The following is a 57,671-nucleotide window of genomic DNA, read 5'->3' on the forward strand; positions in this document are numbered from 1 at the left end:
GGATCGCCAAGCCTGGTCATTCATCCGCGACAGCCGATCAATGCTTTCCACCAGTAGTCGGATTAATTCCGGGCGGTCGGCATGGCTGCCACTGGCAGTTTCATACGACGTTCCTTGTGTCTTTTCGATGCAAAAGTGGTGTTTTTCTACTGACCCAGCCCCGCACGAAGCGAGGCCTGGGGTTACACGGTCGATTTCCTATTTACTCCGACGGTCAAGGCGTTGGCTTCGAATAGCGCGCTGTGCGGTTTTTTCAAGTGGGTGGGGGGCTTTATCGAATCGGTCCACCACCTCATTAATTTGGCCCGCGAACTGCTCCAGCTTGAGTAACTCTGCAATCCCAACTGCAACAGGAATGGCTCCATAAAGACAGTAATAGAGTGACGCTGCGATCTCGTCAGGCCCACCTGCACCGACTTTGTAGTTCCAATACTTTCGGCCCTCGTGAGGCTCAATGAAATGATCGAGGGATGTGGCTGATACATGTCCAGCGTCATCAGAGAGCACCTGGTAGGTAAAGTACGCGGGCTCCAAAGCCCTCAGCGCGGCTACCGCTTTGGGACTCATGATGCTAAGTGATTTCTCAAGTTGATCTATCGCTGTCTGCAGGGTTTTCCGCGTACCAGGGTCAGTGCTGTGGGTATGCAGGGTTAGGTAACGGTTACGACGGCTCTTCAAGTGATCATCCCGAAGCATCTGCATAAACGTGGCTTTGTCTCCGCCCATCGCAGCCACCGCGAGACTTACTTCAATGACAGATCGTGCCATAGCGCGGCATTCGACATACATGTCTCGTTCAGCCATCAGGAGTGCCCCTTGCTAGAAACATGCCGCTCGCATTAGCAAACGCACTAGCACCGCATCATCCGCCATCGAACTCGTGTGTACGGTGTTTAGCGACTCTTGCGCCATCGCCATGATCAGTTGGTTCACGTCTTTCGCTAAAGCAAAGAATCTTTCGTTGGCTTGCAAGACGATAGGTACAAGCTCGTCTGCTTCAGAACTGAGAAATCCGGCTGGAGGAAGCTCCCATTGCATACGCCACGCCTCAAAAAATGCATTGATCGACGACCCCTTTGTGTTCCGAGGTGCCTTTTCCTACTTGCTGTCCAAGACAGCGGCTACCCAGCATTTCGCACCGTTACATTCATCACCACCTTCGGCAATGAAAATGTGATCTGTTTCATTCACAGCGTATACGCCTGGGCTCTCATCGCTCGGATCACGCAAGGAATCCTTCCAGCCGTACACCGCGCCTTGCCAGATCAGCACGACGCCTTCACGGTATTCCAGGTTGCCTGCTCGCCACTTCGCTGCGGTCGAGCGTAACGCCTCGATCAGTTGTGCCATGTTCACCTTTTCCTAAATCAGTCTCGCACGAGCTTCAGCATTCCTCCGTCATACCAGGAAAGAGCTAACGACCCATCCTGTGCTAAAAAAAATACCGGACTTTCTTGATCAAAAGGACCCCAGTTGCCAGATTTACACTCAACCCCATAGGGTACGGCTCTTTCGATGCCGAGCTTATGAAGTTGTGGCTCTAGTCCAACTCCGCTCATTGCCGGAAGCCTTTGAAATACAGGTGCCTTGCACACATCTTCCGTAGAGTCTGCTGACGCTTGCCATGCAAGTTGTTCGTGATTGAAACCGAGGCGTCGACCCATGAATCTCGGATCATTATCTTCTAGTGCTTGCACGCCCGAGTCTGATACTGCTACACCTGCAACACGCCAACTGCCGTAAAGCGCGCTTTCTCCAAGCTGATCGCGCTTTGGAGGATCCATACTCACTGCGCATCCTGTCAGCGACAACATAATCAGAAAGGATGAGCTGAAAGAAAATCGAGATTTCATAAATGGGGTCCGTGATTTTGGTGAATGCGAATATCGAATCCTCGTGCTGAGCAGCCCTTGGATCGACATCAGGGCGTGGGGGGCATTAGAACGACTTTTATGAGTTCGTGGAGTGGCTGTTATCCAGAATAGCGTCGCCCTGGATAACGGCAGCCAGCAAGCCCAAAGGCGCGCCAGCCACCCTCACCACTGCTCAGACCCCCATCAATGTTCTGCCCAGCTACACCATATCTGGTGATTGGGTGAACGCGCTAGCCACACCCACCAGCGACACCTGCGCGGTTAGCGCAAAGATCATATCGTTATTGCCCAGATCCTGGGTCCAGTCGTCGGTGAGGGCAATCTCAAACCGATGGCCCTGAGCGTCAGGTTCCACATCCTTGAGGTAGGTGCGGTCCAGATCCGCATTATAGGCCATCTTCAGTGTAGTGCCGGTACCGTCACCGAACCCTGTGTAACCCAGCGTCGACACATCGATCTTGTCGTTGTTGTCTGCGAACCGGACAATCAGGTCCACGAAACTCTGGCTGTCCGTGCGGTAGCTGTCAGTGGCTGCCGTGTAGCGGAATACGTCAGCGTCATTGATGCCATTACGGCCAGAGACCGAAAGGTTCGGGTCGTCGCCGCCGATCAGCAAGTCGGCGCCCGCGCCTCCGATGATCACATCCGAGCCTCTGCCGCCGTCGATACGGTCGTTGCCGGCCAGGCCATAGATGACTTCCGACATTGCGCTTCCCGTGATTACGTCCTTGCCAGCCGTTCCTTCGACGGTGGGGGCCGTGAACACCAGGTTGGTGCTGTTCAACTGCCCCGTCAGGTTGCCTTCGAACGCCAGTTCGAAGCGCTGTCCGTTGGCGTCGGCATCGAAGCTTTTCAGGTATGTGCGCGTGCCCTCGGCGTTGGCCTGGATGGCCAGCGTGCCATTATGGCCATCGCCAATGCCGGTAAAGCCCAACGAAATCAGATCGACACGGTCCTGAGAGGCGTCGAAGTCCAGAATCCGGTCGCTGCCTGTTTCGGTAGCGGTACGGTAGCTGTCGCTGATCTGGGTGAAGCGGAAAATATCTGAGCCCGTCCCGCCTGCCAGCACGTCACGGCCACCCGCGCCTTGCAGCACATCGTCTCCGCCCAGGCCACGGATAATCTCGGCTGTGTCGTTGCCAATCAGGTGGTTGGCCTGGCTGGATCCGTCCACGTGGTATTGGCCGTCCTGGCTGCCGAAGGTGGTGTCCAGGCTGCCATCGGCGTTCAGTCGGGTGATCACGTCGCCGGCGATAAGGATTTTGCCATCAGGCTGAACGATTGCCGAGTGGGCATAGTTCTTCGCGCCTTGGGGCACCTGGATCGTCAGCTTGCCATCGTCACTAAAGGAGGTGTCGAACGAGCCATCCACATTCAGCCGCAGTACGTTGAAGGCGTTATTGTCGTTACTCTCGCCAGCCACGATGATCTTGCCATCGGCTTGCACGGTTATCGCAGCGCGGTAGTCCAGCCCCAGCGCGGTATCAAAATACACCACGCCGTCCACGCCGAACGCGGTATCCAGGTTGCCGTCGGCTGCAAGTCGCTGAACGGCATAAACCGGATCGCCCGGGTCGTGGGGGCCGTCGGCGCCCACATACAGCCAACTGCCGAGCAATACGCTGCCGTCGGGCTGCACAACGGTGGCGATATTACCGGTGCCGTAATGCCCCGTCGGGTTGAGGAGAAGTGCGCCGTTGGCACCGAAATCCTCGACCGGCGCCCCGGTGCTGTCCAGCTTGAACACGATCGCTTGGGACGTGCCGCGAAGGCTGACGTACACCGAGCCATCTGCTGTGGCGTAAATAGCCATTCCATCAGCGCCGATCGGTACATCAAGGCCAGCCGCGCCGCCTTTGCCGAAAGTGGTGTCCAGAGTGCCATCTACGTTGAAGCGTTCTACCTTCAAACCGCCTAGCCCCGGCTGTGCTGATAGCACTTTACCGTCGGCCTGCACCGCCATTACGTAGTAAGCATAATCTTCCGGGTCCAGGTTGCCGGGCACGAGGGCAATTCCCTCTTGGCCGAAGCTGTTGTCCAGGCTGCCGTCAGCGTTGAGGCGCACCGCCGTGTAGCTGCCGCGCGTACCATAGCTTTCATCGCCCGGCGAGCCAGGATAGCCAATGGCAGTCTGGAAGCTTTCGCCACCGACAAGGATTTTGCCGTCAGGCTGAAGGATGATGCTCCAGTTTGAATCGCCACCCGAGGAGGGGTCGACCTGCACTGTCCCCGGGCCTGTTCGCACGGTGTAGTTGATGGTGGCCTTGCTATCGATTGACGCCATGACATTGTCCTTTAGGCATGGAACCCGAACGGATTGGGAAGGGGCTTGCACGGATCCTGTGGATCTGACCCTGGCAAGATGAATAAATGCGAACGGTTTAAGCTTTGCCGACAATCGCAGTGTGAGCACAGTAGACCTGATCGAACGCGTTACGGGGCTTGGCGCACCCCGCAGCGTGTGCCCCGAGGGGGAAAACTACAGCCATCAGGACAATTGCAATTTTCTTCATCTTCGCGCTCACTTCTCTTGGTTGGAATTCTTGGCTGAGCAGATATATTCCTGCCCGTCACGGCTGGCAAGCCATGACTCCTTGCGAAATTGCCTTTGCGATCTTCGCAATCGTTGCGGGGTCCTGCAGGCGTGGCTCCTCGTCTGGATTGGCAATAACACCCGCCTCAACGAGCACAGCCGGCATCGGAGCCGTTTTGAGCACGATCAGATCGTCGAAACGGTGAATACCCAATCTCTGATCAATAAACGGGCGGTTTTCGCCTTTGATCGGTGTCACGTGATAAAGAGACGGCGTTTCGCCAGCCGCAAGCAGCTTCTCACCAATTGCCTTTGCGCAGGCGAGGCTTTGTTGATAATGCGGGTTTAACGTGGACACGAAAATCGAGTACCCCTTGAACTCTCGACGGCGACCCGCATCGATCCACGACTGCTGCATCGAGTCATGGTGAATCGAAACGAACAGGTACGCACCCGGTTCAGCATTGGGTCTGTCAGCTAGCGCGATCTCGAGATTGTTGGCACCTGTACGCGTGACGCGATCACCGCCGGCCTGAAGGTTGCGCGCAACTGCCGAGCTCAGATCCAGGTTGTAAAGATGCTCGACCCTGCCGCTTGCTCCCGTTGCACCTGGATGAGCACGTGTGTGCCCCGCATCGACGATGACCCAATCTGCTTAGCAGGGCGAGGCGCACAGCACGAAAGCAAACGGAATAATTCGCGAAGTCAGCACTTTGAGCATTTTGTTTTTGCCGACGGTGTTGGTTGATAGAGCGCCATCCATCAGAGCGCAGATGCGTATCCAGAATGCATGACGCGTAAATGTCGCTTACATTTTGAAATACAGTGTAGCGAAATCCGGCTTTTGAGTGTTGGGGATGCGGACTGTTATCGCCAGCGTAGGACTACCCAAAGGTTCTCATAAACGGCTCAGCACATCGCCTGATTGCAGCGATGACCTCTGGCACCTGTTCGCTCAGCTCAACCGAACGCGCCAGCACTTGCTCCAGTGCCTGCAATTGCCCGGAGATCACCTCTTGCGGCCGCGCAATATCACAGGCCTGGGCGAAATCCAGCAGGCCCTGCCGCGAGGCAAACAGCGATTTGTTGCCAACCAGATCCAGTGCCAAAACGTCCTCGGGGATGTAAGCCGTGGTGTTGACGATATCGTAGGCTGGAGCGAGCCGGGCATCGCGTTGGATGGGGTCGGAATACAGCAGACCGAAGTTTTTCAAGTGGGCGTCGCCGTTACCGACAATACAGCTCAAGGTCACTATTGCGAATAGCTGGGCCAATGAATCTTGCACCTGGTCGGGGGCACAGAACAGACGGATTGCCTTGGCAATAGCAGAGTAGCTTTTGCTGTATTTCTTCTCGGCAGGTAACCCCATCAGTGCCGCCATGTCCTCGAAGCCTATTGGGTTGAGCTGGTCATCCCGGTCGAAGCGTCGCATGACGAACAGCTTGAAGTTATCGGACAGGTAGAACTCCGGCACGATAATTCCTGCTTCCTTTGCCACGGACATACAAATGAATTCGTTGATCGCCAAGCCAGGAAACTCACCCCGGCCGCTCTTGACGATCAGATCGGAGGTTTTCGACGTGAAACGCTGCGGCGCGGAATCTTGATGCTCTGGAACCAGTACTTTGGGTTGTACGCCCGAGATGCCAGCACGCAGGATGTAACGATCCACCAAGCCCGCGAAGATGTCTTCGGCACCATCCCACGCTAGAATCTCGTCCAGGCGCTCTCCTGAAAACTGCTGTCGTTGCAACAGCGCATCGACCTCCGGCGAACTGACCTTGACTCGGCCGATAGGCGAGCTGCTGCCAGAAAGCGCCAGCAGTAACATTGGATCGACGCTTGCGATCTTGGCCAAACGATTACGTAGCTGCTCCAGAACATAACCTTCCGGCAGATTCATCTGAAAAATCGGGTGCAGCTCGCGATGGCGGTATTCGTCCATGCGCAGGGGCATTAGCAAGCTGACTGCAGCTTGAGTGCTGGCGTCGTGGTGGTAGCGAAACAGGTAGTCACCTGCGCTGCTGACGATTCGCCCACTTTCGCCCTGTGGCGTTGCAACCTGCAGCGTGGTCATCATCAGTCGAACACTCCCTGAATTTCGTCCAGCGTGGGCATGGCAGCGGGTATGACCGAGAGCTCACAATCCAGAGCCCCGAGCACCCGCGCATAGGCTGTCATGCCTACTGAAAGGTCGCCCTTCTCTATAGCGATGACCTTTTGCCGGGTGACTGCAGCCAATGCGGCAAGCCTGGCTTGCGTCAGCCCTCGATTGAGGCGGCGCTGCCGGATCTGCTCGCCAAGGCGCGTTGTGATCAGTGAGTAGTCCATGTTCCGTATACATTACAAATTAGAGTTAATGTAACGTATACCTGACCTTTGAGAAAATCAAATTGATGGGTGAGCAGATTATTTGAGCCGCGACGGCGGCTAGCGGATTTGCTAAAAAGTCTACCCGGCGGCATCGAACCTGACCGCTTAGCGGTACACACAGAGGCACCAATCCACAAACCCAACGCAATCAAAAAGGGCCATACCCCCATGCCCGTAAGGCGAATCAGGCTGATCATGCCTTGCTCTGCGACTCAAGCATTTGAGACATTCCACAACCATGACATTCGCATGCGTTGGGACAGCCTGTTATCCAGCGCGGTAGTCGAAGACGGCAACAGTCATCCTTACGTGGGGGCTATTTCGTCCAATCAGGGGCGGGGCTGGAAACGACTCTTTGCCATGCGCACGCGCTTTGTGAACTACAAGCCCTCACATCACGTTGCTGCTGCCGTCCTGATAGAACCTCAAGGTTGCTTTCAGGAGTGGGCAGCGTCTATGCACCACAAAGACCTCGCCAATAACACGTCCGAACTGACGTACACGTTCAATATGCGTCTGAGACCCCGCTGGCTGGGGTGGATGTTTGATTCGCTGATCAACAGGTTGTTTGAAATTGAAACCCGGCGACGCTTCGCGGCGATGGCGAAGTACCTGGCTGGGGAGCACGGACAGATGCCCTCGAACCAAGACGGGACAATGAATCAGTAAAAGCCGTGATACCTTGCCGGCCTTATTAATGACAAGGAGGTCGCCATGCGCACCCTTTATATCTTCATCACAATGGCATCCGCAGTGTTGGCATCGGGGTGCACCATTAACCAAACGGTGACTCCGGTTCAGCTTTCTCAGGACCTGGCACCGGAAATCTGCATGATCCCTGCTGATGGTCTGCGCGAAGGGTTCAATACGACCTACGTCAGGTTGCTGACCGAGAAAGGCTTTCATACACGTCAGATTCCGCCGGGCAGCAGCCCGTCCAGTTGCCCTCTGACGACGACCTATATCGGAACCTGGAGTTGGGACATGGCCATTTATATGAGTTATGCCGACATTCGCGTTTATCAATTTGGTCAGCAAGTCGGCCAGGCTGAATATGATTCGCGCTGGGGTGGCGGGCGTGTGATCGACAAGTTTATCGATGCAGAGAAAAAGATCACCGAGATGACCAATCAGCTATTTCCAAAAGGCGCGGCTGGGTTGAAAGGCCCCAAAGGTTCGAACTCTGTTGCCGGCACATCTCCCCTGACAAAAGAAGCCTACCAGCAGCAACAGCTCGATCTGCTTAGAGAGCAGAGTCTTCCTTATGCTGAATATCAGAAGCGCTACAAGCAAATAATGGCCGAATAGCTCGACAAGCTCACCGGGATAATTGCCGACTCATGATCCTTTTGCCCATGGTTCGTGGTCAGTGTCAGGTGGCGGGCAGGCAAAATGTCTTCACCGGTTGTGACGCAGAGTGCTGCGCCACTCCCCGAGCAGCGCCACCACGCCAACCCACCTGCCCCCCAGATCCACCTCAACCCCCACGCCATCCAGATGCTGCATAGCGCCCCATTCTGCAATACCCCGAGAATGCAGCTTCAAAAGCGCTTCCCGCTCGCACCATGCTCTGGCAAATGCAGCTGGCCGCGTCGCCTCGGGCATGCTTAGCAACCCGGCAGCTACGTCAGGTCCAAAGTAATCCTGCGCAACCACCTGCCAGTCCGCAACATCCTGGACCTGCATCACATCAATCCCGACCGGCCCCTGTAAGTTCACCGCTGCCAGAGACAACCCGGCTTCGTGACTGATGGAAAACCCAGGCTCCGGCAGACCGTTGATTATCAGCCGTGGGGCATGGCCGGGAATGCTGTTAGAGGTAATCGCATAAAGCGATAACCCGAGCCACTCAACAAGGGCCTCACGCACACAGCTACGAATACGATCTCTCGCTTCGACCCTCGTGGTGCCCGGCTTGATCAGGCAACTGACCAGCAGTACACCGGCCTGAGGAGATGATTTGACTGGGGCAAGCTGGCCATTTTCATCGAATGTCCAGATTGCCCCGACGCTCATACCCTGTCAGGCGCCGCCGGGCAGCCGGCCCAGCGACTGCACGCGGGGATATGTTCGCCTTTCATCACCAGCGTCAGTGGGCCAAGGTGCGCGTCGTTGCCCACTGCGGCGCTGTAGAGCACAGAGCTGCGTGGCCCCATGTAAACGCGCTCGCCGATGGTGACGTGGTCGATTTTCATCACCCGGTCTTCAAACAGGTGCGTTTGCGGACAAGCCCCTGCATTCAGTTCGCTGTCTGCCCCCACGCTGACACAATCAAATTCAGTGATGTCGGTCGTGTCCATATACACCCCACGGCCGATCTTGCAGCCGAGCAGGTTGAAAGCCAGCGGCAACCATGGTGTGCCGCGCAGGTAGCGCATGAAATTTGGCACAGCCATGCCTTCATAGAGGCTGGTGATGCCTTCTGAAAGCCATACAAACGGCGTCCACATTGGGTCGGCACGTTTGCGGTAACGGCCGATGACCAGCCATTTCAGGGCAGCCACCAGCAGGAAATTACCCGCGCTGTAAGCCAGACCAATCACCGCCAGGTAAGCCAGAACAGCACCCCAGCGCTCGTCTTCGGCCAGCGGCATGAGGTCCAGCATGACGGTGTAACCGACAGCGATCACCACAGCGTGCGGGGTCACGATACGCACGCCTTCGACCAGCCCTCGGGCCAGACGGCGCAGCGGTGACGGCTTGAAGGTCAGTGACTCCGGAGCGCCACTCGCTTGTTCGCGAGCGGGGAGATTGATCGGGGGCGAGCCGAGCCAGGTGTCGCCATCGGCCAGTTCACTGTTGTGCGGCGCGCAGGAGTGAACACCGATCAGGACGTTCTCCGGCAGCACCGTACCGTCTGAAATGTAGCTGCCGTTACCGACAAAACTGCGATTGGAGATGACCGTTGGTTGCAGGGTCATCCAGCCACCATCGATACGCTCGTCGCCCAACATCACGGCATCAGCGATGAAAGTTTCATTACCGAGGGTCAGCATGTCGGGGATCACACCCTGTGCGCTGGAGATCTCGGCATCACGCCCGACCTTCGCGCCCAGCAGTCGGTACCAGAACGGTGAATAAACCGTAGCGTAGATGCCCGATAGCACGTTCAGACTCGCCTCCTGAATCTGGCTGATCAACCATTTGGCGCAGTAGGTGTTGCTGTGTACGGCGTAGCGGCCCGGCTTGAGGCGTGGAAACACGATCCAGCGCAATGCGGCAGATGCCAGCACCGTGGCGACGATCAACACGGCACTGGCCGGGAGCGCGAGGATGAAATAGCGGGCAAGTTGCCCAACCACCCCGCTCCCTTCAAACGCCGGCAGAACATGTTGGTTGTCGAACCAGTCGATCAGGAAAAAGGTCGGGAAAACCGGGATGAAAAACAGCAGGGCGACCAATAGAATACCCAGCGCGAAGAACAGCTTCTCCGCACGCAAGCGCGCCTTTGTGACAACGGGACGCGCCGGTTGGCCAAGCGTGTCAAAAGCGCCGACATCACGCGCAGGCGACCCCTGCCAGACACGGCCAGCCGGGACTTCGCGTCCTTGTGCCATCGCCGACTGTGCTTCCAGATGTGCCCACGGGCCGACCGCCGTGTTGCCTTCCATGATCACGTAAGACCCCACACAGGCGTTGTCTTGCAACTCGATACGCCCTAAGTGCAATTGGCCCCGTTCGACGCGTGCGTTCTCGAAGCTGACACCGTTGCCGACGCTCACCCCATCACCCATCTGCAACAGGTCAGGCGCCCTGATGACGGTGCCGCCGATAACGACCTCCTGCCCGACCTTCGCGCCGAGGGCGCGCAACCACACGGGGTAAAACGAAGACCCACTCAACAGGTAAGCCGGTGCTGACTCGACCATACGATCGGCGGCCCACCAGCGAAAGTAGGTGAGGCCCCACAGCGGGTAGACGCCGGGCTTGAGGCGTCCGGCAATCAGCCATTTGGCCGCTATCGCAATGAAGAACTGCAACACAGTGGTGATCAGAAAGACCGAGATAGAAGCCACTGTTGCCAGTGCGACCGAGTCATCGGGCGAGCCGGTGAGAAAGTGATAGGTAAAGAACGGCGCAAGCCACTGCGTCATCCGCAGGCTGACCATTACTGGCAATGCCAGCGCTTGTGCCATCCCGCAACGCCAGCGCCGCCAGGCTGAAGGAGGTGTCCAGTCGACCGGAGCGGACATTTCCTCGGGGGCCTGATCCAGCACTTCAGCAATCGAACCGACGCGCCGTTGCTGGTAAATATCGCGCACAGTGATTTGAGCGAAGCGCGGGTTGGCGCGCAGAGCCGACGCCAGACGTGCAGCAAAGAACGAGTGCCCGCCCAGATCGGTGAAAAAATCAGCATCGCGACGAATTGGCATGCCTGGAAAAAGCGTGGCCAGTGCAGAGAACAGTGCGACCTCACCTTCAGTTTCAGGGGTATCGGACTCAGCACTGCTTGCGTCGATCGTCAACGCAAGAGCCTTGAGTGCCTTGCGGTCGATTTTCCCGGAGGTCAGGCGAGGCATGCTGTCGAGTAGTTCAAAGTGCCCCGGCACCATGTACGGCGGCAGTTGAGCTTGCAGGGCTTTGCGCAACTGACTGGTAAAGCCGGAAGGCGGCTCAGCGTCGCAAACCACGTAAGCAGCCAGTTGATCAACACCGTTTTCGTTACGCAGTAAAACAGCCGTGGTACCGACGCCGGGCTGTTGCGCCAGCAAGGCTTCAATCTCGCCGAGCTCCACACGAAAACCACGAATTTTCACTTGATCGTCGGCACGCCCCAGGCACTGCACCTGCCCTTCGCCATCGATGCGCGCCAGGTCGCCAGTGCGATACAAGCGCGCATCGTGGTAGCCGGTGGACCACGGATTAGAAAGAAATTTCTCCTGCGTCAGGTCCGGTCTTCCGAGATAGCCTTCGGCAACACCGGGGCCGATGATGCACAGCTCGCCCACTTCACCGCGCGGCAACAGGCTCGGCGCAAGACCGCCCCCCACCGAAGCGTCATTGGTGATCACCAGCAAGCCGTAATTGGGCAGCGGAGTGCCGATGGTGACCGGACGTCCACGCGACAACCTCGCGAGGCTGGCCGACACTGTGGCTTCGGTAGGCCCATAGGTATTGAACATTTGCCGATTTGGAGTCGCCCAGCGCTCGACCAGAGACTCGGGGCACATTTCGCCGCCCAGATTGATCAGGCGAAGGCTCGGCACGTCCTCACTGAACAGCGCCAGCAGTGTCGGCACAGCGTGTAAAACGCTGATGCGCTGTTCGTTCAACAGACGCGGCAGCGTCTCGGGGTCACCGCTGGTTTCCTTCGGGCCGATCCAAAGCGTTGCACCCACCAGGTAGGCAATCCAGATTTCCTCGAACGACATATCGAACGCCACCGAGAACCCTTGGTAAACCCGGTCGCTGGCGCGGATGCCGAGTATCGCGTTCTCACTGCGCAGAAAATGGCAGATGCTGCGCTGGGAAATCACGATGCCCTTGGGTTTGCCGGTCGAACCCGAGGTGTAGATGACGTAGGCGGGATGGTCCGGCGAGGCCCCGCTGCGTCGCACCGCAATTCTGTCGTTGGGGGCCAGCAGCGCCTCGGCCGTCCACGTCTCCAGCCCCGTTTCAGCCAGCATAGGCCGCAGCGCTTCACTGCAAACCACACCGACGGCACTGGCATCCTCCACGCAGATTTGCAGACGCTCCATCGGTGTGTCCTGATCCACCGGCAGCCAGGCCGCGCCAGTCTTGGCGATGCCGGCCTGCATGATCAGAAGCTCGATGCCACGCGGCAGCCAGAGGCCGACGATCTGCCCAGGTCGAACACCCGCTTCAATCAGCGCCGACGCCACTTGATCGGCTTGTCGGTCCAACTCGCCATAACTGATCCGGCGTTCGCCGAAGATCAATGCCACCTGTGCAGGATCGCGGTGTGCGCTGGCTTCCAGCAGATCAGCCAGCACCTCTTCACGTAGCAGTTCGGGTTGAATAGAGCCGTAAATGACATCCGGCGATGATTCGTTCTGGCGAGATTCGGACAGGTTCAGGTTATTCATGGCAGCAGGTAATTAGCTCGTCTGAAGGGGGAAGCCTGAGAGTTTCTGGTTATGCATTCAGAGCCGGTCCTTCAGCGGGTAGCCTGTTTTATAGGCATGACGTATCTGCAATATGTCTGTTTTGATACATTTTGACTGGAGCGCTGCAGCTCTCACCGTGGCGAGAGAACAGGCTGGCAACGCGAATATGGCAAAGGCAGGCTGTACGAATGTTGAACGATGGATCGAAGGTATGTAGCGATCAGAGATCACAACAAACGCCAAAGTGTCTCCCGCGTGGCTGGACGGTGAGTCAGCGATTGACGGTCAATGACCGCCCTCAGCCCAGCGCCGACATGAGCTTGCGGCATCAGAGAGAAGCCATGCTTTCGAAACCAGGGCCCGTTCCAGAGCGGTTCGCGGAATGTCGTCAGGCTCACCGCTTTAACCTGCTGGGCATGCGCATGCGCCATGACGGACAACAACAACCCCTCCCCCACGCCATTGCCTGAAGCCTCAGGATCAACAGCGATGGTGTCCAGGTACAAAAGACCGTCAAGAGGCCGCATGGCTGCAAAGCCGATGACGCGTTGACTGTCCCTGTCGACAGCGACCATAACCCGGCAGACGTTGAACCTTTCTTCGCTCAGCGCAGGGCTGTCGGCGACGTGCGCGAGTGAAGGAATGATTTTATAGCGGACACGAGCCTGCGCTGAGAGACGTATCAAATCCGACAGATCGTTGTCTTGTGACAGGCGCAGGTCGAACTTCACGGAGTTTCCCCTTTGATCGCTGTAACGAGCCCGAAAGAGCTTGCGCCGGCACAAGACAAATCAATTGTTACCGTAACGGATCAGGAAAATAGCCGCCCGTTTCGTCACCACGGGCAATGAGCCCAACTCGATGGTTTCATTTTCACTGTGCGCACCCGTCCCCCACGCACCAAGGCCGTCCAGGCTCGCGGTTACATACTTGTTCACATAGGAAATATCTGCGCCGCCTCGTTCTGCTGAGGGCGCCGACTCCAGAGCAGGTCCGTCGAGATCCTGGCTGACCTGACTGTAGGCTGCCAGTAGTTGGCGATTGCTTTCGCGATCCGCCATGACCGGCATGATGGCTTTTATTTTCAGGTCGCTGTTGGTCTGCGGCAGCGGGTGACTGGCTATTTCCTTCATTCGGGTTTCCGCAGAGGCTCTCTGGTCTTCACTGCTGAAGCGCAAGTCACCATGCACCGATGTGATCCGGGCAACCGTTGTCTTTCTTCCAGACGCCGTGCCTTGGCCACTGGCACTGTCTTCTGCAGCCGTTGAGCCGCCCAGAATGAGTCCCGGATTGATGGTCAGGCCCTGCTCGTTTGACAGTTTCTGACGAATCTCGTCAAGCACTCGGGCCGACTCGTACATGGCACCAAAACCGGTCTCAGGCTGAAAGATCGTCGCTGAATGTTTGTCGATGCCGGTGCTGGTCAAAAACCATTCGCTCAGCCCTCTTCGCTCGGTGATCAACTGATTGGGCGACAAGGCGAATTCGAAGCCCAGCGCAATGTCGCTTCTTTTGGCTTCGGCGATCAGCCACTCTCTGGAAATCTCGGTCGGTTTGGCTGCAAGCTCTTCATCGCCTATCAAGACTACCGAGATGTTCATCTTTTCCAGCGCGCCGCTGTGCTTGAGCGCCTGCAATGCATAAAGCATCGTGACCACGCCGCCTTTGTCATCGATGACGCCGGGGCCTTTGGCTTTTTTGCCGCCGTCCAGGTAAGCGAACGTCTGAAAGCTGCTTGTTTGAGGAAAGACCGTATCCAGATGGCCTATCAGCAGAACCCGTTTTGCAGACTTGTTGCCGTCATGCACAGCGACAAGGCTGCCGGCATGGTTCATTGCCGAGGGCAGGTCGTGCCAGGTGGTCTCGAAGCCCAATGCCTCCAGCTCCGGCTTGATCAGGTTACCGACCTTGACGACACCCTCAACGTTGTCTGTCCCGCTGTTGATGTTCACCAGTTTCTCAAGCAACGCGATCTGTTCGGTGCCGTGACTGTCGATGTAAGACGTGATGCTTTGTTCATCCCGTGCCGTTCCTGCCCATGCACCTTTGCAGACGAACAGAGTAAAGATCAGAGCAATACATTTTTTCATGCGGGGTAGAGTCCACTTGGCGATCAATCAATAGCATCAGATTACCCATGACGGGCCTGACTGTGCCGACTTAAGTGGCAGGCAGGCGCTTTCGGTTCCATTGAAAGGGCGTTCGACAGATGCAAACCCGGACATTTTACCCACCCAAAGAAGCAACTCTGGAAGATGAGCCGAATAGCCTGCACAATCGGCTCATCTTATGAGCCGAATAAATCCTTTATTCGGCTCACTGCACAGGCATATCCGATGTCCGAACATCTCTGGATCTGGCAGCAACCGGACTGGCCGTTTTTCAGCTGGGACGAAGAACGCATCGCGCCGTTGCTGCGAGCATGTGCCAAGGCTCAAGGGCAGTTGCTGGGTATGAGCAGTGCTGTGGCTGGCGATACCGGAATGCAGGAGGTTCTGGATACGCTGCTACAGAACATCATCACCTCGTCTGCCATTGAAGGCGAGCAGTTGAATGTGGGCTCTGTGAGGTCTTCACTGGCCCGTCGCCTGGGGATTGCCGATAAAGGCAAGCTGAGCCCTCGCAGTGAGGGGTTGGCCGAACTGATGCTGGACGCCACCCGAGGACACGCCCAGGCGCTTGACTTGCAGCGTCTGTATGACTGGCATCGCTGGCTGTTTCCAGCGGAGGACAACTCAGTCTCCGGGCGCATTGTGGTCGGCCAACTGCGTGGCGACGATCCCATGCAGGTTGTTTCCGGAAGACTTGATCGGCCCACGGTGCATTTTGAAGCGCCACCCCGCACGGTGCTTTCCCGGCAGCTGGACGATTTTATCGACTGGTTTGCCATCAGCCAGAATGACCAGCGTCTTGACCCATTCATACGTGCCGGTATTGCACATTTCTGGTTTGTGACGCTGCATCCCTTTGATGACGGCAATGGTCGTCTGACACGAGCACTGACTGACCTGGCACTGGCTCAGGGCGATCAGCAGGCCATTCGGCTGTTCGCCATGTCGGCCAGCATCCTCGACGACCGGACCGGGTATTACCGCGTACTGGAGGCCAGCCAGAAAAGCACGACCGACATAACCCAATGGCTGGAGTGGTTTCTGCGCACATTGCTGAGCAGTATTGAGCATGCCTTGGCTCGCATTGAACGCGTGCTGGCCAAAACACGGTTTTGGCAACTGCACACCCGCGACGGCTTGTCCGCCGAGCAGGTAAAGGTGCTCAATCGTCTGCTTGACGGAGGCGAGCGCGGTTTTGAAGAGGGGCTGAGCGCTGCGCAGTATCAAGCCGTGGCGAAAGTTTCCAAAGCCACGGCTACCCGTCATTTAAGCGCCCTGCTCGCCAACAACTGCCTGGTGCGCTTGCCAGGTGGCGGTCGAAGTACACGCTATCAGATCAATTGGTCTGCGCTGTAAAGAATCCCGCAGCCGATCCGAAAACCTGTCAGACCCATCTGAATGCCATGGAAAGGACTCCCCATGAATTACAGCGCCATCTTCGCCCCAGCCATCCATATCCTGATCTGGCTGCTTCCTGCGTTACTGCTGCTGGCGCTGCTCAAATCACCTTGGGCCAAAGGTCATATAGGCGAACTGTGGGTGCGTCTTTTTGCTCACTGGAAGCTGGATAAGACAGTCTATCGCCGCCTGCACAATGTCACCCTGAACACTGCAGACGGCACCACACAGATTGACCATGTGTTCATCTCGCCCTTTGGCATTTTCGTGCTGGAAACCAAGAACATGCGCGGTTGGATTTTTGACAGCGAAAAACAGCCACAGTGGACACAAAAAATCTACCGACAGACACTCAGGTTTCAGAACCCGTTACGGCAGAACTACAAACACCTCAAGGCGCTGGAGGCAACGCTTGCGGTCGACATGAGCAACCTGCACTCCGTCATCAGCTTTGTGGGCGAAAGCACGTTCAAAACGCCTATGCCCAGTAACGTGACACAGGGCGCGGGCTTCATTCGCTACATCCGTTCATTTCAGCAGCGAGTATTTAGTGAGGCGCAGGTCGATGCCCTTGTGAGCACTCTGCAAGCAGGCCGACGTCCACCCAATCGCGCAACTCATCGTGAGCACGTGCGCAACCTCAAAAACAGAGAATGAGTGCTAACGCTTAAGGCGCGCCCCACTGGTCGCAGTGACCGCAGCATCCAGTTCCGCGCCAGCAATGAACTGGCTGTAGTAGTCGTGCAGTTCGGCCTCCCAGCTTGCGACTTCATCCAGCACGGCTTCGGCTTGCGACCTGTTCAGCGCAAAGTGACTGTGCTGGCTCAACAGATTGCCTCGATTGAGACGCGGCCCTTCGATACCCACCGACATGGCAAGCACCTGAGCAGGCCCTTCGTCCAGAATCGGCAGCACGTCGTACATGGGCGACAGCCGCCAGGTGCCGTCTTTCCAGATAACCGCGTGGTTACGAGGATGATCATCGGCATTGCCGACCAGCACGTTATAGGCCATGCGCCGATACAGCTCTCGCCTGTCCTGATCGGGAGCCCCCCGACGATAGAGCTCGTCAGCGAGTGCAGCGTATTGCCAGTCCGGATGGCTACGCGCTTTCCACTCTGCATCCAGCAATGTCAGCCCGCTGAGCATCGGCAGACGTCGAAAACGACCGGTCCGCTCTTCAAAAATCCGGTCAAAGCGCTCGACCAGAAGCGTATTGATTCTTTCACTGCGATACAGCAACGTGTTGGCCGCCTGAAGCCCTTTGAGCCCTGCGAATGTCATGCAGGCATGCTCTACAGAAGGCAGATCATAGTGATCGAATTTGTCACGGGGCTTGGCCAGGATCAACTTCTTGTCGAACAGGTAGGTTCGCTTTGGACGAGCGCCACCCGCCGAAGATCGCTGATCCCTGACCTTGAGAATCTCCAGTTGCTCAGCAGTGAGTTGGCTGTCATAGATTGCTTCGCAAGTATCGATAAAGTGATCGAGGCCTCTGGCATGCAGGACCTTGGGAGGCGTCTGGCCCAACCCGTCCTGCGGCACGCGCGCAGCACCGGCCATGATGTTGCCCGCTCTGTCGCCGTTGGGGGACTTGAGCAGAAGCTGGATCGAATCCAGCGGGCCTTTCTCAACCCGATGCAACAGCCGCTCACCCCAGCCGTCCGGCATGGCGTCGTCAATAAAACCGGGAACGCCGCCATTTTTCGTCACGGAATAAGAGCGCGCAGACAGCGGATACCTGAAAGGATCCGGCACCCAGATGTTTTCCTGCACCGCATCAGGTGAATACTGAAAAGTCCCGACACCGGACTGAATCGTCAGCTTGCCCAGCGTAAGCGTTCGCCCGCTGACAGGGCACTCCATGTAAATATAAGCCTGAGCCATCAGAAGTCCTCCGGCCTGTTTCTGGGCAAGCGGACGCGCTTGCGGTCGGCAGCTTCAAGCTGTTCGACGCTGAACGACTCGTCGTCTCGCAGCCCCTGAAACAAGCGCTCTGACACGCCCAGGCCCCAGACCACCAGCATGAAGTCGCGCAGCGATACGCCCTCTGCGCTGCCGGCTTCAATGCGGCGAAACGTGCGGAGCGTGATGCCCAGCCTCTCGGCAAGATCAATCTGGCGAACGCCCTGTTGCAGCCTGGCCTGCTTTACCAGCAGGGCGATCCGCATCAGCGTGTCGGTGCATTGAACGGGGAAAAAAGCTTTCATGAGCAATACCGGCAAGCAGGGCACGGGAAATCAAGAGATCAAGAGATCAAGAGATCAAGAGATCAAGAGATCAAGAGATCAAGAGATCACAAAGTAGCACGTATGCACACTTGTGACTGCAGATAATAGATCATGAAAACATACATTAAGCACGATAAGGACTCATATAAAGCCACCTTACAAAGGCATAAACCTTGCTCTTACTGCATTCAGGGCTCTTTTCCTACCGTCCATGTGCGCAATGCCATGCTCACCAATCGCCAACAAACCCCACCCATCGCCGGTCAAATGTGGCTTACTGAGGCCTACCATCATCCAATCAGGGATCTCTTCCCTACCCTCGCGGTCTCTTAACGCATGACGAATTCGCGCTCTGCCTTCATACCCTCCTGGCTTCGCCCTGTTCTGCGTCCTTTGCTGGATCCGTATCGCCGTTACCGGCATGCGCGGCTGATCCATGCGGCGCGGATTGCGGTGGGGTTGCTGGTGACCATCCTGTTGACCACGGGCCTGAATCTGCCGCACGGCGAATGGGCATCGGTGACCATGCTGATCGTGATCGGCGGCTTGCAGCATCACGGCAATATCGGCAAAAAGTCAGTCGAACGGGCCTATGGGACGCTGATCGGCGCCGGGCTCGGCCTGATTGTGGTGGTGCAGCAGGGTTACCTGGAAATTCCGCTGCTGACCTACGCAATGATGTCAGTGCTGTGCGGCTTTTTCGCCTATCACGCCATCGGCAAGGGCGGCTACACCGCGCTGCTTTCGGCGATTACGCTGTTTATCGTCGCCGGGCATGGCTACAACCCGATCAGCGACGGGCTATGGCGCACGGTGGATATCCTGATTGGTATCGCGCTGGCGCTGGCCTTCTCGTTCGCGCTGCCGTTGTACGCCGTGTTTTCGTGGCGCTACAACCTGGCCAGCGGCCTGCGTGACTGCGCCAAGGTGTATGGACGCGTTGTGCAAGGCCAGCCGGTCACCGCTGACGAGCACCTCAAGCTCACGGCCAGGCTCAACGCCACGATGCTGCAATTGCGCTCGCTGCTGCCGTCGGTCTCCAAGGAAGTGAAGATGTCCATGGTCGAGCTGGACGCCATTCAGGGGCATTTCCGCATGTGCCTGAGCACCCTGGAAATTCTCGCCAACATTCGTCCCGCAGACCTGGACAAAGTGGCGGGCGAATCGTTGAAAGCCTCGCTGGACGGCGATTACCGGCAGATCCGTCGGCAGTTGATCGGCATGGCCCGCGCGCTGCAAACCGGCGCGACCGAGCGTTTGATACGTACACCTGAAACGACTGAAACGCCAGCGGTGCAGCCAGTCATACCGGCCGAATTGATGGGCTATCACTTGATGACTCAGCAACTGGCGAAGAACCTCGACGGCTTGCAGGCACGTCTGGCCAAGACCGCCAAGCGCTGGAAGTTCTGAAGGAAATGCCCGTGTCCGAAACCCGCCCGCCCGTGCTCGATGAAATTGATCAGAAATTGATCGCTGCGCTGCAAATCAATGCACGCGAAAGCGTCGCCATGCTGGCCCGCCAACTGGGCATCGCCCGCACCACCGTCACCTCACGGCTGGCGAGGCTGGAAAGCAGCAAAGTGATCACCGGCTATGGCGTGCGCCTGGCGCAACGCGTGGTGAACGGCGGCTTGCAGGCCTATGTCGGCATCACCGTACAACCGCGCTCGGGCAAGGAAGTGCTGCGGCGGCTGAGTGCGATGGCGCAGGTTCAGCAATTGTGTGCGGTGAGTGGCGAGTTCGATTATGTCGCCTGGTTGCGCACGGATTCTCCGGAGCAACTGGACCAGCTTCTTGACCTGATTGGCAGCGTGGACGGCGTGGAGAAAACCACCACGTCGATCATTCTCAGCAGCAAGATCGACCGTGGGCAGCCGGTCTGACTCAGTGCTGACAACGGCGAACAGTCAAAATAACCAATAGCTTCGTCATTTAGCACAAACAAACAGCATTTCGACGACACTTTGCGTCTTATTAACGTGCTCGCGCTTATCTAGACTGTTGTTTTTCGCCGTTGCCCATCAAGGTCCGTCATGAAGAACAACCGTCACCCCGCCAACGGCAAAAAGCCGATCACGATGTTCGGCCCTGATTTCCCCTTTGCCTTCGATGACTGGATCGAGCACCCGAAAGGTCTGGGCAGTATTCCGGCTGAACATCATGGCGCAGAAGTGGCGATCATCGGCGCCGGGATTGCCGGGCTGGTAGCGGCCTACGAACTGATGAAGATGGGCCTCAAACCCGTGGTGTACGAGGCCTCCAAGATGGGCGGCCGTCTGCGCTCACAGGAGTTTGAAGGCGCCAAAGGCATTGTTGCTGAACTGGGCGGCATGCGTTTCCCGGTGTCATCGACGGCGTTCTTTCACTACGTCGACAAACTGGGCCTTGAGTCCAGGCCGTTTCCCAACCCGCTGACGGCTGCGTCCGGCAGCACCGTCATCGACCTGGAAGGCACCACCTATTACGCGCAGATGCTCTCGGACTTGCCCGCCCTGTTTCAGGAAGTCGCCGATGCCTGGGCCGACGCACTGGAAAGCGGCTCGCAGTTCGGCGACATCCAGCAAGCCATCCGCGACCGCGATGTGCCGCGCCTCAAGGAGCTGTGGAACAAGCTGGTGCCGTTGTGGGACGACCGCACCTTCTACGATTTCGTCGCGACGTCCAAGGCGTTCGCCAAACTGTCTTTCTACCATCGCGAAGTGTTTGGCCAGGTCGGTTTCGGCACCGGTGGCTGGGACTCGGACTTCCCCAATTCGATGCTGGAAATCTTCCGTGTGGTGATGACCAACTGCGATGAGCACCAGCACCTGATCGTCGGCGGCGTGCAGCAAGTGCCGGTCGGGTTGTGGAGCCACGTGCCCGAGCGTTGCGCCCATTGGCCGAAGGGCACCAGCCTGTCTTCGCTGCATCGTGGCGCGCCTCGTCCTGGCGTGAAGCGTATTGCGCGGGCCGAGGATGGAAGCTTTACCGTGACCGACAACTGGGGCGACACCCGGCAATACGCCGCCGTGCTGACCACCTGCCAAAGCTGGCTGTTGACCACCCAGATCGAGTGCGAAGAATCGCTGTTCTCGCAGAAGATGTGGATGGCCCTGGACCGCACCCGTTACATGCAGTCGTCGAAGACGTTCGTCATGGTCGACCGGCCGTTCTGGAAGGACAAAGACCCGGAAACCGGTCGCGACCTGATGAGCATGACCCTTACCGACCGATTGACCCGTGGCACTTATCTGTTCGATAACGGCGACGACAAGCCGGGGGTGATCTGCCTGTCCTACTCCTGGATGAGCGATGCACTGAAGATGCTGCCGCAACCCATCGAAAAACGCGTGAAGCTGGCGCTCGATGCGCTGAAAAAGATCTACCCGAAAGTGGACATCGCGGCGCGCATCATCGGCGATCCGATCACCGTTTCGTGGGAGGCCGATCCGCACTTCCTCGGCGCATTCAAGGGTGCGCTGCCGGGCCACTACCGCTATAACCAGCGCATGTACGCGCACTTCATGCAGCAGGACATGCCCAGCGAACAGCGCGGCATGTTCATCGCCGGTGACGATGTGTCCTGGACGCCAGCCTGGGTAGAAGGCGCGGTGCAGACCTCGCTGAATGCGGTATGGGGCATCATGAATCACTTTGGCGGCAAGACTCACGCTGAAAATCCGGGCCCCGGCGATGTATTCCACGAAATCGGCCCGATCACGCTGGCTGACTGACAACCAAGGAAAACGTCATGCGCATAGCGCTGTATCAATGCCCGCCACTGCCGATGGACATCAGCGGCAACCTGGCTCGTCTGGAGCAACAGGCCGTCAGCGCCGCCGTCCAAGGTGCACAGTTGCTGATCTGCCCGGAGATGTTCCTGACCGGCTACAACATTGGTGCCCAAGCGGTCAGTGAGCTGGCGCAGCCACACGACGGCTCGGCAGCTACGCGCATCGCCGCGATCGCGAAGGCCAATGGTATTGCGATCCTGTATGGCTACCCGGAACGCGATACCGATCAGCAGATTTACAACGCTGTGCAGCTGATCGACGAGCACGGCGTCAGTCTGTGCAACTACCGCAAGACGCATTTGTTCAGTGAACTGGACAGATCGATGTTCTCGGCGGGCGCAGACTATTTCCCGGTGGTCGAATTGAACGGCTGGCGATTGGGCATGCTGATTTGCTACGACGTGGAGTTCCCCGAAAACACTCGCCGACTGGCGCTGGCAGGGGCCGAGCTGATTCTGGTGCCAACCGCGAACATGGCGCCTTACGACTTTGTCTGTGAAGTGACCGTGCGGGCGCGGGCGTTCGAGAACCACTGTTACGTGGTGTACGCCAACTATTGCGGCAGCGAAGGCGAGATTCGTTACTGCGGGCTCAGCAGCCTTTGCGCACCGGACGGCAGCCGTCCGCTGCTGGCAGATCAGGACGAAGGCTTGCTGGTGGGTACGCTGGACAAAGCACTGCTGGCGCAGGCCAGGACGGTGAACGACTACTTTGTTGATCGAAGACCTGAGCTTTATGCGTCACTGCCCCGAGCCCTACACTGCCCCCTGTGAGCGAACTTGTTCGCGATGGGCTGCGAAGCGGTCCAAAACCGGCCACCTTGGTTGCATCTGGTGCACCGAGGCGGATGGTTTCGCTGCCGGTTCCCGGCAGTTCGCGGACAAGTCCGCTCCTACCAAAACCGAGATATCGCGGACAAGCGAAGCGTCGCCCGGTCCGTACACATATCGCGCTTCTGCCCGGAGGGCGTGGGAGCGAACTTGTTCGCGAAGACTGCGTTTCAGGCGACCCAATTCATGCGACTGTACTGGCCATCTCAACTATCATGCCAGGCTCGCGAACTCCGCCGGTTATCCGCTAGCATGACCCATCGCCTTCCCTGCTGCCGTGGACGCCCTCATGCCTGCCCCGCAATCCGCTGACCTCAGACGTATCACGCTGGCCAACGGCCTGAGTGTGGCGCTGTGTCACGACTCGCGACTCAAGCGCAGTGCGGCATCGTTACGCGTGGCCGCAGGCAGTCACGATGCGCCGTTGGCGTGGCCGGGCCTGGCGCACTTTCTGGAGCATCTGTTTTTCCTCGGCACCGAGCGCTTCCCGACCGGGGAAAACCTGATGACGTTCGTGCAGCGTCACGGCGGCCAAGTCAATGCCAGTACCCGTGAACGCACCACCGACTTCTTCTTCGAACTGCCGCAGGCGGTCTTCGCTCAAGGGCTGGAGCGACTGTGCGACATGCTCGCCCGGCCGCGCATGACCGTCGCCGATCAGCGGCGCGAACGCGAGGTGTTGCACGCCGAGTTTATCGCCTGGCGTGGCGATGCAAAAACAAGCGACGAGTTGCGTCTGCTGGCACCGATCAACCCTCAGCATCCGTTGCGCGGCTTTCATGCCGGCAATCGCTACAGCCTCTCGGTGCCCAACCCGGCCTTTCAGCAGGCCCTGCAAAACTTCTATCAGCATTTTTACCAAGCCGCACAGATGACCCTGTGCCTGAGCGGCCCACAATCATTGACGGAGCTGGAAACGCTGGCTAATACGCATGGCGCACTGTTCGCCAGCGGCACAAAAGTCAGACAGCACGCCCCTGCGCCCCTGATGAAGCACCCCGCCAGCCTTCAACACATCGACGAGCAAAAACACCTGCTGTTTGCCTGCGAGCACCTGCCCGCCAAAGCTGACGAGGCCGTGGCGTTTCTCTGTCACTGGCTGAATGCCGCGCAGCCGGGCGGGCTGATCGTCACATTGATCGAGCGGGGCCTGATCGACTCGCTTAAAGCCACGCCGCTGTATCAGTTTGATGGGCAACTGCTGCTGGATATCGAGTTCAACGCAAATCGGGCGAGCGCACCCACGATAAAATCGCTGCTTTTCAGCTGGCTAAAGTTCTTCGAGACCCAGTGGCCAGCGCTGACCGAGGAATATCAACGCCTGGAACAGCGCCGCCTGCAAATGGGCGGAGCACTGGGCCTGGCGCATCATCACTGTCGTGAAATACCTGCACAGTTGAGTGAGCAAGGCGCTGAAGCACTGCGCGAGCTGCTGAAACAACTCACAAGTAACGCTCTGATCGGCTCGGCGCCTGTAGATAACCAGGGGGGCGAGCTGGCCGAATGGCACCTGCCAGCGCCGAATCCCTTTCTGGAGAACATCGCCGACGACGGTGTTGAAGCGGCGCTTTACCTGCGTTGGGAATTACCTTCACCGCAGCCGACGCTTTGGCAGATGCTCAATACCCGGCTCACGCCACTGATCGAGGATGCCCGGCAAGCCGGTGTAAACCTGACGTTCAGTGCCTATGGCCACTACTGGCAGATACAGCTGAACGGTTTGCGGGCACCGATGGCAGCGGTCATCGAACATGCGCTGCAACGCCTGCGACACGCCGCACCTGAAACGCTGACACACGCCGGGCAGGCCAGTGAACCGCTGATTGCTATTCGCCAGTTGCTCAAGCATCTTGCTGATCACTATTTGATCAGCCAACAGGTGCAAACCACGGGCGATCTGCACGCCGTCTGGAAACATTCTCGCTGGATCAGCTTCGCCAGCGGGTTCTGCGCCGCCAGCCAGTTGCAGTTGAACACCGCACTGAACGCCACGCCGGGCACCCGACAAGCAGACGCGCCCACGCTACCCACCATTCGCCCCGGCAAACGCTGGAGCACCGAAGCATCGTCCTCGTCCGAAGACGCCGTGCTGGTATTTTGCCCTGCGCCGACGGCCTCAGTCGAAGATGAAGCCACCTGGCGACTGATCGCGCACCTGCTGCAAGCGCCGTTTTACCAGCGGCTGCGCGTCGAGTTGCAATTGGGGTACGCCGTGTTCAGCGGCATCAGGCAGATCGCCGGGAGGACCGGGCTGCTGTTCGGTGTGCAATCGCCCACCTGCAGTGCCGAGCAGCTTGTTCAGTACATCGAGGCGTTTATCGGCCGCTTGCCGGCGCTCATTGATAATGCAGATCTGCCTGAGCAAATCCGGGTGCTGTCTGCCCAGTTCGACGCCGCGAGCCTGCCTGATCAACAACAGGCAGACATGCACTGGCACGCACACCTTGCCGGGCATCAGGAAAATCACCTGCAAGCGCTGCAACGCGTCCTGTCAAATCTGGATACACACTCGCTGCTCGCCACCGTAAACCAACTGATCAACGCCACGAGCGGCTGGCTCATCGTGGCCAACCGCCCTGCCAGCGCGGCCATACCGTTATCCTTACCTGAACGGTAACGGTCTTTCCTGCAGATTCTGGCCCTGCCAAATTGTTAAATTGAGTAACATAGCTCCCTAAGCATCTGAACGTATGCCGTCAGCGGTGCACTAAGATGTAGTCACCAACCGTAGCATTCATCCGAGGAGATTTTTATGTCGTGGACTAAACCTGCTTACACTGATCTGCGTATCGGTTTTGAAGTCACCATGTACTTCGCAAGCCGTTGATTTCAGTGCGCTGTGAAGCCTCGGTTCGCCGGGGCTTTTTTTATGGTTATAGCGGTTCTTTATTTTTGTGTTCCAGATTGTGTGCCAGGGAGCTGACATGTACATCCAGATTCTAGGTTCCGCTGCTGGCGGCGGGTTCCCCCAGTGGAATTGCAACTGCGTCAATTGTGCGGGGTTTCGTGACGGCAGCCTGCGGGCGCAGGCGCGTACCCAGTCGTCCATCGCGCTGTCCGACGACGGCGTGAACTGGGTGCTGTGCAATGCCTCGCCGGATATTCGCGCGCAACTGCAGGGCTTTGCGCCCATGCAGCCGGGGCGGGCGTTACGCGATACCGGCATCAGCGCCATCGTGCTGATGGACAGCCAGATCGACCACACCACCGGTTTGCTCAGTTTGCGCGAAGGCTGCCCGCATCAGGTCTGGTGTACCGACATGGTCCATGAAGACCTGAGTACCGGTTTCCCGCTGTTCGAAATGCTCAAGCACTGGAACGGCGGCCTGAACTGGAACCGCATCGAGCTGCAAGGTAGCTTCGTGATCCCGGCCTGTCCGAACCTGCGCTTCACACCGTTCCCGCTGCGCAGCGCGGCACCGCCTTACTCGCCGCACCGTTTCGACCCGCATCCGGGCGATAACATCAGCCTGCTGGTCGAAGACACACGCACCGGCGGCAAGCTGTTCTACGCGCCGGGCCTGGGCAAGGTCGATGAAGCGCTGGCCGAGAAAATGCGCGACGCCGACTGCCTGCTGGTCGATGGCACGATGTGGGACGATGACGAAATGCAGCGCCGTGGCGTCGGCACCCGCACCGGCCGGGAAATGGGCCATCTGGCACAGAACGGGCCCGGCGGCATGCTCGACGTGCTGAAGGGCTTCCCCGAGCAGCGCAAGGTGCTTATCCACATCAACAACACCAACCCGATTCTCGACGAAGACTCGCCGGAGCGCGCCGAATTGGTCCGTCGCAACGTTGAAGTCGCCTTTGACGGCATGAGCATCGAGCTTTAGGAGCTGACATGAGTGAAGCGACTGCGCTGTCCCCGGCTGAATTCGAGCAGGCCTTGCGTGCCAAGGGTGCCTATTACCACATCTATCACCCGTTTCATGTGGCGATGTATGAAGGCCGCGCGACCCGCGAGCAGATTCAGGGCTGGGTCGCCAACCGTTTTTACTATCAGGTGAACATCCCGCTCAAGGACGCCGCGATTCTGGCCAATTGCCCGGATCGAGAGATACGTCGCGAGTGGATTCAGCGCTTGCTGGACCACGACGGCGCGCCCGGAGAAGACGGTGGCATCGAAGCCTGGCTGCGCCTCGGTGAGGCCGTAGGGCTGGACCCGGATCAGTTGCGCTCTCAGGAGCTGGTATTGCCGGGCGTGCGTTTTGCCGTTGACGCCTACGTCAACTTCGCCCGCCGCGCCAACTGGCAAGAGGCCGCCAGCAGCTCGCTGACCGAGTTGTTCGCACCGCAGATTCATCAATCGCGACTGGACAGCTGGCCACAGCATTACCCGTGGATTGACCCGACAGGCTACGAGTATTTCCGTACTCGCCTGGGTCAGGCACGTCGCGATGTAGAACACGGCCTCGCAATCACGTTACAGCACTACACTACGTATGAAGGCCAGCAGCGCATGCTGGAAATCCTGCAGTTCAAACTCGACATTCTGTGGAGCATGCTCGATGCCATGTCCATGGCGTATGAATTGAACCGCCCCCCGTACCACAGCGTCACAGACCAGAAGGTCTGGCATAAGGGGATTACGCCATGAAGCACGAGATAAAACACGATCCGGCTTTTCGAGCACTTACGCCCAAGTGGCACCACGGCTATCGCTTTCAATACGAGCCTGCGCAAAAGGCCCATGTGGTTCTTTACCCGGAAGGCATGATCAAACTCAATGACAGCGCGAGCCTGATCGGCGGGCTGATCGATGGAGAGCGCACGATCGCCGCTATCATCGCCGAACTGCAAAGGGAATTCCCCAACATCCCCGAGCTTGGAATGGACGTCGACGACTTCATGAAAGTGGCCAAAGAAAAGTACTGGATCGATCTTGTCTGATATCGCGCCTGCTACCCACAGCCCCTACATACCGCCCACCCCGGAGGTCGGCCTGCCGCTGTGGCTGCTGGCCGAGCTGACCTATCGCTGCCCGCTGCAATGCCCTTACTGCTCCAACCCGCTGGATTTCGCCAGGCAGGGCCAAGAGCTGACCACCGAGCAGTGGTTCAAGGTCATGCAGGAAGCGCGTGAAATGGGGGCCGCCCAGATCGGTTTTTCCGGCGGCGAGCCGCTGGTGCGTCAGGACCTTGCCGAACTGATCGCCGAAGCACGGCGATTGGGCTTCTACACCAACCTGATTACCTCAGGCATCGGCCTGACAGAAGAAAAGATCATCGCCTTCAAAAAGGCCGGGCTGGACCATATCCAGATCAGCTTTCAGGCCAGCGACGAGCAAGTGAACAACATGCTCGCCGGCTCGAAAAAAGCCTTCGCACAGAAGCTGGAAATGGCCAAAGCGGTGAAGAAGCACGGCTATCCGATGGTGCTGAATTTCGTGACCCACCGGCACAATATCGACCGGATCGACAAGATCATCGAGCTGTGTCTGGCGCTGGAAGCGGACTTCGTCGAGCTGGCGACCTGTCAGTTCTATGGCTGGGCGCACCTGAACCGCATAGGTCTGCTGCCCACCAAGGATCAACTGGTGCGCGCCGAAGCGGTCACCAATGAGTACCGCGACCGGCTGGCCGCGCAAGACCATCCGTGCAAACTGATCTTCGTGACCCCCGATTACTACGAAGAGCGTCCCAAGGCCTGCATGAACGGCTGGGGCAATATTTTCCTGACCGTCACCCCGGACGGCACCGCCCTGCCCTGTCACGGCGCGCGACAGATGCCGATCCAGTTTCCCAATGTGCGCGAACACAGCATGCAGCACATCTGGTATGACTCGTTCGGCTTCAACCGCTTTCGCGGTTACGACTGGATGCCCGAGCCGTGCCGTTCGTGCGACGAGAAGGAAAAGGACTTCGGCGGCTGTCGCTGCCAGGCGTTCATGCTGACCGGCGACGCTGCCAACGCCGACCCGGTGTGCAGCAAGTCTTATCACCACGGGATCATCACTCAGGCTCGCGACGAGTCCGAAACCGCTACTCAAACCATTGAAGAGCTGGCCTTTCGCAATGACCGAAACTCACGACTCATCGCAAAATCTTCCTGACACCCTGACCGCCGCACAGGCGGTCGCCGCTGGCGTTGACTTCGCCGAGCTGGACGTCAGTTCGGCGGGCCTGTTCTGGAACGAATATCGCCCCGAAGACGGCGCCTGTCGCATCTGGCACTGGTACGCCAACAGCAAGCGCTGCCTGACGCCGCAAGGCTTCAGCGTGCGCAGCCGGGTGTACGAGTACGGCGGCGGTTCGTTCTGCCTGGCTGACGATGCCGTGGTGTTCGTCAACGAGCGCGATCAGCAGCTGTACCGCCAGGCACTGGACGCCAGCGTGCCGGTTGCGCTGACTCAGGGCGATAAACGCTATGGTGGCGTGTTCTTCAGCAATGGCCAGGTACTTGCCGTCGAAGAAGACCACAACACGCATCGACTGGTCGCCATTGACGTGACTGACGGGCAGCGCCAGTTGCTGGCCGGAGGCGCTGATTTCTATGCCTCACCGATCGTCAGCGCCGATGGCCAGCGCCTGGCCTGGATCGAATGGCAACGCCCGCATCAACCGTGGACCCACAGCCGCCTGATGTGTGCGGCAAAGCAGGACGATGGCCAATGGGGCGTCGCCGTGTGCATTGCGGGTGACGGCGCTGAAGAATCCCTGCAGCAACCTCGTTTTGATGCCCAGAGTCGCTTGTATTGCCTGACCGACCGCGGCGGGTTCTGGCAACCGTGGAGCGAAACGCCGTCCGGGTTTGCTGCGCTTGCTGCTGCGCCTGCCGATCATGCGTCTGCACCCTGGCAACTGGGCAGTTGCACCTGGCTGCCGATCAATGACGGCTATCTGGCCAGTTGGTCGCAGGACGGTTCAGGGGTATTGGGGCTTTGTCAGGCTGATGGCTCAACAGAGGATTTCAGCGTTGGTTACAGCCGCTTTCGCAGCCTCGCGGTTGACGAAGAGTTTGTCTATTGCATCGCCGCTTCGGCCGTGAGCACGGCGGCAGTGCTGGCCATCTCCCGCGCTGATCACAGCGTGCACGTGCTGGCAGGCGGTGGCTCCCCGCTGCCTGCCGAACTGATCAGCCGCCCGCAGGCGCTGTGCTATCCCAGCGGCGGAGCCGAGGCCTACGGCTATTTCTATCCGGCCATGACGGGTGCGCAAAAGCCGCCGCTGGTGGTTTTCATCCACGGCGGCCCGACCTCCGCCTGCTACCCGGTGCTCGACCCGCGCATTCAATACTGGACGCATCGCGGCTTCGCCGTTGCAGACCTCAATTATCGAGGCAGCAGCGGCTATGGACGCGCCTATCGCCAAGGCCTGCATCTGACCTGGGGCGTGGCGGATGTGCAAGACGCTTGCGCCGTGGTCACGCACCTGGCCGAACGCGGCTTGATTGACCAGCAACAGGCCTTCATCCGTGGCGGCAGCGCTGGCGGTTACACGACGCTGTGCGCGCTGGCCTTCGAGGATGTGTTTCGTGCAGGGGCCAGCCTGTATGGCGTCAGCGACCCGGTCGCACTGGCCAAGGCCACGCATAAGTTCGAGGGCGATTATCTGGACTGGCTGATCGGCGACCCGGTCAAGGACATCGAACGTTACGAGGCACGCACGCCCTTGCTGCATGCAGACCGAATCAGCGTGCCGGTGATTTTCTTCCAGGGCGAGCTGGACGCCGTGGTAGTGCCGGATCAGACCCGCGCCATGCTCAAGGCTCTGCAGGACAACGGCATCAAGGCCGAAGGGCACTTTTACCCGGACGAGCATCATGGCTTCCGCAAGGCACATAACCAGGCAGATGCGTTGGAGAAGGAGTGGCGTTTTTACCGGGACGTGCTTGATCAGGCCGTGTGATCGTTCCCGATGGGGAACGATCAACGAATGCGCCGAGGCGTTACTTACGCGAAACGATGATGTAGATCGCGTGGATGATGCCCGGAATGTAGCCCAGCAGGGTCAGCAGAATATTCAGCCAGAAAGCGCCAGCGAAGCCGACTTGCATGAACACGCCCACCGGAGGCAGCAGAATGGCAAAAATGATACGAATGATGTCCATGAAAAGCTCCTGATTGATTGGCTCTGATTGGCCATACAGCTAGTCGACCCTGGCCGGCGGTGAGGGTTCAACCGGCTCTGGCACGACGCCATTATTCTTTCTCTTGGGGCTTTCTCCAGACAGGACCGCGGCACGCAGCGCGAGGGGCGTTCAAGGCTGAATTGATGAGCAGCGAAAACCTTAATCCCTAAAACGCAGACAAAGAAAACCCCGCCTAAGCGGGGCTTTCCAGACTGTTTCCCTGATTTCCCTTTCACCCCACCGTCCTGGCAGGCTTCCCTACGTGTCCCTGTTATGTCTTGTTGCGCTTCCTGCGCTACGTCCATGTACAAAGATTAACTTTGGATCCCTTTACTGGGAAGAGGTCAATTGGCACCACGGTGTGTAAGCAAATGCTTACACGACTTTTTCAAGTCAGAATTGTGACGCCTCCAACAGGAACAGCGACTCGCTGCCAGCCCGCACGCAGGCATCCAGCGAATGAATACGCGGCAGCAGGCGGGCGAAGTAGAAGCGCGCCGTGCCCAGCTTGCTCGCATAAAAGTCTTCCTGCTGCTCCTTGCCAACTGCTGCCTTGGCCATCATTGCCCACATGTAGGCGTAGGCGGTGTAACCGAACAGATGCAGATACTCAACGGATGCAGCGCCGATCTCGTTAGGGTTGCTGCGCGAGCGGTCCAGCACCCAACCGGTCAGCTCGTCCAGCATGTCCAACGCTGTCGTCAGCGGTCGGGTAAATTCGCCAAGCGAGCTGTCGGAGGCACCGATGAACTGGCGTACTTCATCCGAGAACAACTGATAGAGCGCGCCATTGGAGCCGACGATCTTGCGCCCCACCAAGTCCAGTGCCTGAATGCCGTTGGTGCCTTCGTAGATCTGCGTGATACGCACGTCACGCACCAGTTGCTCCTGACCCCACTCACGAATGTAACCGTGACCACCGAATACCTGCTGGCCGTGGACGGTGGTTTCCAGACCTATATCACTGAGAAAAGCCTTGGCGACTGGCGTGAGCAGCGCTGCCAGATCATCGGCACGTTTGCGCGCGGTGTCATCTTCGCTGAACTTGGCGATGTCCAGTTGCAGAGCCACGTAACTGGAGAATGCCCGACCGCCTTCGTTGAAGGCTTTCATGGTCAGCAGCATGCGCCGCACATCAGGGTGGACGATGATCGGATCAGCGGCCTTGTCCTTGTTCTGCGCGCCGGTCGGGGCGCGGCTTTGCAAACGATCAACAGCGTACTCGACAGCGTTCTGATAAGACTGCACACCGGACGCCAGGCCCTGGATACCGACACCCAGACGTTCGTAGTTCATCATAGTGAACATGGCCGCCAGGCCCTTGTTCGGCTCACCGATCAGATAACCGACGGCGTCATCGAAGTTCATCACGCAGGTGGCCGACGCCTGAATACCCATCTTGTGCTCAATGGAGCCACAACTGACGGTATTGCGCGCGCCGAGGCTGCCGTCGTCACCGACCATGAACTTGGGCACCAGAAACAGCGAGATGCCTTTCGGCCCGGCAGGAGCGTCCGGCAGCTTGGCCAGTACCAGATGAATGATGTTCTCGGTCAGGTCGTGTTCACCGCCGGTGATGAAAATCTTGCTGCCGGTGATCGTGTAGGCGCCGTCCGTCTGCGGTTCGGCTTTAGTGCGGATCATGCCAAGGTCCGTACCGGCGTGCGCCTCGGTCAGGCACATGGAACCTGCCCAGATGCCCGAGTACATGTTGGGCAAAAATTTGGCCTTGAGTGCTTCGGTGGCGTGGGTGTTTATCGAGACGCAGGCACCGGAGGTCAGCATCGCGTACAGGCCGAACGCCAGGCTGGCGGAGTTGATCATCTCCTCGACCTGAGCCGAAACAATCTTGGGCATGCCCATGCCGCCAAACACGGGGTCGCCACCCACCCCGACCCAGCCGCCCTCTGCGTAAATCCGGTAGGCCTCCGGGAAACCTGCCGGAGTGGTCACGACGGTGTCTTTCCAGTGGCAGCCTTCCTCATCACCGTTGCGGCTCAGCGGGGCGATGGTCTTGCTGGTGACTTTGCCGGCTTCTTCAAGAATGGCATCGACCGTCTCTGCGTCGACTGTTTCAGCCAGCTCAGGCAGTTGAGCCCAGAGTCTGGAGACTTCGAACACTTCATTGAGGACGAAGCGCATATCGCGCAGTGGCGCTTTGTAGTCAGCCATGGCAAACCTCGTGAACACGGTGCAAGAGACCTGTGGAAGCTGATTGATGCACGCAATGACGCAGATCAGCTGTCGATAACCATGAGTCTACCCGAACAACATTTCAGAGACATAGGGTCGTGTCATGACTCAATAGTCATAACAGGTCACGAGAAAGGGGCCGATTTGCTCAGTTGGCAGCTTCGATAGTGCGCACCGCGCCGCGCCGGTTCAACTGCCCGTAGGCGATCACACAATTGCGCCCTGCGCCCTTGGCCGCATACAGCGCCTGGTCGGCGCTCTTGAGCACTTCTTCCGGCGTGCGGTGCTCCGGCTGGCGCTCGGCTACGCCAATACTGACCGTCACCGACACACTGGCCTCGTGAGCGCCGCTGCGCCGCTGGCGTCCTTGTTGATCGTCCTGAGGACGGCTGTCTTTATTGCGCAACTGGATCGCGTAATTGGCGATGGTTTCGCGAATGGCTTCCAGGTGCGGCATACATTCATCGATGGTTTTGGCGGCAAACACGATGGCGAATTCTTCACCGCCATAGCGGTACGCCCTGCCGCCACCGTTGGTGATTTTCGACAGTTTGCTGGCGACCAGACGCAGCACCTGATCCCCCACATCGTGGCCGTGGGTGTCGTTGAATTTCTTGAAGTGGTCCACATCACTCATCGCCAGCACATAATTGCGCCCCAGACGCTGCATGCGCTCATTGAGCGCCCGACGTCCGGGCAAGCCCGTGAGCTCGTCGCGAAAGGCCATCTGATAAGCCTCGTGAGCAACGGCAGCGGCGATCATCAGCATGACCTGGCTGCAGAGAATGTTGAGGGTGAAGGGCAAAATGAACGTTTTCGGCAGTGCCCAGAACAAACCCAGCAGACCGACGATCTGCGCGGCATGCAGCGGTCGCGGTTTTTCCAGGTACTGCCAGATGAGCACGGCGAACGACAACAGAAACATCGCGTAAGACAACTGGATCAGGCTCATCCACGAACCGTGCAGCGCGGGCCAGCGAATATCCGCCAGCCATACTTGCAGTTCGACCGGGTAGCTCTGCTCCAGCCCCAGCGCCACGCTGCCCACCGCAATCAGCACCGCAAGCTGCGCGACCAGATCCTGGAACAGGTGGGTGCGCTCCTCCCACGCCGCATAAAGACCGAACAACACCGGCAGCAGCAGGCAGACCAGATGGAAGATGACCGCGGCATCCTCGCGCACCTTGCCGTTGTCACGGTAAAAGTCGGTCTGGGTGTCGAGAAGGTAATAGGCGATATACACCGTGACCATCAGAAACAGCTCGCGCTGGCGCCGGTAAACACAGCAATACGCACCGCCCAACAGCAACACCAGTGTCGGCAGCACGTTGAACAGCGAAGTGAGAAACACGTTGAGGTCTTTTACGTACGCAGCCGCAAACCCCGCCACCAGCAAGCCAAGCGAAGGCAGAAAATGACTCAAGCGTGCAGTTGATGGACGCAACAAAAGAGGTTCCCTCCTACCCGGCATCGGCATGACGCACAGAATAATGGCATTGTGCCCTCAGCCGGCAAACAATGCATTCGGCAGGATCAATAAACAAGCTACTTCTGTAACGGCAGGAGGCTGGAAATGTTTATTGCGTGATTTTCGCCGCACCACGATTCAATACCGGACGAAGAGCGTCCAGAACGGCATGCGACGCAGAGCGTCGCACGATAGTTGAGGTTATCGTTCCGCACGCTCCAGCGTCGCACGATAGTCATAGGTGACTGAGGGCCCGTTGAATCGTGTCATCCGCCAAAACGCACTCATAAAAAAACCGCCTGATCAGTGATCAGGCGGTTTTCATGACTAATGCAGGGCTTAGTAAGCCAGGCCGAAGTCTTCTTCTTTCATGTCCATCAGGTTCCCAGCGCCCGACAGGATGGCGGCAACGTGGGTGCGGGTGCGCGGCAGGATGCGCTGGAAGTAGAAGCGCGCCGTCTGGATCTTGGCACGGTAGAACGCTTCGTCAGCCGTACCGGCGGCCAGTTTTTCAGCCGCCAGACGCGCCATGTCGGCCCAGAAATAAGCCAGGCAGGCATAACCGGAATACATGATGTAATCCACCGACGCAGCACCGACTTCTTCACGGTCCTTCATCGCGGCCATACCGACTTTCAGGGTCAGCTCGCCCCATTCCTTGTTCAATGCAGCCAATGGTGTAACGAATTCCTGAACGCCTTCGTTACCTTCATTGCTCTGGCAGAACTTGTGGACAATCTTGGTGAAGCCCTTCAACGCCTCGCCTTGGGTCATCAGCACTTTACGGCCCAGCAGGTCGAGGGCCTGGATACCGGTGGTGCCTTCGTACAGCATCGAAATGCGGCTGTCGCGAACGTTCTGTTCCATGCCCCACTCGGCGATAAAGCCATGACCGCCGTAGATCTGCACGCCGTGGTTGGCGGCTTCAAAACCCACTTCGGTCATGAAAGCCTTGGCAATCGGTGTCATGAACGCCAGCAGCGCGTCGGCGGATTTCTTCTGCTCCGGGTCTTCGCTGTACTTGACGATATCGACCTGTTTGGCGGTGAAGTACACCATGGCCCGAGTGCCTTCAGCGAAGGCCTTCATGGTCAGCAGCATACGGCGCACGTCAGGGTGAACGATGATCGGGTCAGCAGCCTTTTCCGGCGCTTTCGGGCCGGTCAGTGAACGCATCTGCAGACGGTCGCGGGCGTATTTCAGCCCCCCCTGAAACGCGACCTCGGCATGCGCCAAACCTTGCAGTGCAGTGCCCAGACGCGCCGTGTTCATGAACGTGAACATGCAGTTCAGGCCCTTATTCGGCGGGCCGATCAGATAGCCGGTAGCGCCGTCGAAGTTCATCACGCAGGTGGCGTTGCCGTGAATGCCCATCTTGTGTTCGATCGAGCCGCAGTTCACCGCGTTGCGCTCGCCCACACCGCCGTCGGCAGCCGAGAGGAACTTGGGCACGATGAACAGCGAAATGCCTTTGGTGCCAGCGGGCGCATCCGGAAGGCGGGCCAGCACGATGTGGACGATGTTATCGGCCATGTCGTGTTCGCCAGCAGAAATGAAGATCTTGGTGCCGGTCACCTTGTAGGTGCCGTCAGCCTGAGGTTCGGCCTTGGTGCGCAACATGCCCAGGTCGGTACCGCAGTGGGATTCGGTCAGGCACATGGTGCCGGTCCACTCGCCGGAGACCAGCCTGGTCAGGTACGCGTCCTGCTGCTCGGGCGTGCCGTGCTCGGAGATGGTGTTCATCGCACCATGCGACAGGCCCGGGTACATGCCCCACGACCAGTTGGCTTCGCCGACCATCTCGCTGACTGCCAGGCCCAGCGACTCAGGCAGGCCCTGACCGCCGTGCTCGACGTCATGCGCAAGGCTCGGCCAGCCGCCTTCGACGAACTGCTTGTAGGCTTGTTTGAAACCGGACGGCGTCTTCACGCCCGACTCGCTCCAGGTGCAGCCCTCGGTATCCCCAACCCGGTTCAGCGGCGCAAGCACCTGCTCGCAGAACTTGGCGCCCTCTTCAAGAATGGCGTCGACCATGTCCGGAGTGGCGTCGTGACAGGCTGGCAGACTCTGATAGTGCGCTTCGTAACCGAGCAGCTCATCACGGACGAAACGAATATCACGCAAGGGGGCCTTGTAGTCAGGCATAGCGATAAACCTCTGCTGATGAATCCTGGAACGAATGACCGGGCGGTCGCTGAAAGCATAGCCTCAAGCACCAGACAATCTCGTATGCCTTGCGGTCAAACAGGTGTTTGAAACATACGTTTACGCCCAAACCTTGTCAATAGCGAAGCACGCACCATTCGTCCACGTTGCTTTATCAACCGCACACGCACAGGCACGAGACGCGAACAAAAGCGTAAGCGAAAGTTTAGTAAAGGATGGAGGTGTTGCAGGGACGATACAGAAGCGTGATGCGAGACAATTCAGCAGACGACGCTGTGCAGGGGGCACAGCGAGGGCGTTACATGGGGTTTGCTACACGGGGCGTGGAGAAACCCCGTATCAGGCGTAGGTGTCGATCAATGTGCCGAGCGCTTCGTCACTGGCTTTCTGAACCGCAACACCGGCTTCAATCTGGTTCTTGCCAGCATTGAGTTCGACAATGTTGGAGGACAGATCCGAACGCTGGCTGCGATCGACAGAACGCAGGTTTTCGAGCTGAAAGTCCGAAGACTGGCTTCTGCCCGACACTTCAATGTTGGAGCTGGCGATCTGGGTAGCCGCCTGATCGACACGGCCTTGCCCGACCTGCATGGCGCTCAGGCCTGGGTAAAGGGTGTTGTTCATGGTGATTTGCATAAGCCGATCCTCAGTTCAAAAAACGAACACGTGCCATTGAACCAGTATTTGCATCTAAATACCCGACAAACAGACTAATGGCACTAGGCCGTATCATAGGCCGCGTCTTCAAAAACCGAAACACCCTTGCCTGTCAGCAAGATACAGACGCTGTCAGCCAACAGTTGCAGATCAAGATAACGCGCCACATTTTCGGCGCTCGCCTCGCTCAGCCGTGGCACACGCCCCAAACAGGGCGCAGACAGACGTTCGCGTAGCGTAGCGAGGTTTTCCTCCAGTCGCGAGGTCTCTGCGTCAATAACGTTGGCCACCCAGCCCGCCAAGTGTAGACCGTCCCGAGCGATAGCCTCGGCGGTCAATACGGCATGATTGATACAGCCCAGACGCACGCCCACCACCAGAATCACCGGCAAACCCAAGGCAATGGCCAGGTCAGACAAATTATGTTGCCCGGCCAATGGCACGCGCCAGCCGCCTGCACCCTCGATCAAGGTGAAATCCGCTTGCTTGTCCAGGATGTGCCGCATCGGCTGCAGCAATGAACCGACGGTTAGCACCACGCCTGCTTCAAGCGCCGCCACATGTGGAGCAATGGCCGGGGCGAATGCCAGCGGATTGACCTCATCGTAATCCAGCTCGATGGAACATTCGGCCTGCAACGCCAGCGCATCGGAGTTGCGCAACCCCTCCGCCGTCATGACGCAGCCGGAGGCCACAGGCTTGCACGCCGCGGTACTCAGGCCCTTCAAGCGGGCGGCATGCAACAGGCCGGCAGCCACGGTGGTCTTTCCAGCGTCGGTGTCGGTTCCGGTAATGAAATAGGCAGCGCTCATCTCGACACTCTTTCCATATAAACGTGAAGCCATCAGGCTTTTTCAAGCACCGCGTACACCACTTGATAGGTGGCAGGTAGCCCGGCGTCCTGACGAAAGCCTTCATAGGCCTGGACCATGCCCAGAATCCGCTCGCGACCGGTCAGGCCGTTGGGCCGCCCGGGGTTGAGGTTGTGGGCACCGAGCGCCTTCAACTCATGAGTCAGGCTACGCACGTCCGGGTAATGCAGCACCTGCGGACGAACCTCCAGGCTGCGTACCTGCAGACCGCTGGCCGCGCACATCTGGAGGTAGTCATCTTCGCGACGAAAGCGATTCACATGCACCTGGCCGTCAACGGCACGCCAACTGTCACGCAATTCGTACAGCGTGCCGACGCACAAGCTGGCGAAGGCAAACACGCCGCCCGGCTGCAACACGCGATGGGCTTCGCTGAGCACCGCCGCAAAGTCGGCGCACCACTGCACGGCTAGGCTGGAGAAAATCAGCTCGCAGCTTTCGTCCCGCAACGGCAAATGCTCGGCGTCACCGGCAACAAAATGCTGCGCGCCGCCCAACGGCTGCGCATGGCGCAACATGCCTTCGGCGATGTCCAGCGCGATGCTTTGGCTTTGGTTGAATGTCCGGGCCAGCGCGCGGCTGAAATAGCCGGTGCCGCACCCCAGATCAAGCCACCGCGAAGGCGTGAGCCCGGCAGGCAGACGAGACAGCAGTTCGCTGCCGACGCTGCGCTGTAACTCTGCCACGCTGTCGTAACTGCCTGCCGCCCGGGAAAACGACGCTGCAACCTGGCGCTTGTCGGGCAGCACCGAGGGCGGCTTGGGATGTGAAAGGTCAGTCATCGCCAGACTCATGTAGAAAGGCCTGGATTGCGGCCGCCACGCCATGTGGGTTTTCCAGCAAAAACGCATGGCTGGCCTGTTCGATCAGGCCTACCTCGACATCCGGCAACAAGGCCAGCAGATCACCTGCGGCCTCGGCTGGCACGAAAGCATCAAGCCCGGCGAACAGGTGCAGTTGCGGGCCGCGATAGGTTTGCAGCGCACTGCGCGTATCGAGTTGCTGAAGTATTTTCAGCCCGTCGACCAGCGCGGTTTTGGAGCTGTGCGGCGCGCCGGCCTTGAGCAGGCGCGCCAGACCGCGAGGGTCCTCTGCACCTTGTGTGCACAACAGACTGAAACGCTTGAGCGTCGCGTCGGGATCCACCGAACAACCTGCCAGAAACGCATCGAAATCCTGCGCGGGCATCGCATTCGGCCACGCGCCCTGGGTGACGAAACAGGCGTTGCTGGCCAGGGTCAGCAACCCGCAGCAGCCTTCACCGCGCCGTGCTGCCAGCTCGGCGGCAAGCATGCCGCCCAGCGACCAGCCGCCTAGCCAGGCGTTGTCCGGCAGGTTGGCGTCCAGTTCGTCGAGCCAGTCCGGCACGTCGCAGCTGTCGATGTCCGGCAACGGCTCGATCTCGACCCGCAGGTGCTCATCAAGCCCAAGCAATGCAGCCGCGAGCGGCTCCAGCGGGGAAACGCCCAGGCCCCAGCCCGGCAGTAGAATCAGACGATCACGCATGGACGGGCTCCGTGGATTCACTTGCATCCAGCAGCGGGTAGCACTGCTCCAGAGCTTCCAATAATAGCTGCACGTCGGCCTCGCTGTGCGCGGCAGACAAGGTCACGCGTAAACGAGCGCTGCCCGCAGGCACGGTCGGCGGACGAATCGCCGTCACCAGCAAACCGCGCTCACGGAGCAACTGCGACAGACGCAATGCGCGCCCGGCATCGCCAATCATGATCGGCTGGATGGGCGTGAAGCTGTCCATCAATTGCAGACCGAGCTGCTCGGCACCGCGACGAAACTGGCCGATCAAGCTCGCCAGATGCTCACGACGCCAATGCTCGGTGCGCAACAATTGCAGGCTTTTCAGCGTGGCGCAGGCCAGCGCAGGTGGCTGGCTGGTGGTGTAGATGTACGGGCGGGCGAACTGGATCAGGGTTTCGATCAGCTCTTCACTGCCCGCGACAAACGCCCCGGAGGTGCCAAACGATTTGCCGAGGGTGCCGACCAACACCGGCACATCTTCCAGGCTCAGGCCGAAATGCTCGACGATACCTGCGCCATTGGCACCCAGCGGCCCGAAGCCGTGGGCATCGTCAACCATCAGCCAGGCACCTTTGGCCTTGGCAGCCTGCGCCAGCGCGGGCAGGTCAGCGATATCGCCATCCATGCTGAACACGCCGTCGGTCACTACCAGCGTATCGCCCACGGCCGTTTCCAGACGCGCGCTCAAGCTGTCGACGTCATTGTGCAAATAGCGCGAAAAGCGTGCGCCGCTGAGCAAACCGGCGTCCAGCAGCGAAGCGTGATTGAGGCGGTCTTCCAGCACCGTATCGCCCTGCCCGACCAGGGCTGTGACCGCGCCGAGGTTGGCCATGTAACCGTTGGAGAACAACAGCGCTCGCGGACGTCCGGTCAGTTCGGCCAACGCTTCTTCCAGTTCATGGTGCGGCGTGCTGTGGCCGATCACCAGATGCGATGCCCCGCCGCCCACGCCCCAACGCTCGGCACCTGCCTGCCAGGCCGCGATCACTTCGGGGTGGTTGGCCAGGCCCATGTAGTCGTTGTTGCAGAACGCCAGCAACGGCTGCCCATCAACAACGACCTGCGGGCCTTGCGGGCTTTGCAGCAGTGGGCGCTGGCGATAGAGGTGTGCGGTGCGACGGGCATCAAGGCGCGTGCGGAGATCGAAAGACATGCAGGCCCCGGTCCGGAATGTGGCGATTCAAAGCGGGCCGAAACATCCGGCCCGCTCAAGGCATCAGGCAGAGGCGGCGTCGTAGAACATTGCGCTGCTTTGCTGTTCCACCAGCGCCTGTTCGATGGCGGCCTGATGCACTTCGTCGGCATGGCCTTCGCCCGCTTCAGGCTTGATGCCCAGGCGCGAGAACAACAGCATGTCCTTGTCGGCTTGCGGGTTGGCGGTGGTCAGCAGTTTGTCGCCGTAGAAAATCGAGTTGGCACCGGCGAAGAACGCCAGCGCCTGCATTTGCTCGTTCATCGCTTCGCGGCCGGCGGACAGACGCACGTGGGATTGCGGCATCAGAATACGCGCGACCGCCAGCATGCGGATGAAGTCGAACGGGTCCACGTCTTCGGCGTTTTCCAGCGGCGTACCGGCCACCTTGACCAGCATGTTGATGGGCACCGATTCCGGGTGCTCTGGCAGGTTTGCCAGTTGAATCAGCAACCCGGCGCGGTCGTCGAGCGACTCGCCCATGCCCAGAATGCCGCCGGAGCAGATTTTCATGCCGGCATCGCGCACATAGGCCAGGGTTTGCAGACGCTCGCCGTAGGTACGGGTGGTAATAATGCTGCCGTAGAACTCCGGCGAGGTGTCCAGGTTGTGGTTGTAGTAATCCAGCCCGGCGGTGGCCAGCGCTTCGGTCTGTTCCTGATCGAGACGCCCCAGGGTCATGCAGGTTTCCAGGCCCATGGCTTTCACGCCCTTGACCATCTCCAGCACGTAAGGCATGTCTTTGGCGGAAGGATGCTTCCAGGCCGCGCCCATACAGAAGCGGGTCGAACCGATGGATTTGGCGCGCGCAGCTTCTTCGAGGACCTTCTGCACTTCAAGCAGCTTTTCTTTCTCAAGGCCGGTGTTGTAGTGACCGGACTGCGGGCAGTACTTGCAGTCTTCCGGGCAGGCGCCGGTCTTGATCGACAGCAGGGTAGAAACCTGGACGCGGTTGGCATCGAAGTGAGCACGGTGCACCGTTTGCGCCTGAAACAGCAGGTCATTGAATGGCTGTACAAACAGCGCCCTGACCTCAGCTAAAGTCCAGTCGTGACGCAAAGTGGCGGTGGTGCTGGCGCTCATCGGGCGGCTCCTTGGTGTTTCTGGGCAATGCGCGAGGGCGGAAAAGACCACAGGCGCTACAGGGATGTCGGGCATATTTAAGGAAGAGCCATGCGCTGTCAACCCAGTTACGATCATCAGGTTTACATCTGGTTAAAAAACAAACAAAACTGTTTGTTGTGCGATGAGCGCAGTGAGGTCCCAGCGCCCATCTGCGTGCCCTGCGAGGCCGAGTTGCCGTGGCTTGGCAACCAGTGCGAACACTGCGCGCTGCCCTTGCCGGTCTTCGGCCTGAGTTGCGGGCAATGCAGCAAGCGCCCCCCGGCCTTTGCTCAGGTGATTGCGCCGTGGCTATATGACTTTCCGATAGACAGCCTGATTACGCGCTTCAAACACAACCGCAAATGGCCCATGGGGCGGCTGCTCGCCGAGCTGTGCGGCCAGTTTCTGCAACACCGCTTCGATGAAGGCCTACCGCGTCCGGACTACCTGTTGCCTGTGCCGCTGGCCAACAAACGCTTGCGCCAGCGCGGTTACAACCAGGCGGGAATGCTGGCCGGATGGCTGGGCAAACAGTTGCAACTGCCTGTCGATGAACAGCATGTAGTGCGCAGTCGAGAAACCGCTGCACAACAAGGTCTCGACGCCAAAGCGCGCAAACGCAACTTGCGCGGCGCGTTCGCACTGATCGATGCCGATTGGGTGCACGGCAAACACCTGGCGTTGGTCGATGACGTATTGACCACCGGCTCGACGGCAGAGGTCATTGCTCGATTATTGAACAGTGCAGGTGCACAGCGGGTGGACGTGTATTGCCTGGCGCGGACGCCCAAGCCGGGGGATTGATTGAGCCATGTGCTCAGGCGCTTTTAATATCGTTACCACGCTCTGCGTCCGTTTTCGACGCCACACACAAGAACGATCATACTGCCCCCTCCTCTCCAGCCACCCCGGATCACCATGTCCCTGCCCACGTTACTCACGCAACACATGGTCCGCCGCCCGCAACGCATTGCGCTGTTGCAGCACATCGCCGAACAGGGCTCGATCACCCGCGCGGCGAAAAGCGCAGGTTTGAGTTACAAGGCAGCCTGGGACGCCATTGATGAGCTGAACAACCTGGCGCAAAAGCCGCTGGTAGAACGCAGTGTCGGTGGGCGCGGTGGCGGTGGCGCCAAACTGTCGGTCGAGGGCGAACGGGTGCTGCGTCTCTATCAGCGGGTGCAGGCCTTGCAGGCTCAGGTGCTGGAAGCGGCCGGAAACAGCAGCGACCTGGACCTGCTCAATCGCCTGACCCTGCGCACCAGTGCACGCAACCAGTTGCTGGGGCGCATCGTGGCCATCACCCGTCAGGGTCATCATGACCAGATTCGCCTGCAACTGGCCGATGAGGCGTTCATCGAAGCGCAGGTAACCCACGACAGCACGCTGGATTTAGGCCTGGAAGTGGGCACTGACGCAGTGGCGCTGATCAAGGCCGGCTGGCTGGAACTGCGTGCGCAACACGCCGAAGTAACAAATGGAAACAATTGCCTGATCGGGCAGATCGAGAGCGTAATCGACGCCGACGATGGCCCAAGCGAAGTGCGCATCAAACTCCCGAGCGGCCAGACATTGTGCGCCCTGGCGACACCTGCACACCTGCAGGCTCAGCAGTTGAAAACCGGCGTTACTGTGCAGGCAGGATTCGCAGCCTCGTTCGTGCTGCTGGGTATACCGACGTAAGCGCCGGGAAGTCATCACCGCGACACAATTCCGTCATATGCGCGCACTAAGGTGGCTGCCATATTCGAGGGAGCCGTGATGATGAAACTATTAGAAGAAAATCAAACCACCGATCTGGAAAACATGGTCGGCGCCAACCGAGCCGGCCTTACCCGTCGAGGCTTCATCAGCGCGGGCGCACTGTGTGGCGCAGCGATGTTCCTGGGCGGCAACATCCTGAGCCGCACGGTGCTGGCAAACAGCGTCAGTGCAGCGTCCGGCGCATTGCTGGGTTTCGAGAGCATCCCCACCGCCACGGCCGACAGCATCAGTTTGCCAAAAGGGTATACGTCTTCCGTGCTGATCAGTTGGGGCCGGCCGTTGCAAGCCGATGGCCCGGCGTTCGACCCGAGCGGCAAGGGCACCGCCCAGGCTCAGGAAGTGCAGTTCGGCGACAATAACGACGGTATGTGCCTGTTCCCGATGCCGGGCCACAAAGACCGCGCGCTGATGGCGATCAACAACGAATACACCAATTACCGTTACCTCTTCGATCACGGCAAAGAGCCGCAATCGGCCGAAGAGGTGCAGAAGGCACTCGCCGCTGAAGGCGTGTCGGTGATTGAAGTCCAGCAGAAAAACGGCAAATGGCAGTTCGTTCAGGACTCACGCTACAACCGTCGCGTGCATGGCAGCACGCCAATCAACCTGAGCGGCCCGGCGGCCGGTCACGACTGGCTCAAGACCGACGCCGACAAGAGCGGCACTCACGCGCTGGGGACCTTCCAGAACTGCTCCAGCGGCCAGACGCCGTGGGGCACGTACCTGACCTGTGAGGAGAACTTCACCGATTGCTTCGGTAGCAGCAACCCGGAGCAGAAGTTCGACGCGGGCATGAAGCGCTACGGCGTCGTGGCCGCCAGCAAAGAGATCAACTGGCACCCGCACGACCCGCGTTTCGACGTTGCGAAAAACCCCAACGAATTGAACCGTCACGGCTGGGTGGTGGAGATCGACCCGTTCGATCCCAAGTCCACGCCGGTCAAGCGCACGGCGCTCGGGCGCTTCAAGCATGAAAACGCGGCGTTCACCCAGACCAAGGGCGGGCGCGCCGTGGTGTACATGGGCGATGACGAGCGTGGCGAGTTCATCTACAAGTTCATCAGCCGCGACAAGATCGATCACCAGAACCCCAAAGCCAACCGCGACCTGCTGGACCACGGCATCTTGTACGTGGCGCAGTTCGACGCGGGCGACAGCAACCCGGATCACCCGAAAGGCAAAGGCCAGTGGATCGAACTGACCCACGGCAAGAATGGCCTGGACGCCGCTGCCGGTTTCAACAATCAGGCTGAAGTGCTGATTCATGCGCGCATGGCTGCCAGTGTCGTGAAAGCCACACGCATGGACCGCCCGGAATGGATCGTGGTCAGCCCCAAGGATGGCCAGGTGTATTGCACGCTGACCAACAACGTCAAACGCGGCGATGAAGGCCAGCCTGTCGGTGGCCCGAACCCACGCGCCAAGAACCAGTACGGGCAGATTCTGCGCTGGAGCGAAGAAGGCAGCAATGCGTCGGCCATGGCGTTCGACTGGGACCTGTTTGTGGTCGCAGGCAACCCGGCCGTGCATGCCGGTACGCCGCAGGCCGGGTCGAGCAATATCAACGCGCAGAACATGTTCAACAGCCCGGACGGCCTGAGCTTTGATGAAGCTGGCAGGCTGTGGATTCAGACCGATGGCGACTCCAGCAACAAGGGCGACTTCGCGGGCATGGGCAACAATCAGATGCTTTGCGCAGACCCGGCCAGTGGCGAGATTCGCCGTTTTCTGGTCGGCCCGGTCGGCTGCGAAATCACCGGTATCAGTTTTGCACCGGACTACAAAACGATGTTCATCGGCATTCAGCACCCTGGCGAAAACGGCGGCTCCACCTTCCCCGAGCACTTGCCTAATGGCAAACCACGCTCGTCAGTGATGGTGATCACCCGCGAAGATGGCGGCGTTATCGGCGCCTGACCGAAAGCCCGCAGAAGAAGTGATGATCGTGCCCGCGCTCCGCGTGGGGATGCAGTTCGTGACGCTCTGCGTCATCTTCAGAAGAGGACGCAGAGCGTCCAGAACAGCGCTACCACGCAGAGCGTGGGAGCGATCACAATCACTCAATCAATCAACCCGTTCCCATCATAAAACGGGTACGGCCCTTCATACTCCCCGAACACGGCGTTATGGCTGACCAGCCCTTGCTCCGGGTCCCAGCGGTGTAGCACGTAGCCGGCCGGCTCCAGGTTGAAATGGGCGGGGGCGGCCTGGTCGAGGTCCAGCACGATCTGGTGTGAAGTTCCTGGGCAAATACAGGCAACGCTGCCACCGAAACGACGTTGCATCGGTCGGTGCAGATGCCCGCACAACAGGCGTTCTACCTGAGGATGCTGAGCGATCACCCGCTCCAGCGCCGCAGCGTTGCCGAACGGTTCGCGGTCCATGTGGCCGATGCCGGTGATGAACGGCGGATGGTGCAGAACAATCACCGTGGGCACATCAGGGCGGCGCGACAATTGCGCGCTCAGCCAGTCCAGTTGGCAGTAATCCAGCCGCCCGCCATGTTCGCCGGGGATGGTCGTATCCATGCCGATCAGGCGCAACGGATACTGTTCCACCACCCAGTCCAGAGGCCCCCTGGCCGACAAGGGCAAATACACCTGATCGGCGAACGCAGCCAACAGGTTCTCGCGATCATCATGATTGCCGGGCACCAGGTAAAACGGCATCTGTAGACGCTCGAGCTCCGGCTTGAGCACGGCATATTCATCCTCGCGGCCGAAGTCCACCAGATCACCACTGATGACCACGATGTCGGGGCGCTGCTTGCTGGCATTGATGTGTACAACGGCGCGGCGTAACGCACCCAGCGTATCGACCACGCCGTAGGTCAGGCGCCCGTCGGCTTTGAGGTGCAGGTCGCTGATCTGGGCAATAAGAAACGGACGATTCAAAATAATCTCTCTACGGAAACGACTTCACGAATGCAGGGTGAACAGCTGTTGCGGCTCGACACTCAGGCCAATGGCGGCGTTGGCGGGGTAAATCACGTTGTCGGTACTGTCGACCAACAGCGGCTGCGGGCCGCCGACATCGACCAGCAAGCGACTTTGCGCGCCCTGGAAAAACTGCCCGACCAGACGCCCCTGAAGATGGCCATGCTCCGGCACCAAACGCAGGTGCTCGGGACGGCAATACACTGTGCCCGGCATGTCTGCGCCGTTCCACGGCAGCTCGCCGCCGCTGACCGTGAGGCCCGACGAGGTGCGCGCAACCACACTGAACGCATTCAGATTGCCGACAAACCCTGCGACAAAGGCATTGGCGGGCCGCTGATAGATTTCCCGTGGCGTCGCCAACTGCGACACGCAGCCTTTTTCCATCACCAGAATCCGGTCGCCCAAGGCCATCGCTTCGCCCTGATCATGAGTCACGAAAACCGAGGTGATGCCCAGCCCACGCAGAAGCTGATCCAGCTCGCTGCGCAAGCGTTCACGCAACTGCGCGTCCAGCGCGGCCAACGGCTCGTCGAGTAACAGCACCCGAGGGCGCGGCGCCAGTGCGCGGGCCAGCGCGACCCGTTGACGTTGCCCCCCGGACAGCTCGTTGACACGACGATTGCCATGACCGGTCAGGCCTACCAATTCCAGCAACTCGTCACAACGCTTGTTGCGCTCGGCAGCTGACAGGCCGCGAATCTTCAGGCCGTAGACGATGTTGCCGGCCACATCGAGATTGGGAAACAACGCATAGTTCTGAAACACCATGCCCACGTCACGCCGCTCGATGGGCAGGCGCGTGACGTCCTGATCGTCGAACAGCACCTGCCCGACGTCCGGCCGTTCAAGGCCGGCAATCAGGCGCAACGTGGTGGTCTTGCCGCAACCGGACGGCCCGAGAATCGCCAGCGTTTCGCCGGGCTCGATGGTCAGGTGCAAATCCTGTACAGCAACGGTGCCGTCGGCAAATGCCTTGCGGCAGCCTTTCAGGCGAATGGTGGTTCCGCTCATCGGCTCTCTCCACGGGCAAGGCGCGCGCTGATGGCCTGCAACGCAATCAGCAGCGGCACAATCAGCAACAGAAAAAGAAGGGTGTAGGCGCTGGCGACTTCCAGCCGGGCCGAGGCATAACTGTCGGCCAGGCCGACCGGCAGGGTCTTGGTCATCGGCGTGTGGAGCATCCAGGTCAGGTTGAATTCACCCAGCGACAGGGTCACGACCATCAGCACACCAGCCAGAATCCCGGCTCGGCAGTTGGGCACCACCACACTGAAAAACCGTTTGATCGGCCCCGCGCCCAGGCTGGCGGCAGCCTCCTCGAGCACCGGCAACTGCTGACGCTGCATGACCGCCATCACGGGGCGCACCAGAAACGGCAACGTGAACAGCACGTGGCCCACCAGAATGAACAGCCAACTGCTGCGAAAACTGCCGAACTGGCCGTAGGTCAACAACAACGCCAGGGCGCTTGCAAGGCCAGGCATGGCGACCGGCAGCACCATCAGTTCTTCAAATGCACGGCTGAAGCGATTGTTCATGCGCACCAGCGCATACGCTGCCGGAACGCCGACCAGGCACACGCAGATCGCGCAGGCCACCGCCAATTGCAGCGACAGCCAGACCGTCGGCGAATAGGCCTGCCAGACCTGTATCAGCCAGTCGAACGTCAAACCGCTCGACAGGCCCAGAAAATAATTGCGCGTCACGCCGGCCAGCAGCGACAGCACCACCGGCACCAGCATGAACGCGCAGACCAACAGCGTGAACGCCAGCTGCGCAGCAAACAACGGAGAGCGTTTCACAGGACGACTCCCGATTTTCCGACCATGCGCCGGGCCAGCAACAGCACCGCCCAGGTCACCAGGCCGAGGATCACCGACAGCGCCGCGGCCACGGTGAAGTTGGCGTAATTGGTGAACACGTTGTAGATCGCCACCGGCGTGACGTTCAGGCGCGTACCCAGCGTGAACGCCGTGCCGAATGCGCCCATCGACGTAGCGAAACAGATCGCCCCGCAGGACACCAATGCCGGTGCCAGGCCCGGCACGATCACATCGCACACCACCCGCCAGTGACCGGCACCCAATGAATGCGCGGCCTCTTCAAGGCTGCGGTCCAGGCTTTCGCAAGCGGCCATGACGGTGAGGATCACGCGCGGTATCGAAAAGTACAGGTAGCCTATGAACAGCCCGATGAGCGAGTAGGCAAACACCCAGCGTTCGCCAGCAAGCTCCAGCCCGAGTGCAGCGAAGATGCCTTGCCGACCGGCCAGCAGAATCACCAGAAAGCCGACCACCACGCCGGGAAACGCCAGCGGAAAGGTCAGCAGTGCCACCAGCGCAGAGCGTCCAAAAAAATGATTACGGGCCAGAAACACACCGCTGATGCCGCCGATCAGCAACGCCACAAGCGTCACCACCAGCGCCAGCAGGCAGGTCTGCGCCAGACTGCCCAGGTACTGAGCACTGCTCAATACCTGCCAGTAACCGCTGCCATTACCCTCGGTGCCTTGCGCGCCGAGCAGGATCATATGGGTCAACGGCAGCAGCCAGAAGGCCAGCAATACCGCCAACGCCGGAGCAAGCGCCACTGCAGCGGTCGGGCGCAGCCGCAGCCTGAACAACCCGTCCTTGCGCAGAGCCAGCGCGTGTTCCGGCGAGGCTGACATCACTTCACCTCTCGCAGATAACGTGCGGCAAAGGCTTCCTGTACAGCGGCCATGCGCTGGTAATCCACCACACCGGCACGTGCGTAGTCACTGTCGGGCAGGAACTGTGCGGCCACATCGGCAGGCATCTTCGAGCGCACCGGACGCAGATAAGCCTTGGCCCACAGCGCCTGCCCCGCGTCAGACAGGACGAAATCCAGCACCTTCTCGGCATTGGCGCGGTGCGGCGCTTTGGCCACCATGCTCATCACGTAGGGAACGCCAATGGTGCCTTCCTTCGGAATCACGAAGGCGACGTTGGCCTTGTCCTTGTAACGGGCGCGATAGGCGTTGAAGTCATAGTCGACCAGAATCGGCAGCTCGCCTGACAGTACGCGAGCATAGGCCGTTTGCTTGGGCACGATGGGCGAGTTCTTCGCCAGTTTCTGGAAGTAGTCGATGGCCGGGCCGAAGTTGTCCAGCGTGCCACCCATGGCCTGATTGATTGCCACGGCGGAAACGTAGCCGACGAACGCGCTGGAAGGATCAAGGTAACCGACCATGCCTTTGTACTCAGGCTTGAGCAAATCTGCCCAGCTCTGCGGCACGGGCAGACCGCCCAGTGCATCGACGTTGACCATGATGCCGAGGGTGCCCGAGTGAATGGCGAACCAGTGCCCCTGCGGGTCTTTCAGGCCTGCCGGAATGTCGTCCCAGTGTTTGGGCTTGTAGGTGTCGACCACGCCCGCCTTCTGCGCTTGCAGGCCGAAGGTCACGCCGTAATACACCACGTCGGCGACCGGTGCGGCCTGCTCGGCAACGATCTGCGCCAGCGCCTGCCCGGAGTTCTTGTTGTCCAGCGGCACTTGCACGCCGGTACTGTCGGCAATCGCCTTGAGCTGAGTGCCCCAGTCGGCCCATTCAGGCGGGCAGTTGTAGCAGATGGCGGTTTCGGCGGCCTGGGCGAGGCTGGCCGCACTGCATAACAGCAGCGCCGCGAGGGTTTTACTGAGACTGAACATGAAGCATCTCCTGGTAGGGCTGGGTGCTTTCACCGGGCCGGATATGGCACGGCAGACAATGAGAAGCCGCTGCGGCGCCGGCAATCCGGGCCAGCAATTGTTCGATGACGGTGTGCGCCAGTTCGGCGATGGGCTGAACCACGCTGCACAGCGTCGGGTGCATCTGGGTGCCCAGCGCAATGCCGTCAAAGCCGATGACCGACAGGCGTTCGGGCACGCCCCAGCCATTGCGGCGCAATTCGGCAATCAGGCTGATGGCCAGCAAATCGTTGGAGCAGACCAACGCGCTGGGTGCATTCGGGCCGCGCAGCAAGGGTTCGAGCGCGGCAAACTCGGCGTTGGTATGCACCGGCATTTCGATCACTGGCCGCGCCTCAAGCCCACGCTCGTTCATGGCATCGCGATAGCCTTCGTAACGCAGGCGGGGGCGGTCGGACTGCATGACCGGGCCTGCAACCATGGCAATACGCTGGTGGCCGGCGTCGATCAGGTATTGCGTCGCCAGCGCCATGCCTGCGCGGTTATCCACAGACACCGCGCTGTAATCCTCATTGTCGGTCTGGTGATAGGCCAGCACGAACGGCGTGTCTTCACTGACCAGACTCTCCAGCACACGGTTGTGCTCGGCGTCGGTCACCGTCAGCACCAGCCCGTCGACCCGCTGGCGCAGCAGCTCTTCAACCACGGCACTTTCACGTTCGGCGCTGTAGTCGGTGGTCGCCAGCAACAGGTTGTAGCCTCGCGCACGAGCCGCCCGCTCCATGGCCTGAAACTGCTCGGCAAACACCGGGTTGAGCAGGTTGGGCACGATGACGCCAATCAGATTGGTGGTTTGCAGACGTAGCTGCCTGCCCAACCTATTGGGGCGAAAACCCAGTTCACGGGCAGCGGCGAACACGCGCTCACGGGTCTCGACACGAACCACCTTGGGGCTAGCGAAGGCGCGCGCAGCGGTGGCTCGGGAAACGCCGGCCAGGCGTGCAACACCTTTCAAATCGGTCATGGCGGCTCGCTTTGAGATCGATCTCATTGGCGGCAACTCTAAGTGGCGAACATGGCTAAACCGCGACCGGGTGATGACCGTTTGGTGACAACTCGACCCTTGGGCACTTTAAACAGCAGGGGTTTGGCGAACCGGGACCGGTCTGCGTTACCATCAGCGGTCCGACGCGGCAACCTGCTGCGCGCAGGAGTAGTCATGGCTCACCCGTTTGCAACACTTACTCCCGATCTGGTTCTCGATGCCGTCGAAAGCATCGGTTTTCTCAGCGATGCCCGCATCCTGGCACTCAACAGCTACGAAAACCGCGTGTATCAGGTCGGTATCGAAGACGGTCAGCCGCTGATCGCCAAGTTTTATCGCCCGCAGCGCTGGACCAACGAGGCCATTCTCGAAGAGCACAGCTTCACGTTCGAACTGGTGGACGTCGAAGTGCCCGTGGTCGCGCCGATGGTGCACAACGGCGAAACCCTGTTCGAGCACGCCGGCTTTCGTTTCACACTATTCCCGCGCAGGGGCGGACGCGCGCCGGAGCCGGGCAATCTTGATCAGCTGTATCGCCTGGGTCAGTTGCTGGGGCGTATCCATGCGGTCGGCTCGACCAAACCGTTCGCACATCGCGAAGCGCTGGGCGTGAAGAACTTCGGCAATGACTCGGTCAATTACCTGCTGGAAAACAACTGCATTCCGCGCAGCCTGTTACCGGCCTACGAGTCGGTGGCCCGAGATCTGCTCAAGCGCGTAGAGGACGTTTACGCTGCCACACCGCACACCAACATCCGCATGCACGGCGACTGTCACCCCGGCAACATGATGTGCCGCGACGAAATGTTCCACATCGTCGACCTGGACGATTGCCGTCTTGGCCCAGCGGTCCAGGACATCTGGATGATGCTCGCCGGCGACCGCCAGGAACGCCTCGGCCAGCTCTCCGAATTGATGGACGGTTACAACGAGTTTCACGATTTCGACCCACGCGAACTGGCCCTCATCGAGCCGCTGCGTGCCTTGCGCCTGATGCATTACAGCGCCTGGCTGGCCCTGACCCGGCGTTCCCCCACAGCTTCCCGTGGTTCGGCACCGAGCGTTACTGGGGCGACCACATCCTGGCCCTGCGCGAGCAGATGTCAGCGCTGAATGAAGAGCCACTGAAATTGTTTTGATCAGTGGAGTGTTCGCAGCGATAGCTCCGACTATCGTGCGACGCTCCAGCATGAGTACGATCACAACCATCAACCGCATCACCCCATAATAAAACCGGAAATTTCTGTATTAAAGGGACGCTCCATGCAAGCTGCCAATCCACGCCGTGGATACATTCTGGGCCTGAGTGCTTACACCATCTGGGGCCTGTTCCCCCTGTATTTCAAAGCCATTGCCGCCGTTCCAGCCATCGAGATCATCATCCATCGTGCGCTGTGGTCGGCGCTCTTCGGCTCGATCGTGCTGATGTTCTGGAAACACCCCGGCTGGTGGCGCGACCTGCGCAACAACCCGCAACGGCTGGCCGTGCTGGCACTGAGCGGCACCCTGATTGCCGCCAACTGGATCGTCTATGTGTGGGCCGTGAACAACGGCCGCATGCTTGAGGCCAGCCTTGGGTACTACATCAACCCGCTGGTCAACGTGTTGCTGGGCATGTTGCTGCTGGGCGAACGGCTCAGGCGCCTGCAATGGGTCGCCGTCGCTCTGGCTGCAACGGGCGTCGCGCAGCAGGTCTGGCACGTTGGCAGCCTGCCGTGGATATCACTGGCGCTCGCACTGACGTTCGCTTTCTACGGCCTGATCCGCAAAAAAGCCCCGGTCGCCGCCCTGCCCGGCCTGGTCGTGGAAACCTGGATGCTGGTGCCGCTGGCCCTGATCTGGCTGACGCTCAACCCGACGGCCGTCACCGCACAGGCAGAATTCTGGACCACCACCCAGGCCATCTGGCTCGCGGCGACAGGCCCGGTGACGCTGATACCGCTGGTGTGCTTCAACGCAGCAGCGCGCCATCTGCCGTTCACGACACTGGGTTTCCTGCAATACATTGCGCCTACCCTGGTCCTGCTGCTGGCCGTGCTGCTGTACGGCGAGCACCTGACCACCAGCACCATCATCACCTTCGCCTTCATCTGGGCGGGGCTGGCTGTCTACAGTGTGGATATCTGGCTGAAATCCCGCGGCCGCCGCTGATCAAAAAACACACAAACCTATGCAGGCCACGCCCCCCGTGGCCTGCAAGAGGTTCTCCAAGGGTTATCCACAGGCAGACTGACCTTATCTGTGCACAAGCCCTTGAAACTGTTGGTTTTTTGATCAGTCTTCGTCAAGGCACAGCAGGCGGGGCGCGCAGGGCTATTCCCCCAGGTTATCCACAGGCAGGTGTACGGTTAACTTGGATAACCTGGGTATACTCAAAGAGCGTTTAGGGAGTGCACATTTTTTGGTACACTTCAAGTCTATAAAGGCCTGATGGGATTTGATCGCCAAGATCCTTTAACGAGATGAACAACGGCCAGACAGCGCAAAGCAGCACTCAAAAGGAACAAGTAATGAACCAGCACATTGGCTCTGACTTCGATGACTTTCTTGCCGAGCAAGGCTTTGCGGAGGAGGTGTCTGCCGCGGCACTCAAACGGGTTATTTCCTGGCAGATCGCTGAGGTCATGAAACAGCAGAAGGTTACCAAAAAGGCTCTCGCCGAGCGTATGCACACAAGCCGAACCGCAGTAGACCGCGCTCTGGATCAGAATGATCCGGGGATGACCCTTGCAACGCTGGCCAGCGCTGCAAGGGCACTGGGTCAACGGGTAGAGGTCAGGCTGGTCCCGGAGCAAGAAGCCAAACGCGCCTGAGCACAATCAGTTTCAGGAATCACGCCTCACCACCCAACACCAACTCCACCATCAGATCATCAGCCAGTGTTTCAAGCCCGGCCTGCAGATCATCCAGCGATAAACCCACCGGCACGCCCAGCACGGCATCGGCGTGGAACAGCAGTTCGCTGCTCATGGGGGCCGGGGTGACGTCGGTGATCAGGTGTTCGACGTTGACGCCCTGTCCGGCCAGCAATCGGGTGATGTCGCGCACGATACCGGGGCGGTCGTTGCCGACCAGTTTCATACTGATCAGTTGGGTCGTATCGCTTGTCTCCACTGCGCTGTCGGCCAGCAGCATACGAATGCCGTGGGCTGAAAGTGCGTTCAGCGCCTTGATCAGGTCGTCGTATTGCTGCGGCTCGACGCCGACCTTGAGGATCCCGGCAAACTGCCCGGCCATGCGTGACATACGGCTTTCCAGCCAATTGCCACCGTGCTCCGCGATGCATTGGGCGATGCGTTCGACCTGGCCCGGTTTGTCCGGGGCAACCAGCGTTACGACGAGATGATCCACGGTCAATTCCTCTTTCAATGCAGATGATTTGAAAACTGCGACGCTCGCACGAGTATAGGCCTGCTTGAAGCACACCTGATGTGTGGCAAATCGTGTACCGTTTGGCAGGCTTTATGGAACAATCCTGAGCGAATCTGGAAGCACCGTGACCTTCGGCGTGACCGGACGTTGAAATCCAGTCGTTTAATGACAAATCCAGCGACGTTTTCACGCGACTGCGGCTGATGTAGTATCCCGTAGCGAGCACTACATAAAACCAAGATCAATGACAGAGCGCTCCCTGAGTGTGCTCGACCCTGCTGAGCAGAGTGAGGCAAGTGCAATGACTGAGTACGTTCAAGTCGGTGACCTGCAAGTCGCCAGAGTCCTGTTCGACTTCGTGCAGAACGAAGCAACCCCCGGAACCGGCGTCGATGCGGGCGCATTCTGGGCCGGTGCGGACCAACTGATCCACGACCTCGCGCCAAAGAACAAGGCACTGCTCACCCAGCGTGATGAATTGCAGGCGCAGATCGATGCCTGGCACCAGTCGCGTGCTGGCCAGGCGCACGACGCCTCGGCTTACAAAGCCTTCCTTCAGGAGATCGGCTATCTGCTGCCAGAAGCGGCGGACTTTCAGATCACCACGCAAAACGTCGACGAAGAAATTGCCATCATGGCTGGCCCGCAGTTGGTCGTGCCGGTGATGAACGCACGTTTCGCGCTCAACGCATCAAATGCACGCTGGGGCTCGTTGTACGATGCGCTGTACGGCACCGATGCAATCAGCGAAGAAGGCGGCGCGGAAAAAGGCAAGGGCTACAACAAGGTGCGTGGCGACAAAGTCATCGCCTTCGCCCGCGCCTTTCTCGATCAGGCTGCGCCGCTGGCGGCGGGCTCGCACGTTGACTCGACTGCTTACAAATTGATCGACGGCAAGCTGGTCGTCAGCCTCAAGGGCGGCAGCAACACCGGCCTGCGCGACGATGCACAACTGGTCGGCTTTCAAGGCGATGCCTCGGCACCGCTCGCCGTGCTGTTCAAGCACAACGGCCTGCATTTCGAATTGCAGATCGACGCTGCAAGCCCGGTCGGCCAGACCGATCCGGCGGGCGTGAAAGACATCCTCATGGAAGCCGCGCTGACCACCATCATGGACTGCGAAGACTCCATCGCGGCCGTTGATGCCGACGACAAAGTGGTCGTCTACCGTAACTGGCTGGGCCTGATGAAAGGTGATCTGGCTGAATCGGTGTCCAAGGGCGGCGATACCTTCACCCGCACCATGAACCCGGACCGGGTCTACACCACGCCACAAGGCGGCGAAGTCACGCTGCACGGTCGTTCGTTGCTGTTCATCCGCAACGTCGGCCACCTGATGACCATCGACGCGATTCTCGACAAGCATGGCAACGAAGTGCCGGAAGGCATTCTCGATGGCCTGCTGACCAGCCTCGCGGCGATCCACAACCTCAACGGCAATAACACGCGCAGCAACAGCCGCAGCGGCTCGATGTACATCGTCAAACCGAAGATGCACGGGCCGCAGGAAGCTGCGTTCACCAACGAGCTGTTCGGGCGTATCGAGCAGGTGCTGGGCTTGCCGCGCAACACGCTGAAAGTCGGCATCATGGACGAGGAGCGCCGTACCACGGTCAACCTCAAGGCCTGCATTCAGGCAGCAAGCGAGCGCGTTGTGTTCATCAACACCGGCTTTTTGGACCGCACCGGTGACGAAATCCACACGTCGATGGAGGCAGGCCCGGTGGTGCGCAAGGCGCAGATGAAAGCCGAAAAATGGATCTCGGCCTACGAGAACTCCAACGTCGATATCGGCCTGAAATGCGGCCTGCAAGGTCGTGCGCAGATCGGCAAGGGTATGTGGGCCATGCCCGACCTGATGGCCGCCATGCTGGAGCAGAAAATCGCCCACCCGCTGGCAGGTGCAAATACCGCCTGGGTGCCATCACCCACCGCGGCTGCGCTGCATGCTCTGCACTATCACAAGGTGGATGTGTTCGCCCGTCAGGCCGAACTGGCCCAGCGCGAACAGGCCTCGGTGGATGACATCCTGACCTTACCGCTCGCGCCGAACACCGACTGGACGCCGGAAGAGATCCAGAACGAACTGGACAATAACGCCCAGGGCATTCTTGGCTATGTGGTGCGCTGGATCGATCAGGGCGTGGGTTGCTCGAAAGTCCCGGACATCAACGACATCGGCCTGATGGAAGACCGCGCCACGCTGCGCATTTCCAGCCAGCACATGGCCAACTGGCTGCGGCATGGCATCGTCACCGAAACCCAGGTGCTCGAAAGCCTCAAACGCATGGCCCCTGTCGTAGACCGCCAGAACGCCAACGACCCGCATTACCGCCCACTTGCACCCGACTTCGACAGCAACATCGCCTTCCAGGCGGCCGTCGAACTGGTCATCGAAGGCACACGACAGCCCAACGGTTACACCGAGCCGGTGCTGCATCGCCGCC

General features: G+C 59.3%; 52 protein-coding genes and 2 pseudogenes (1 of these 54 running past the window's edge). 22 read left to right on the forward strand and 32 right to left on the reverse strand.

Translation table 11 applies throughout. The features are described from left to right. From DW49_RS1000000133615 to DW49_RS0108200, 8 genes and pseudogenes are all read right to left on the reverse strand, one after another. Positions 1–102 (reverse strand): annotated as a pseudogene (locus DW49_RS1000000133615) (recombinase family protein); the annotation flags it as partial. 96 nt (positions 103–198) lie between these two features. Next, complete coding sequence (locus DW49_RS0108160; RefSeq protein WP_024421213.1) at positions 199–804, reverse strand: hypothetical protein; 606 nt, start codon at positions 802–804, stop codon at positions 199–201. 294 nt (positions 805–1,098) lie between these two features. Next, positions 1,099–1,350, reverse strand: coding sequence for a hypothetical protein (locus DW49_RS0108170; protein ID WP_024421214.1), 252 nt, complete (start codon positions 1,348–1,350; stop codon positions 1,099–1,101). Positions 1,351–1,367: 17 nt separating this feature from the next. Next, positions 1,368–1,853 carry a hypothetical protein gene (locus tag DW49_RS1000000129825; RefSeq protein ID WP_081591346.1) on the reverse strand — a complete coding sequence of 162 codons (486 nt, stop codon included), beginning with the start codon at positions 1,851–1,853 and terminating at the stop codon, positions 1,368–1,370. A gap of 220 nt (positions 1,854–2,073) precedes the next feature. Continuing rightward, complete coding sequence (locus tag DW49_RS0108175; RefSeq protein WP_005614052.1) at positions 2,074–4,158, reverse strand: hemolysin-type calcium-binding region; 2,085 nt, start codon at positions 4,156–4,158, stop codon at positions 2,074–2,076. Positions 4,159–4,444: 286 nt separating this feature from the next. After that, positions 4,445–5,050 carry an N-acetylmuramoyl-L-alanine amidase family protein gene (locus DW49_RS0108185; protein ID WP_029768655.1) on the reverse strand — a complete coding sequence of 202 codons (606 nt, stop codon included), beginning with the start codon at positions 5,048–5,050 and terminating at the stop codon, positions 4,445–4,447. A 241-nt stretch (positions 5,051–5,291) separates the two neighbouring features. Next, positions 5,292–6,488: a type II toxin-antitoxin system HipA family toxin gene (locus DW49_RS0108195; protein ID WP_005614050.1), complete on the reverse strand. Its 1,197-nt coding sequence runs from the start codon at positions 6,486–6,488 to the stop codon at positions 5,292–5,294. Continuing rightward, positions 6,488–6,739: a helix-turn-helix transcriptional regulator gene (locus tag DW49_RS0108200; RefSeq protein ID WP_005614049.1), complete on the reverse strand. Its 252-nt coding sequence runs from the start codon at positions 6,737–6,739 to the stop codon at positions 6,488–6,490. Before DW49_RS0108200 ends, DW49_RS0108195 begins: the two co-directional genes overlap by 1 nt. Positions 6,740–6,949: 210 nt before the next feature. Here DW49_RS0108200 and DW49_RS1000000132810 point away from each other — a divergent pair, with 210 nt between their 5' ends. After that, on the forward strand, positions 6,950–7,450 hold the full coding sequence (locus DW49_RS1000000132810; RefSeq protein WP_024420356.1) for a hypothetical protein: 501 nt from the start codon (positions 6,950–6,952) through the stop codon (positions 7,448–7,450). A gap of 45 nt (positions 7,451–7,495) precedes the next feature. Next, entirely contained in the window at positions 7,496–8,089 is a 594-nt protein-coding gene (locus tag DW49_RS0108210; protein ID WP_005614047.1) for an Sbal_3080 family lipoprotein, read from the forward strand. Positions 8,090–8,179: 90 nt separating this feature from the next. Here DW49_RS0108210 and DW49_RS0108215 read toward each other — a convergent pair whose 3' ends face one another. From DW49_RS0108215 to DW49_RS0108230, 4 genes are all read right to left on the reverse strand, one after another. Continuing rightward, positions 8,180–8,797: a 4'-phosphopantetheinyl transferase family protein gene (locus tag DW49_RS0108215; protein ID WP_024420357.1), complete on the reverse strand. Its 618-nt coding sequence runs from the start codon at positions 8,795–8,797 to the stop codon at positions 8,180–8,182. Next, on the reverse strand, positions 8,794–12,828 hold the full coding sequence (locus DW49_RS0108220; RefSeq protein WP_024421215.1) for a Pls/PosA family non-ribosomal peptide synthetase: 4,035 nt from the start codon (positions 12,826–12,828) through the stop codon (positions 8,794–8,796). The genes DW49_RS0108215 and DW49_RS0108220 overlap by 4 nt, the downstream gene beginning before the upstream one ends. 248 nt (positions 12,829–13,076) lie before the next feature. Next, a complete protein-coding gene (locus tag DW49_RS0108225) occupies positions 13,077–13,580 on the reverse strand; it encodes a GNAT family N-acetyltransferase (protein WP_005614045.1) in 504 nt (167 codons plus the stop codon). A gap of 60 nt (positions 13,581–13,640) precedes the next feature. Next, positions 13,641–14,939 (reverse strand): M20 family metallopeptidase, encoded by a 1,299-nt coding sequence (locus DW49_RS0108230; RefSeq protein ID WP_005614044.1) that lies wholly within the window; start codon positions 14,937–14,939, stop codon positions 13,641–13,643. A gap of 246 nt (positions 14,940–15,185) precedes the next feature. Here DW49_RS0108230 and DW49_RS0108235 point away from each other — a divergent pair, with 246 nt between their 5' ends. Next, complete coding sequence (locus DW49_RS0108235) at positions 15,186–16,316, forward strand: Fic family protein (protein WP_005614043.1); 1,131 nt, start codon at positions 15,186–15,188, stop codon at positions 16,314–16,316. Positions 16,317–16,379: 63 nt separating this feature from the next. After that, entirely contained in the window at positions 16,380–17,015 is a 636-nt protein-coding gene (locus DW49_RS0108240; RefSeq protein ID WP_005614042.1) for a nuclease-related domain-containing protein, read from the forward strand. Positions 17,016–17,018: 3 nt separating this feature from the next. On the opposite strand, the gene DW49_RS0108245 is transcribed toward DW49_RS0108240, so the two are convergent. The 3 genes from DW49_RS0108245 to DW49_RS1000000134010 form a co-directional block, all read right to left on the reverse strand. After that, entirely contained in the window at positions 17,019–18,245 is a 1,227-nt protein-coding gene (locus tag DW49_RS0108245) for a type II toxin-antitoxin system HipA family toxin (RefSeq protein ID WP_005614041.1), read from the reverse strand. Then, on the reverse strand, positions 18,245–18,568 hold the full coding sequence (locus DW49_RS0108250) for a helix-turn-helix domain-containing protein (protein ID WP_005614040.1): 324 nt from the start codon (positions 18,566–18,568) through the stop codon (positions 18,245–18,247). The genes DW49_RS0108245 and DW49_RS0108250 overlap by 1 nt, the downstream gene beginning before the upstream one ends. A gap of 177 nt (positions 18,569–18,745) precedes the next feature. Continuing rightward, positions 18,746–19,012 carry a hypothetical protein gene (locus DW49_RS1000000134010; protein ID WP_029768840.1) on the reverse strand — a complete coding sequence of 89 codons (267 nt, stop codon included), beginning with the start codon at positions 19,010–19,012 and terminating at the stop codon, positions 18,746–18,748. Between DW49_RS1000000134010 and DW49_RS0108255 the strand changes: the two genes are divergently transcribed. The 11 genes from DW49_RS0108255 (at position 18,926) to DW49_RS0108300 (ending at position 31,045) form a co-directional block, all read left to right on the forward strand. Then, positions 18,926–20,002, forward strand: coding sequence for an FUSC family protein (locus tag DW49_RS0108255; protein WP_024420833.1), 1,077 nt, complete (start codon positions 18,926–18,928; stop codon positions 20,000–20,002). The genes DW49_RS1000000134010 and DW49_RS0108255 overlap by 87 nt on opposite strands. A gap of 11 nt (positions 20,003–20,013) precedes the next feature. After that, a complete protein-coding gene (locus DW49_RS0108260; RefSeq protein WP_003383369.1) occupies positions 20,014–20,475 on the forward strand; it encodes an Lrp/AsnC family transcriptional regulator in 462 nt (153 codons plus the stop codon). Between the two features lie 150 nt (positions 20,476–20,625). Beyond that, the gene (locus DW49_RS0108265; RefSeq protein WP_005614038.1) at positions 20,626–22,305 is read left to right on the forward strand and encodes a flavin monoamine oxidase family protein; all 1,680 of its coding nucleotides are present in this window, start codon (positions 20,626–20,628) and stop codon (positions 22,303–22,305) included. Between the two features lie 17 nt (positions 22,306–22,322). After that, positions 22,323–23,138: a carbon-nitrogen hydrolase family protein gene (locus DW49_RS0108270; RefSeq protein ID WP_005614037.1), complete on the forward strand. Its 816-nt coding sequence runs from the start codon at positions 22,323–22,325 to the stop codon at positions 23,136–23,138. 346 nt (positions 23,139–23,484) lie between these two features. Then, positions 23,485–25,812 carry a pyrroloquinoline quinone biosynthesis protein PqqF gene (gene pqqF, locus DW49_RS0108275; RefSeq protein ID WP_005614035.1) on the forward strand — a complete coding sequence of 776 codons (2,328 nt, stop codon included), beginning with the start codon at positions 23,485–23,487 and terminating at the stop codon, positions 25,810–25,812. A gap of 135 nt (positions 25,813–25,947) precedes the next feature. Further along, the gene (gene pqqA / locus DW49_RS1000000129840; protein WP_003422658.1) at positions 25,948–26,022 is read left to right on the forward strand and encodes a pyrroloquinoline quinone precursor peptide PqqA; all 75 of its coding nucleotides are present in this window, start codon (positions 25,948–25,950) and stop codon (positions 26,020–26,022) included. A gap of 97 nt (positions 26,023–26,119) precedes the next feature. Then, positions 26,120–27,031, forward strand: coding sequence for a pyrroloquinoline quinone biosynthesis protein PqqB (gene pqqB / locus DW49_RS0108280; protein WP_005614034.1), 912 nt, complete (start codon positions 26,120–26,122; stop codon positions 27,029–27,031). Between the two features lie 8 nt (positions 27,032–27,039). Continuing rightward, positions 27,040–27,795 (forward strand): pyrroloquinoline-quinone synthase PqqC, encoded by a 756-nt coding sequence (pqqC, locus tag DW49_RS0108285; RefSeq protein WP_005614033.1) that lies wholly within the window; start codon positions 27,040–27,042, stop codon positions 27,793–27,795. Further along, on the forward strand, positions 27,792–28,088 hold the full coding sequence (pqqD, locus tag DW49_RS0108290; protein ID WP_005614032.1) for a pyrroloquinoline quinone biosynthesis peptide chaperone PqqD: 297 nt from the start codon (positions 27,792–27,794) through the stop codon (positions 28,086–28,088). Before pqqC ends, pqqD begins: the two co-directional genes overlap by 4 nt. Beyond that, positions 28,081–29,250, forward strand: coding sequence for a pyrroloquinoline quinone biosynthesis protein PqqE (pqqE, locus tag DW49_RS0108295; RefSeq protein ID WP_003383362.1), 1,170 nt, complete (start codon positions 28,081–28,083; stop codon positions 29,248–29,250). The genes pqqD and pqqE overlap by 8 nt, the downstream gene beginning before the upstream one ends. Further along, a complete protein-coding gene (locus DW49_RS0108300; RefSeq protein ID WP_024420175.1) occupies positions 29,213–31,045 on the forward strand; it encodes a S9 family peptidase in 1,833 nt (610 codons plus the stop codon). Before pqqE ends, DW49_RS0108300 begins: the two co-directional genes overlap by 38 nt. Positions 31,046–31,085: 40 nt before the next feature. Here DW49_RS0108300 and DW49_RS01000000128205 read toward each other — a convergent pair whose 3' ends face one another. From DW49_RS01000000128205 to bioB, 10 genes are all read right to left on the reverse strand, one after another. Next, positions 31,086–31,247, reverse strand: coding sequence for a YqaE/Pmp3 family membrane protein (locus tag DW49_RS01000000128205; RefSeq protein WP_002555565.1), 162 nt, complete (start codon positions 31,245–31,247; stop codon positions 31,086–31,088). 414 nt (positions 31,248–31,661) lie between these two features. Beyond that, positions 31,662–33,440: an acyl-CoA dehydrogenase C-terminal domain-containing protein gene (locus tag DW49_RS0108310; RefSeq protein ID WP_005614029.1), complete on the reverse strand. Its 1,779-nt coding sequence runs from the start codon at positions 33,438–33,440 to the stop codon at positions 31,662–31,664. A gap of 169 nt (positions 33,441–33,609) precedes the next feature. Next, positions 33,610–34,908: a GGDEF domain-containing protein gene (locus DW49_RS0108315; protein ID WP_005614028.1), complete on the reverse strand. Its 1,299-nt coding sequence runs from the start codon at positions 34,906–34,908 to the stop codon at positions 33,610–33,612. Between the two features lie 360 nt (positions 34,909–35,268). Further along, positions 35,269–37,074: a phenylacyl-CoA dehydrogenase gene (locus DW49_RS0108320; protein ID WP_005614027.1), complete on the reverse strand. Its 1,806-nt coding sequence runs from the start codon at positions 37,072–37,074 to the stop codon at positions 35,269–35,271. Positions 37,075–37,434: 360 nt separating this feature from the next. Beyond that, the gene (locus DW49_RS0108325) at positions 37,435–37,731 is read right to left on the reverse strand and encodes a hypothetical protein (protein ID WP_003382340.1); all 297 of its coding nucleotides are present in this window, start codon (positions 37,729–37,731) and stop codon (positions 37,435–37,437) included. Positions 37,732–37,814: 83 nt separating this feature from the next. After that, complete coding sequence (bioD, locus tag DW49_RS0108330; RefSeq protein WP_005614026.1) at positions 37,815–38,564, reverse strand: dethiobiotin synthase; 750 nt, start codon at positions 38,562–38,564, stop codon at positions 37,815–37,817. A gap of 32 nt (positions 38,565–38,596) precedes the next feature. Beyond that, the gene (gene bioC / locus DW49_RS0108335; RefSeq protein WP_005614025.1) at positions 38,597–39,406 is read right to left on the reverse strand and encodes a malonyl-ACP O-methyltransferase BioC; all 810 of its coding nucleotides are present in this window, start codon (positions 39,404–39,406) and stop codon (positions 38,597–38,599) included. Then, entirely contained in the window at positions 39,399–40,130 is a 732-nt protein-coding gene (locus DW49_RS0108340; RefSeq protein WP_005614024.1) for an alpha/beta fold hydrolase, read from the reverse strand. The genes bioC and DW49_RS0108340 overlap by 8 nt, the downstream gene beginning before the upstream one ends. Then, entirely contained in the window at positions 40,123–41,313 is a 1,191-nt protein-coding gene (bioF, locus tag DW49_RS0108345; protein WP_005614023.1) for an 8-amino-7-oxononanoate synthase, read from the reverse strand. Before bioF ends, DW49_RS0108340 begins: the two co-directional genes overlap by 8 nt. A 63-nt stretch (positions 41,314–41,376) precedes the next feature. Next, positions 41,377–42,435: a biotin synthase BioB gene (gene bioB / locus DW49_RS0108350; protein ID WP_005614022.1), complete on the reverse strand. Its 1,059-nt coding sequence runs from the start codon at positions 42,433–42,435 to the stop codon at positions 41,377–41,379. A 90-nt stretch (positions 42,436–42,525) separates the two neighbouring features. On the opposite strand from bioB, the gene DW49_RS0108355 reads away from it, so the two are divergent. The 3 genes from DW49_RS0108355 to DW49_RS0108365 all read left to right on the forward strand — a co-directional run bounded on the left by DW49_RS0108355 (position 42,526) and on the right by DW49_RS0108365 (position 46,137). Then, the gene (locus tag DW49_RS0108355; RefSeq protein ID WP_024420601.1) at positions 42,526–43,260 is read left to right on the forward strand and encodes a ComF family protein; all 735 of its coding nucleotides are present in this window, start codon (positions 42,526–42,528) and stop codon (positions 43,258–43,260) included. Between the two features lie 114 nt (positions 43,261–43,374). Then, positions 43,375–44,139 carry a TOBE domain-containing protein gene (locus DW49_RS0108360; protein WP_005614020.1) on the forward strand — a complete coding sequence of 255 codons (765 nt, stop codon included), beginning with the start codon at positions 43,375–43,377 and terminating at the stop codon, positions 44,137–44,139. An 81-nt stretch (positions 44,140–44,220) separates the two neighbouring features. Continuing rightward, positions 44,221–46,137 (forward strand): PhoX family protein, encoded by a 1,917-nt coding sequence (locus tag DW49_RS0108365; RefSeq protein WP_024420600.1) that lies wholly within the window; start codon positions 44,221–44,223, stop codon positions 46,135–46,137. A gap of 143 nt (positions 46,138–46,280) precedes the next feature. On the opposite strand, the gene DW49_RS0108370 is transcribed toward DW49_RS0108365, so the two are convergent. From DW49_RS0108370 to DW49_RS0108395, 6 genes are read right to left on the reverse strand one after another with little or no spacing between them, the layout of a single operon-like run. Then, on the reverse strand, positions 46,281–47,114 hold the full coding sequence (locus tag DW49_RS0108370; RefSeq protein ID WP_005614018.1) for a phosphodiesterase: 834 nt from the start codon (positions 47,112–47,114) through the stop codon (positions 46,281–46,283). Between the two features lie 24 nt (positions 47,115–47,138). Then, positions 47,139–48,170, reverse strand: coding sequence for an ABC transporter ATP-binding protein (locus DW49_RS0108375; protein ID WP_005614017.1), 1,032 nt, complete (start codon positions 48,168–48,170; stop codon positions 47,139–47,141). After that, on the reverse strand, positions 48,167–48,961 hold the full coding sequence (locus DW49_RS0108380; RefSeq protein ID WP_005614016.1) for an ABC transporter permease: 795 nt from the start codon (positions 48,959–48,961) through the stop codon (positions 48,167–48,169). The genes DW49_RS0108375 and DW49_RS0108380 overlap by 4 nt, the downstream gene beginning before the upstream one ends. Next, positions 48,958–49,827, reverse strand: a complete 870-nt coding sequence (locus DW49_RS0108385) for an ABC transporter permease (RefSeq protein WP_005614015.1) — start codon at positions 49,825–49,827, stop codon at positions 48,958–48,960. The genes DW49_RS0108380 and DW49_RS0108385 overlap by 4 nt, the downstream gene beginning before the upstream one ends. Further along, positions 49,827–50,828 (reverse strand): ABC transporter substrate-binding protein, encoded by a 1,002-nt coding sequence (locus tag DW49_RS0108390; protein ID WP_005614014.1) that lies wholly within the window; start codon positions 50,826–50,828, stop codon positions 49,827–49,829. The genes DW49_RS0108385 and DW49_RS0108390 overlap by 1 nt, the downstream gene beginning before the upstream one ends. Continuing rightward, a complete protein-coding gene (locus DW49_RS0108395) occupies positions 50,812–51,831 on the reverse strand; it encodes a LacI family DNA-binding transcriptional regulator (protein ID WP_005614013.1) in 1,020 nt (339 codons plus the stop codon). The genes DW49_RS0108390 and DW49_RS0108395 overlap by 17 nt, the downstream gene beginning before the upstream one ends. A 195-nt stretch (positions 51,832–52,026) precedes the next feature. Between DW49_RS0108395 and DW49_RS01000000128210 the strand changes: the two are divergent. From DW49_RS01000000128210 to DW49_RS0108410, 3 genes and pseudogenes are all read left to right on the forward strand, one after another. Next, a pseudogene (locus DW49_RS01000000128210) lies at positions 52,027–52,991 on the forward strand (serine/threonine protein kinase). Positions 52,992–53,115: 124 nt separating this feature from the next. Next, on the forward strand, positions 53,116–54,003 hold the full coding sequence (rarD, locus tag DW49_RS0108405; RefSeq protein WP_005614011.1) for an EamA family transporter RarD: 888 nt from the start codon (positions 53,116–53,118) through the stop codon (positions 54,001–54,003). A 359-nt stretch (positions 54,004–54,362) separates the two neighbouring features. Then, positions 54,363–54,665, forward strand: coding sequence for a helix-turn-helix domain-containing protein (locus tag DW49_RS0108410; RefSeq protein ID WP_003379963.1), 303 nt, complete (start codon positions 54,363–54,365; stop codon positions 54,663–54,665). A gap of 19 nt (positions 54,666–54,684) precedes the next feature. Here DW49_RS0108410 and DW49_RS0108415 read toward each other — a convergent pair whose 3' ends face one another. Next, positions 54,685–55,203, reverse strand: coding sequence for a glycine cleavage system transcriptional repressor (locus tag DW49_RS0108415; protein WP_003379961.1), 519 nt, complete (start codon positions 55,201–55,203; stop codon positions 54,685–54,687). A 322-nt stretch (positions 55,204–55,525) separates the two neighbouring features. Here DW49_RS0108415 and DW49_RS0108420 point away from each other — a divergent pair, with 322 nt between their 5' ends. Next, positions 55,526–57,671, forward strand: the 5' portion of a protein-coding gene (locus DW49_RS0108420) for a malate synthase G (protein WP_005614010.1). 32 nt of this gene lie beyond the right edge of the window; 2,146 of the gene's 2,178 nt are visible here — the first part of the coding sequence; the start codon lies at positions 55,526–55,528; the stop codon falls past the right edge of the window.

The organism is Pseudomonas avellanae BPIC 631 (assembly GCF_000444135.1).
Taxonomy (GTDB): domain Bacteria; phylum Pseudomonadota; class Gammaproteobacteria; order Pseudomonadales; family Pseudomonadaceae; genus Aquipseudomonas; species Aquipseudomonas avellanae.

Excerpts from the sequence above, each read along its gene's own strand:
- DW49_RS0108160 (WP_024421213.1), bottom strand. The coding sequence starts at position 804 with ATGGCTGAACGAGACATGTATGTCGAATGCCGCGCTATGGCACGATCT.
- DW49_RS0108170 (WP_024421214.1), bottom strand. The coding sequence starts at position 1,350 with ATGGCACAACTGATCGAGGCGTTACGCTCGACCGCAGCGAAGTGGCGA.
- DW49_RS1000000129825 (WP_081591346.1), bottom strand. The coding sequence starts at position 1,853 with ATGAAATCTCGATTTTCTTTCAGCTCATCCTTTCTGATTATGTTGTCG.
- DW49_RS0108175 (WP_005614052.1), bottom strand. The coding sequence starts at position 4,158 with ATGGCGTCAATCGATAGCAAGGCCACCATCAACTACACCGTGCGAACA.
- DW49_RS0108195 (WP_005614050.1), bottom strand. The coding sequence starts at position 6,488 with ATGATGACCACGCTGCAGGTTGCAACGCCACAGGGCGAAAGTGGGCGA.
- DW49_RS0108200 (WP_005614049.1), bottom strand. The coding sequence starts at position 6,739 with ATGGACTACTCACTGATCACAACGCGCCTTGGCGAGCAGATCCGGCAG.
- DW49_RS1000000132810 (WP_024420356.1), top strand. The coding sequence starts at position 6,950 with ATGCCCGTAAGGCGAATCAGGCTGATCATGCCTTGCTCTGCGACTCAA.
- DW49_RS0108210 (WP_005614047.1), top strand. The coding sequence starts at position 7,496 with ATGCGCACCCTTTATATCTTCATCACAATGGCATCCGCAGTGTTGGCA.
- DW49_RS0108215 (WP_024420357.1), bottom strand. The coding sequence starts at position 8,797 with ATGAGCGTCGGGGCAATCTGGACATTCGATGAAAATGGCCAGCTTGCC.
- DW49_RS0108220 (WP_024421215.1), bottom strand. The coding sequence starts at position 12,828 with ATGAATAACCTGAACCTGTCCGAATCTCGCCAGAACGAATCATCGCCG.
- DW49_RS0108230 (WP_005614044.1), bottom strand. The coding sequence starts at position 14,939 with ATGAAAAAATGTATTGCTCTGATCTTTACTCTGTTCGTCTGCAAAGGT.
- DW49_RS0108235 (WP_005614043.1), top strand. The coding sequence starts at position 15,186 with ATGTCCGAACATCTCTGGATCTGGCAGCAACCGGACTGGCCGTTTTTC.
- DW49_RS0108240 (WP_005614042.1), top strand. The coding sequence starts at position 16,380 with ATGAATTACAGCGCCATCTTCGCCCCAGCCATCCATATCCTGATCTGG.
- DW49_RS0108245 (WP_005614041.1), bottom strand. The coding sequence starts at position 18,245 with ATGGCTCAGGCTTATATTTACATGGAGTGCCCTGTCAGCGGGCGAACG.
- DW49_RS0108250 (WP_005614040.1), bottom strand. The coding sequence starts at position 18,568 with ATGAAAGCTTTTTTCCCCGTTCAATGCACCGACACGCTGATGCGGATC.
- DW49_RS0108255 (WP_024420833.1), top strand. The coding sequence starts at position 18,926 with ATGACGAATTCGCGCTCTGCCTTCATACCCTCCTGGCTTCGCCCTGTT.
- DW49_RS1000000134010 (WP_029768840.1), bottom strand. The coding sequence starts at position 19,012 with ATGCCGGTAACGGCGATACGGATCCAGCAAAGGACGCAGAACAGGGCG.
- DW49_RS0108265 (WP_005614038.1), top strand. The coding sequence starts at position 20,626 with ATGAAGAACAACCGTCACCCCGCCAACGGCAAAAAGCCGATCACGATG.
- DW49_RS0108270 (WP_005614037.1), top strand. The coding sequence starts at position 22,323 with ATGCGCATAGCGCTGTATCAATGCCCGCCACTGCCGATGGACATCAGC.
- pqqF (WP_005614035.1), top strand. The coding sequence starts at position 23,485 with ATGCCTGCCCCGCAATCCGCTGACCTCAGACGTATCACGCTGGCCAAC.
- pqqB (WP_005614034.1), top strand. The coding sequence starts at position 26,120 with ATGTACATCCAGATTCTAGGTTCCGCTGCTGGCGGCGGGTTCCCCCAG.
- pqqC (WP_005614033.1), top strand. The coding sequence starts at position 27,040 with ATGAGTGAAGCGACTGCGCTGTCCCCGGCTGAATTCGAGCAGGCCTTG.
- pqqD (WP_005614032.1), top strand. The coding sequence starts at position 27,792 with ATGAAGCACGAGATAAAACACGATCCGGCTTTTCGAGCACTTACGCCC.
- DW49_RS0108300 (WP_024420175.1), top strand. The coding sequence starts at position 29,213 with ATGACCGAAACTCACGACTCATCGCAAAATCTTCCTGACACCCTGACC.
- DW49_RS01000000128205 (WP_002555565.1), bottom strand. The coding sequence starts at position 31,247 with ATGGACATCATTCGTATCATTTTTGCCATTCTGCTGCCTCCGGTGGGC.
- DW49_RS0108310 (WP_005614029.1), bottom strand. The coding sequence starts at position 33,440 with ATGGCTGACTACAAAGCGCCACTGCGCGATATGCGCTTCGTCCTCAAT.
- DW49_RS0108320 (WP_005614027.1), bottom strand. The coding sequence starts at position 37,074 with ATGCCTGACTACAAGGCCCCCTTGCGTGATATTCGTTTCGTCCGTGAT.
- DW49_RS0108325 (WP_003382340.1), bottom strand. The coding sequence starts at position 37,731 with ATGCAAATCACCATGAACAACACCCTTTACCCAGGCCTGAGCGCCATG.
- bioD (WP_005614026.1), bottom strand. The coding sequence starts at position 38,564 with ATGAGCGCTGCCTATTTCATTACCGGAACCGACACCGACGCTGGAAAG.
- bioC (WP_005614025.1), bottom strand. The coding sequence starts at position 39,406 with ATGACTGACCTTTCACATCCCAAGCCGCCCTCGGTGCTGCCCGACAAG.
- DW49_RS0108340 (WP_005614024.1), bottom strand. The coding sequence starts at position 40,130 with ATGCGTGATCGTCTGATTCTACTGCCGGGCTGGGGCCTGGGCGTTTCC.
- bioF (WP_005614023.1), bottom strand. The coding sequence starts at position 41,313 with ATGTCTTTCGATCTCCGCACGCGCCTTGATGCCCGTCGCACCGCACAC.
- bioB (WP_005614022.1), bottom strand. The coding sequence starts at position 42,435 with ATGAGCGCCAGCACCACCGCCACTTTGCGTCACGACTGGACTTTAGCT.
- DW49_RS0108355 (WP_024420601.1), top strand. The coding sequence starts at position 42,526 with ATGCGCTGTCAACCCAGTTACGATCATCAGGTTTACATCTGGTTAAAA.
- DW49_RS0108360 (WP_005614020.1), top strand. The coding sequence starts at position 43,375 with ATGTCCCTGCCCACGTTACTCACGCAACACATGGTCCGCCGCCCGCAA.
- DW49_RS0108365 (WP_024420600.1), top strand. The coding sequence starts at position 44,221 with ATGAAACTATTAGAAGAAAATCAAACCACCGATCTGGAAAACATGGTC.
- DW49_RS0108375 (WP_005614017.1), bottom strand. The coding sequence starts at position 48,170 with ATGAGCGGAACCACCATTCGCCTGAAAGGCTGCCGCAAGGCATTTGCC.
- DW49_RS0108385 (WP_005614015.1), bottom strand. The coding sequence starts at position 49,827 with ATGTCAGCCTCGCCGGAACACGCGCTGGCTCTGCGCAAGGACGGGTTG.
- DW49_RS0108390 (WP_005614014.1), bottom strand. The coding sequence starts at position 50,828 with ATGTTCAGTCTCAGTAAAACCCTCGCGGCGCTGCTGTTATGCAGTGCG.
- DW49_RS0108395 (WP_005614013.1), bottom strand. The coding sequence starts at position 51,831 with ATGACCGATTTGAAAGGTGTTGCACGCCTGGCCGGCGTTTCCCGAGCC.
- rarD (WP_005614011.1), top strand. The coding sequence starts at position 53,116 with ATGCAAGCTGCCAATCCACGCCGTGGATACATTCTGGGCCTGAGTGCT.
- DW49_RS0108410 (WP_003379963.1), top strand. The coding sequence starts at position 54,363 with ATGAACCAGCACATTGGCTCTGACTTCGATGACTTTCTTGCCGAGCAA.